At 45.7% G+C, this 57,671-nt stretch carries 50 protein-coding genes (1 of these 50 cut by a window edge); 33 read left to right on the forward strand and 17 right to left on the reverse strand.

Annotation, left to right across the window (positions count from 1 at the left end):
• Window positions 1–44 carry the beginning of a hypothetical protein gene (locus P364_RS0107940; RefSeq protein ID WP_024629606.1) on the reverse strand. It extends 151 nt beyond the left edge of the window, so only the first 44 of its 195 coding nucleotides appear in the window; the start codon lies at window positions 42–44; its stop codon lies off the left edge, out of view.
• 136 nt (window positions 45–180) lie between these two features.
• Complete coding sequence (locus tag P364_RS0107945) at window positions 181–708, reverse strand: N-acetylmuramoyl-L-alanine amidase family protein (RefSeq protein ID WP_024629607.1); 528 nt, start codon at window positions 706–708, stop codon at window positions 181–183.
• A 347-nt stretch (window positions 709–1,055) separates the two neighbouring features.
• On the opposite strand from P364_RS0107945, the gene P364_RS0107950 reads away from it, so the two are divergent.
• The 5 genes from P364_RS0107950 (at window position 1,056) to P364_RS0107970 (ending at window position 7,391) form a co-directional block, all read left to right on the forward strand.
• Window positions 1,056–1,406 (forward strand): RNA polymerase sigma factor, encoded by a 351-nt coding sequence (locus P364_RS0107950; RefSeq protein ID WP_024629608.1) that lies wholly within the window; start codon window positions 1,056–1,058, stop codon window positions 1,404–1,406.
• Complete coding sequence (locus P364_RS0107955) at window positions 1,352–1,579, forward strand: helix-turn-helix domain-containing protein (protein WP_024629609.1); 228 nt, start codon at window positions 1,352–1,354, stop codon at window positions 1,577–1,579. Before P364_RS0107950 ends, P364_RS0107955 begins: the two co-directional genes overlap by 55 nt.
• 537 nt (window positions 1,580–2,116) lie before the next feature.
• Window positions 2,117–3,622 (forward strand): malate:quinone oxidoreductase, encoded by a 1,506-nt coding sequence (locus P364_RS0107960; protein ID WP_024629610.1) that lies wholly within the window; start codon window positions 2,117–2,119, stop codon window positions 3,620–3,622.
• A gap of 404 nt (window positions 3,623–4,026) precedes the next feature.
• On the forward strand, window positions 4,027–6,126 hold the full coding sequence (locus tag P364_RS0107965; RefSeq protein WP_024629611.1) for a TerD family protein: 2,100 nt from the start codon (window positions 4,027–4,029) through the stop codon (window positions 6,124–6,126).
• Between the two features lie 392 nt (window positions 6,127–6,518).
• Window positions 6,519–7,391 (forward strand): hypothetical protein, encoded by an 873-nt coding sequence (locus tag P364_RS0107970; protein ID WP_024629612.1) that lies wholly within the window; start codon window positions 6,519–6,521, stop codon window positions 7,389–7,391.
• Window positions 7,392–7,709: 318 nt separating this feature from the next.
• Here P364_RS0107970 and P364_RS0107980 read toward each other — a convergent pair whose 3' ends face one another.
• Together P364_RS0107980 and P364_RS0107985 are read right to left on the reverse strand one after the other, a co-directional pair.
• On the reverse strand, window positions 7,710–9,332 hold the full coding sequence (locus P364_RS0107980) for an extracellular solute-binding protein (RefSeq protein ID WP_024629614.1): 1,623 nt from the start codon (window positions 9,330–9,332) through the stop codon (window positions 7,710–7,712).
• 17 nt (window positions 9,333–9,349) lie between these two features.
• Window positions 9,350–11,689 (reverse strand): AraC family transcriptional regulator, encoded by a 2,340-nt coding sequence (locus P364_RS0107985; protein WP_024629615.1) that lies wholly within the window; start codon window positions 11,687–11,689, stop codon window positions 9,350–9,352.
• A gap of 240 nt (window positions 11,690–11,929) precedes the next feature.
• Between P364_RS0107985 and P364_RS38585 the strand changes: the two genes are divergently transcribed.
• Both P364_RS38585 and P364_RS0107995 read left to right on the forward strand, forming a co-directional pair.
• A complete protein-coding gene (locus tag P364_RS38585) occupies window positions 11,930–14,530 on the forward strand; it encodes an S-layer homology domain-containing protein (protein ID WP_029881638.1) in 2,601 nt (866 codons plus the stop codon).
• Between the two features lie 219 nt (window positions 14,531–14,749).
• Complete coding sequence (locus P364_RS0107995; protein WP_024629617.1) at window positions 14,750–15,436, forward strand: GntR family transcriptional regulator; 687 nt, start codon at window positions 14,750–14,752, stop codon at window positions 15,434–15,436.
• A 30-nt stretch (window positions 15,437–15,466) separates the two neighbouring features.
• Here P364_RS0107995 and P364_RS0108000 read toward each other — a convergent pair whose 3' ends face one another.
• Window positions 15,467–16,231, reverse strand: a complete 765-nt coding sequence (locus P364_RS0108000) for an SDR family NAD(P)-dependent oxidoreductase (RefSeq protein WP_024629618.1) — start codon at window positions 16,229–16,231, stop codon at window positions 15,467–15,469.
• A 236-nt stretch (window positions 16,232–16,467) separates the two neighbouring features.
• Here P364_RS0108000 and P364_RS0108005 point away from each other — a divergent pair, with 236 nt between their 5' ends.
• The 7 genes from P364_RS0108005 to P364_RS0108035 all read left to right on the forward strand — a co-directional run bounded on the left by P364_RS0108005 (window position 16,468) and on the right by P364_RS0108035 (window position 22,013).
• Window positions 16,468–17,232 (forward strand): SDR family oxidoreductase, encoded by a 765-nt coding sequence (locus P364_RS0108005; protein WP_024629619.1) that lies wholly within the window; start codon window positions 16,468–16,470, stop codon window positions 17,230–17,232.
• 234 nt (window positions 17,233–17,466) lie between these two features.
• Window positions 17,467–18,432 carry an SMI1/KNR4 family protein gene (locus P364_RS0108010; protein ID WP_024629620.1) on the forward strand — a complete coding sequence of 322 codons (966 nt, stop codon included), beginning with the start codon at window positions 17,467–17,469 and terminating at the stop codon, window positions 18,430–18,432.
• Between the two features lie 236 nt (window positions 18,433–18,668).
• A complete protein-coding gene (locus P364_RS0108015; RefSeq protein ID WP_024629621.1) occupies window positions 18,669–19,145 on the forward strand; it encodes a hypothetical protein in 477 nt (158 codons plus the stop codon).
• Between the two features lie 15 nt (window positions 19,146–19,160).
• Window positions 19,161–19,679 (forward strand): hypothetical protein, encoded by a 519-nt coding sequence (locus tag P364_RS0108020; RefSeq protein WP_024629622.1) that lies wholly within the window; start codon window positions 19,161–19,163, stop codon window positions 19,677–19,679.
• 257 nt (window positions 19,680–19,936) lie between these two features.
• Window positions 19,937–20,752, forward strand: a complete 816-nt coding sequence (locus P364_RS0108025; RefSeq protein WP_024629623.1) for an SDR family NAD(P)-dependent oxidoreductase — start codon at window positions 19,937–19,939, stop codon at window positions 20,750–20,752.
• Between the two features lie 40 nt (window positions 20,753–20,792).
• A complete protein-coding gene (locus P364_RS0108030; protein WP_024629624.1) occupies window positions 20,793–21,527 on the forward strand; it encodes an SDR family NAD(P)-dependent oxidoreductase in 735 nt (244 codons plus the stop codon).
• A gap of 66 nt (window positions 21,528–21,593) precedes the next feature.
• Complete coding sequence (locus P364_RS0108035) at window positions 21,594–22,013, forward strand: MarR family winged helix-turn-helix transcriptional regulator (RefSeq protein ID WP_024629625.1); 420 nt, start codon at window positions 21,594–21,596, stop codon at window positions 22,011–22,013.
• Between the two features lie 81 nt (window positions 22,014–22,094).
• Here the strand turns inward: P364_RS0108035 and P364_RS0108040 are convergent, their stop codons facing one another.
• Entirely contained in the window at window positions 22,095–22,592 is a 498-nt protein-coding gene (locus P364_RS0108040; protein ID WP_024629626.1) for a DinB family protein, read from the reverse strand.
• Window positions 22,593–22,963: 371 nt separating this feature from the next.
• Here P364_RS0108040 and P364_RS0108045 point away from each other — a divergent pair, with 371 nt between their 5' ends.
• The 6 genes from P364_RS0108045 to P364_RS0108070 all read left to right on the forward strand — a co-directional run bounded on the left by P364_RS0108045 (window position 22,964) and on the right by P364_RS0108070 (window position 30,593).
• Window positions 22,964–26,023, forward strand: coding sequence for an ATP-binding response regulator (locus P364_RS0108045; protein ID WP_024629627.1), 3,060 nt, complete (start codon window positions 22,964–22,966; stop codon window positions 26,021–26,023).
• Between the two features lie 2 nt (window positions 26,024–26,025).
• A complete protein-coding gene (locus P364_RS0108050) occupies window positions 26,026–27,330 on the forward strand; it encodes a sensor histidine kinase (protein ID WP_024629628.1) in 1,305 nt (434 codons plus the stop codon).
• Window positions 27,331–27,408: 78 nt separating this feature from the next.
• Window positions 27,409–28,563 (forward strand): response regulator, encoded by a 1,155-nt coding sequence (locus P364_RS0108055; RefSeq protein ID WP_024629629.1) that lies wholly within the window; start codon window positions 27,409–27,411, stop codon window positions 28,561–28,563.
• A 112-nt stretch (window positions 28,564–28,675) separates the two neighbouring features.
• Window positions 28,676–28,900 carry a DUF4180 domain-containing protein gene (locus P364_RS0108060; RefSeq protein ID WP_029880829.1) on the forward strand — a complete coding sequence of 75 codons (225 nt, stop codon included), beginning with the start codon at window positions 28,676–28,678 and terminating at the stop codon, window positions 28,898–28,900.
• Window positions 28,901–28,931: 31 nt separating this feature from the next.
• Entirely contained in the window at window positions 28,932–29,414 is a 483-nt protein-coding gene (locus P364_RS0108065) for an SRPBCC family protein (RefSeq protein ID WP_024629630.1), read from the forward strand.
• 33 nt (window positions 29,415–29,447) lie between these two features.
• On the forward strand, window positions 29,448–30,593 hold the full coding sequence (locus P364_RS0108070; protein WP_373456323.1) for an SGNH/GDSL hydrolase family protein: 1,146 nt from the start codon (window positions 29,448–29,450) through the stop codon (window positions 30,591–30,593).
• Between the two features lie 106 nt (window positions 30,594–30,699).
• Here the strand turns inward: P364_RS0108070 and P364_RS0108075 are convergent, their stop codons facing one another.
• Window positions 30,700–31,239 carry a dihydrofolate reductase family protein gene (locus P364_RS0108075; RefSeq protein WP_024629632.1) on the reverse strand — a complete coding sequence of 180 codons (540 nt, stop codon included), beginning with the start codon at window positions 31,237–31,239 and terminating at the stop codon, window positions 30,700–30,702.
• A gap of 68 nt (window positions 31,240–31,307) precedes the next feature.
• Here P364_RS0108075 and P364_RS0108080 point away from each other — a divergent pair, with 68 nt between their 5' ends.
• From P364_RS0108080 to P364_RS0108100, 5 genes are all read left to right on the forward strand, one after another.
• Window positions 31,308–32,216 carry a helix-turn-helix transcriptional regulator gene (locus P364_RS0108080; RefSeq protein WP_024629633.1) on the forward strand — a complete coding sequence of 303 codons (909 nt, stop codon included), beginning with the start codon at window positions 31,308–31,310 and terminating at the stop codon, window positions 32,214–32,216.
• 264 nt (window positions 32,217–32,480) lie between these two features.
• A complete protein-coding gene (locus P364_RS0108085) occupies window positions 32,481–32,747 on the forward strand; it encodes a CD3324 family protein (RefSeq protein WP_024629634.1) in 267 nt (88 codons plus the stop codon).
• A 159-nt stretch (window positions 32,748–32,906) separates the two neighbouring features.
• Window positions 32,907–33,452, forward strand: coding sequence for a GNAT family N-acetyltransferase (locus P364_RS0108090; protein ID WP_024629635.1), 546 nt, complete (start codon window positions 32,907–32,909; stop codon window positions 33,450–33,452).
• 208 nt (window positions 33,453–33,660) lie between these two features.
• A complete protein-coding gene (locus tag P364_RS0108095; protein ID WP_024629636.1) occupies window positions 33,661–34,218 on the forward strand; it encodes a class I SAM-dependent methyltransferase in 558 nt (185 codons plus the stop codon).
• Between the two features lie 27 nt (window positions 34,219–34,245).
• Window positions 34,246–34,827 (forward strand): hypothetical protein, encoded by a 582-nt coding sequence (locus tag P364_RS0108100; protein WP_024629637.1) that lies wholly within the window; start codon window positions 34,246–34,248, stop codon window positions 34,825–34,827.
• On the opposite strand, the gene P364_RS0108105 is transcribed toward P364_RS0108100, so the two are convergent.
• Window positions 34,819–35,175 carry a winged helix-turn-helix transcriptional regulator gene (locus tag P364_RS0108105; protein ID WP_024629638.1) on the reverse strand — a complete coding sequence of 119 codons (357 nt, stop codon included), beginning with the start codon at window positions 35,173–35,175 and terminating at the stop codon, window positions 34,819–34,821. The genes P364_RS0108100 and P364_RS0108105 overlap by 9 nt on opposite strands.
• Window positions 35,176–35,328: 153 nt before the next feature.
• Here P364_RS0108105 and P364_RS0108110 point away from each other — a divergent pair, with 153 nt between their 5' ends.
• Window positions 35,329–35,937: a flavin reductase family protein gene (locus P364_RS0108110; RefSeq protein WP_024629639.1), complete on the forward strand. Its 609-nt coding sequence runs from the start codon at window positions 35,329–35,331 to the stop codon at window positions 35,935–35,937.
• A gap of 130 nt (window positions 35,938–36,067) precedes the next feature.
• Here the strand turns inward: P364_RS0108110 and P364_RS0108115 are convergent, their stop codons facing one another.
• From P364_RS0108115 to P364_RS0108135, 5 genes are all read right to left on the reverse strand, one after another.
• Window positions 36,068–37,885, reverse strand: coding sequence for an AbfB domain-containing protein (locus tag P364_RS0108115; protein ID WP_236642189.1), 1,818 nt, complete (start codon window positions 37,883–37,885; stop codon window positions 36,068–36,070).
• Between the two features lie 396 nt (window positions 37,886–38,281).
• The gene (locus P364_RS0108120; RefSeq protein WP_024629641.1) at window positions 38,282–39,727 is read right to left on the reverse strand and encodes a DEAD/DEAH box helicase; all 1,446 of its coding nucleotides are present in this window, start codon (window positions 39,725–39,727) and stop codon (window positions 38,282–38,284) included.
• A gap of 123 nt (window positions 39,728–39,850) precedes the next feature.
• On the reverse strand, window positions 39,851–40,804 hold the full coding sequence (locus P364_RS0108125) for an SDR family NAD(P)-dependent oxidoreductase (protein ID WP_024629642.1): 954 nt from the start codon (window positions 40,802–40,804) through the stop codon (window positions 39,851–39,853).
• A gap of 98 nt (window positions 40,805–40,902) precedes the next feature.
• On the reverse strand, window positions 40,903–41,514 hold the full coding sequence (locus tag P364_RS0108130; protein ID WP_024629643.1) for a TetR/AcrR family transcriptional regulator: 612 nt from the start codon (window positions 41,512–41,514) through the stop codon (window positions 40,903–40,905).
• A 129-nt stretch (window positions 41,515–41,643) separates the two neighbouring features.
• A complete protein-coding gene (locus P364_RS0108135; RefSeq protein ID WP_024629644.1) occupies window positions 41,644–41,937 on the reverse strand; it encodes a hypothetical protein in 294 nt (97 codons plus the stop codon).
• A gap of 436 nt (window positions 41,938–42,373) precedes the next feature.
• On the opposite strand from P364_RS0108135, the gene P364_RS0108140 reads away from it, so the two are divergent.
• Window positions 42,374–43,312 carry a macrolide 2'-phosphotransferase gene (locus P364_RS0108140; protein WP_024629645.1) on the forward strand — a complete coding sequence of 313 codons (939 nt, stop codon included), beginning with the start codon at window positions 42,374–42,376 and terminating at the stop codon, window positions 43,310–43,312.
• Window positions 43,313–43,348: 36 nt separating this feature from the next.
• Window positions 43,349–44,029 carry a hypothetical protein gene (locus P364_RS0108145; protein ID WP_024629646.1) on the forward strand — a complete coding sequence of 227 codons (681 nt, stop codon included), beginning with the start codon at window positions 43,349–43,351 and terminating at the stop codon, window positions 44,027–44,029.
• Window positions 44,030–44,135: 106 nt separating this feature from the next.
• On the opposite strand, the gene P364_RS0108150 is transcribed toward P364_RS0108145, so the two are convergent.
• On the reverse strand, window positions 44,136–46,424 hold the full coding sequence (locus P364_RS0108150) for a 5'-nucleotidase C-terminal domain-containing protein (RefSeq protein WP_024629647.1): 2,289 nt from the start codon (window positions 46,422–46,424) through the stop codon (window positions 44,136–44,138).
• A 327-nt stretch (window positions 46,425–46,751) separates the two neighbouring features.
• Complete coding sequence (locus P364_RS0108155; protein WP_024629648.1) at window positions 46,752–47,936, reverse strand: MFS transporter; 1,185 nt, start codon at window positions 47,934–47,936, stop codon at window positions 46,752–46,754.
• Window positions 47,937–48,255: 319 nt separating this feature from the next.
• On the opposite strand from P364_RS0108155, the gene P364_RS0108160 reads away from it, so the two are divergent.
• Entirely contained in the window at window positions 48,256–49,218 is a 963-nt protein-coding gene (locus P364_RS0108160; RefSeq protein ID WP_024629649.1) for an endo-1,4-beta-xylanase, read from the forward strand.
• A gap of 103 nt (window positions 49,219–49,321) precedes the next feature.
• Here P364_RS0108160 and P364_RS0108165 read toward each other — a convergent pair whose 3' ends face one another.
• Entirely contained in the window at window positions 49,322–50,659 is a 1,338-nt protein-coding gene (locus P364_RS0108165) for a glycoside hydrolase family 30 protein (protein WP_024629650.1), read from the reverse strand.
• 124 nt (window positions 50,660–50,783) lie between these two features.
• On the opposite strand from P364_RS0108165, the gene P364_RS0108170 reads away from it, so the two are divergent.
• Window positions 50,784–51,698: an AraC family transcriptional regulator gene (locus P364_RS0108170; RefSeq protein ID WP_024629651.1), complete on the forward strand. Its 915-nt coding sequence runs from the start codon at window positions 50,784–50,786 to the stop codon at window positions 51,696–51,698.
• Between the two features lie 171 nt (window positions 51,699–51,869).
• Here P364_RS0108170 and P364_RS0108175 read toward each other — a convergent pair whose 3' ends face one another.
• On the reverse strand, window positions 51,870–53,387 hold the full coding sequence (locus P364_RS0108175) for a leucine-rich repeat domain-containing protein (RefSeq protein WP_024629652.1): 1,518 nt from the start codon (window positions 53,385–53,387) through the stop codon (window positions 51,870–51,872).
• A gap of 494 nt (window positions 53,388–53,881) precedes the next feature.
• On the opposite strand from P364_RS0108175, the gene P364_RS0108180 reads away from it, so the two are divergent.
• The 3 genes from P364_RS0108180 to P364_RS0108190 all read left to right on the forward strand — a co-directional run bounded on the left by P364_RS0108180 (window position 53,882) and on the right by P364_RS0108190 (window position 57,521).
• Window positions 53,882–54,772 carry a diacylglycerol/lipid kinase family protein gene (locus P364_RS0108180; protein WP_024629653.1) on the forward strand — a complete coding sequence of 297 codons (891 nt, stop codon included), beginning with the start codon at window positions 53,882–53,884 and terminating at the stop codon, window positions 54,770–54,772.
• Window positions 54,773–54,946: 174 nt separating this feature from the next.
• A complete protein-coding gene (locus P364_RS0108185; protein ID WP_024629654.1) occupies window positions 54,947–55,864 on the forward strand; it encodes an aldo/keto reductase in 918 nt (305 codons plus the stop codon).
• A gap of 274 nt (window positions 55,865–56,138) precedes the next feature.
• Window positions 56,139–57,521, forward strand: a complete 1,383-nt coding sequence (locus P364_RS0108190; RefSeq protein WP_024629655.1) for a hypothetical protein — start codon at window positions 56,139–56,141, stop codon at window positions 57,519–57,521.
• The last annotated feature ends 150 nt before the right edge of the window (window positions 57,522–57,671 follow it).

The raw sequence follows: 57,671 nt of genomic DNA on the forward strand, positions 1-57,671 counted from the left end.
AAAATAATGCCTACGACCAGCAATACCACACTTATTATAATCATCAACGTTCTCCCTCATAATTTTTTTTGATTATTCCTAGTCTATAACATTAAACCCATCTAAATCATTATATTATAAGTTAAAGTTTTAAAATATAGAAAAAGCGAAGCCGGAGCTTCGCTTTTTTATACTTAATACTTAAAAGTGATTTTTGATTCCTTTAACTACAAAATCAGCAGTACTTGAGAGATCCTTGGTATTATCCAACCAACCTTCAATGATTTGTCCAATCTCAATCAATGTTTTCTGGCTCGCGCGTGTTGTATCTCGTAGAATTGCAAAGTTCCCTTCGTGCGCCACTGTACCATATTCCTTAGCAATGGCCTGGGCGAATGCTTTGGACGCTACTGTACCTTCTTGATAGAATGGACCAATTCTTCCTTTGTAAGTGTTAACGTGGATACTTATCAATGCCGATACAGCGGGCATATTTTGATTGATATAATTAACGCGTTTATTAATATCATCATCAGCATTAGTTCCACCAAAGTCTTTATCGGTAGTTCGAGTCATATAGACCTTTGCACCTTCTGCTTCAAGCTTGTTCTTAAGGATATTACTAAAATTTAGAGTTACTGTTTTTTCTTTACGACTTCCAGAAGTTACACCGTCATACTTGCCACCATGTCCTGGATCAATAATAAAACTTTTTCCGCTTAAACTCATATAATTAACCACCTTTTGTTATGATAAGACATCCTGTTCAGGATTGCCTCTCACATATAAGGGAAATCAAAAAACATTTTATACAACCAGTGATTTTTTATTATTAAATTATTTAGGTTACAGGGAGATAAGGATACACCTGTCAATTTAGAAAGTGTATATTTATTTGCTTTACAGTTTAGAAGTCTAGATAAACTTCTAGTTATTGGATTCTATAGCTTTCTAAATATGATGAAAAATGCTATAATAAAATAAGAACAAATGTTCTTTTTTTGGTTGTAATTTCAATTTCATACTTCCCTATATATTAAGTAGAACAAATTAAAATAATAAAAGGGGGATGAGGAATGAAACAATCACAACCACAAACAACATACGAACGCTATAAGACAGAAGTTTATCGTATTGGTTGGAGAGTGCAATATCGTGCTAAAAAAGTAAAACAACGTGAGTGCTCTATTAATGATATTGAATTCCTTGGGGGGAGTTTCATAACAAACTTGGAGAATAAAATTATGGTAGAGCAACTATTGCAATCGTTACCTCCCCAAGGCAAGACTATCCTACACAAAGTTTACATTGAAGGTCATACTGAAGCAGAAGTTGCACAGCATTTAAATATGAGTCAACAGGCGGTGAACAAATGGAAGAAAAGGATGCTCAAACGATTATCCCAGAGGATGAATTCGTTGAACTAATTGTTGCAGCTAAAACTCAGGATTCTACAGCTATTATTAAATTGATTGAATTATTTGAAGATGATATTAAGCGTTTGAGTAAGTTTATTTATTTACCTGATGAAGATGCGTTTGCAGAAATAACAACAGAATTTTTAGAGTTTGTTATGCAAGGAGAACTGTACAATGATTAAGTTCCCTTACGTAATGAGGTATTCAATACCCTTAGTCAGGACACTCTTTTAAAAGCGTTCGGGCTAAAGGGTTCCTTTAAGAAAATATATTTAAGATGCAGCATGTTGGCATCCAAAACTAAACAAGAACTATATTATAAAGATACATATAATTTCGTTGGGAAGATTGTTAATTTATACAGAAGAAATAAAAATATTTCAGGTCTATGAACTGACCAAAATTATGATAATAGTCCGATCCTTAGATATGAGTTGTACCAATTCGATAAATGCAATGCCGAAGGATACTTTTTATTGAACAAATTAATCTTTCAGCCCTATAACCGGGTTATCTATCTGACATAAACTAGCGTATACTGATGGAATAGCAAATATCTTCAAATTGCATATTTAAATTGACCCATATTATTGATACACTAGATCAAGGTTATATCATTCAGAGAAGGGGCGGGCCTGTTCAAGAATGGGGCTTGCTGCAATGCCAAATCGATAACGCTTACATCCTTTTGGCAAATATAGGATATAAGGACGGTAGACATGAGCCAGGGACAAACGAGTACAGATGTTATCTTGATTGGTGCCGGAATTATGAGTGCAACTTTGGGAACTTTGCTTAAACAATTGGCACCAGACTGGAATATTAAGGTTTTTGAGAAGCTCGCCAGTGCGGGGGAGGAAAGCTCCAACGAATGGAATAATGCCGGAACCGGGCATTCTGCATTGTGCGAACTTAACTATACCGTTGAACGACCAGACGGATCCGTAGATATTAGCAAAGCCATTACGGTGAATGAGCATTTTCAAATCTCAAGGCAATTTTGGTCCTATCTCGTCAAAAGCAATCTGATTCGTAATCCGCGGGACTTCATTATGCCGCTTCCTCATTTGAGTTATGTACATGGAGAGCAGAATGTCCTGTTTCTAAAAAGACGCTTTGAAGCGTTAGCAAAACATCCGTTATTCGTGGGCATGGAATTCTCAGATAATAAGAAAAAACTGGCGGAATGGATTCCGCTGATGATGAAAAACCGCACGGGCAATGAACCGATTGCAGCCACCAAAATTGACTCCGGTACGGATGTTAACTTTGGTGCTTTAACGCGTATGCTAATGGAACACTTGAAGAAACAAAACGTGGATATCCACTATCAACATAGCGTGAAGAATATGAAACGCACAAGCAATGGATCTTGGGAATTAGCCGTGAAAAATCTGAAGAGCGGAACCGTCGAACGACACACAGCGCAATTCGTTTTCATCGGTGCGGGTGGCGGAAGCTTGCACTTGCTGCAAAAATCCGGCATTCCAGAAGGCAAACATATTGGCGGCTTCCCGGTGAGCGGCATCTTCATGGTGTGCAAAAACCCGAAAGTCGTGGAGCAGCACCATGCCAAAGTATATGGAAAAGCTTCGGTGGGTGCTCCACCGATGTCTGTTCCGCATTTGGATACCCGATTTATTGAGAATCAAAAATCGCTATTATTTGGACCGTTTGCCGGATTCTCACCAAAATTCTTAAAGACGGGTTCCAATGCCGACTTGATTACGTCCGTGAAGCTGCACAACTTGCTCACGATGCTCGCGGCAGGCGTCAAAGAAATTTCACTAACCAAATACCTGATCCAACAGCTCATGTTATCCAAGGAACAACGTATGGCCGAATTGCGTGACTTTGTTCCTGACGCCAAGAGCGAGGATTGGGATATGGTGCTGGCGGGGCAGCGTGTGCAGGTGATTAAGGACACCGCCCAAGGCGGCAAAGGAACGCTTCAATTCGGCACGGAGGTAGTGACTGCGGCGGATGGCTCGATTGCAGCATTGCTTGGTGCTTCACCGGGTGCATCGACTGCTGTTCATGTCATGCTGGAGATCCTCCAGAAGTGCTTCCCGCAGCATATGGATGCGTGGGAGCCAAAGATCAAGGAAATGGTTCCTTCCTATGGTAAATCGCTTGTGGAGAACCTCGATCTTCTAAACCAAGTCCATGCTTCAACCGCTCGAGTGCTCGGGCTGACGGCTGAGAAATCAGTCGTTCGGATGTAATGAGCTGTATGTAACCTGTTTGCCATGCGTGTGATAAAGAGCTAAGCCGGCTAAAAACCGTGCTTAGCTCTTTTTTTAATGTACCATCAGTTGTATGCCGATCTTCAGTACTGCTCGACACAAGTCAGAGAATTCCTTCTTAGTTTCGCATGTCGTAATACTTTCGCCCTGTTGGGAGATCGTGGAATCTGAGATGATGGGTTCATCAAAGGTTCGGGTCACGAACGTCGGACCTTTGGCCTTCAGGCTATGGCGATCCTTCCTTCTAACTTCATTGGCGAACTTAGGGTTGCCGCTTTCCTGAAGATCTCAATTCAGAGAGGAGGCGTCCAGGCTATCATATTCCTTCCTTCTTCAACAGACCTTTGAATCATAGGGATATGGCTTTCCTGGACTCTTTTATCATGAACAATACCATCTATTTGCGCAGAGCGAACAAACTCATGATCGAGCAGGAACAAGGGCAGAAACAGCTGCCGAAGGTTTATTTGGCGACTGCCCTTAAAAATATAGAAACGCTTGGATACACGTTCTCGGATGAGTTGATGCAAGCCGTGCGAACATTATCCAAGGAACAATTTGAAGCATTGGTGGCCCAGGTTGTGGCTGATCTGAGAATCATGGTCGGCGCGCATGTGGACTACAAACTGATGTACCCTGGATTTCCAGCGCAGGTGATGGAGGAAGATGAGGTGGAGCTCTACCTGAACGCCATCCTTCATTATCTGACCCTGGTATATCCGAATCGTGAACCCGTGGAAAGAGTGCCTTTGCTGGACAAAGTAAACCTGAAAGTCATTGGCCTCGGCAACAAGGCAGACTTCCAGACGCTCATGCGCCAACTGATCGAAGCGAAGGGCTCCATCTCGGAGACAGACAAAGCAGATATTGATAAGGTGCTGGAGCATTCGGAACCGGATGAAGTGGATGCGCTGTTGCCAGCCGAGATTCCTTTCAAGGAAAATGTGGGGTTCGTGGTAGCTTCCTTATTAAAGTATGAAAAGGCCAATATCGACCGGATCGGTCCATATTTCAGAACGGCAACGGATGTCCTTCGTCTCGCAGTGGCCTGGTCGGATGGCGATGTCAGTCTGGCTCTGGCTTCGCCTTTCCGTAAATTCAAACGGCGTGAGAGACGCCTGCTGCTTGGTCTTCTGGGGCAATGTGGTTCGATTACGGAAGATATGCTCCGTTACAAGGATCGCTGGATTCGTCTGGGCGAAATTCTGCATCCTTCGGAATATAAGCTGCGGTACCCGCAATGTGAGGAAGCTTTTGATATTTTGCGTAATAACAAGCCGTTTACGACCTTTAACGGGAGCGTGGAGCTTGCCTTCCAATACCAGAATGTGTGGAGTCTGATTGAGCTGTTGAAGCAGCGCCCGGGTGAATTTGCGAGAAGATTGGATCACCTGTTGCGCTCTACCACGGATAAGGAATATGTATTGCTGGCGTTCAGTGAAATTCTGGAGCACGTATCAACCCCGGTATTGCTGCAGGTAAAACAGCATTTTGCCCAGCGTAATGAGCCGCAGGATCTGCGTGTATTTTTCCCGAAAGGCAATGTAGCGAAAGCTTTTGCTGTTCCGAATCAGCTTCCGAAGATAGCCGAGGGCACTTGTCTCGACGTTGTGCAGATGTGTGAACTGGCGCTGGTGCAGCGTTTTGCCGTCCTTCCTTCGCTTGGGAAGACGTATGTCGATCCGCAGCTCCATGATTACCTGGTTCCCTTTTCCCAAAGATCGGCGAGCAAGGCTCTTCATACGATTGTACGGGGAAGCCGGGTGCCGATGGCGGAAGGAGATACGATTCGTTTCTTCAACTGGTGGAAGGAAGGGACCGTAAATGGTCTAGCAACGGGGCGCGTGGATATCGATCTGTCTGCGGTGATGTACGATGAGAACTGGAACTATGTGGAGCATATCTCCTATACGAATCTGCGTTCATCCAACTACAAGGCCGTTCACAGCGGGGATATCGTGACAGCACCTCATGGTGCAAGCGAGTTCATTGACCTGCATATTCCGTCGATTGTTGATTATGGCGGACGTTATGTGGTGGCGAGCCTGCTTTCCTTTACGAGTCATCCGTATTGCGATTTGCCGGAGTGTTTTGTGGGCTGGATGATGCGGAAGAAGCCGGGTTCCGGGGAGATTTTCGAGCCGTCCACAGTGGCTAACAAGATCGATATTACTGCGGATACGCAGATTGCGATTCCCGTCATTATGGATCTGGTGGAGCGTACGGTAATCTGGACCGATCTGGCGCTCACCAGACACCCGGATTACTACAATAATGTCGAGGGCAATCAAAAAGGGATGGTCCTGATGGGCAAAGCTCTGACTACGTTGCGTAAACCGGACTTGTACGACTTGTTCATGCTTCATGCTAAGGCCCGAGGTGAACTGGTGGACACGATAGAACAGGCGGATACGATTTATTCGGTGGAGCAAGGGATTACCCCATTCGATATCGAGCAGATTATGGCGGAATATTTGGCTTGAGTCGATCACATGTGAATATGAAAAAGAGCAGCGGAGAGCTGCTCTTTTCTGTCATTAGATGGTGGGAAGACCGTTCGATGCTTAGATCAAATGGTTTCGGATGAGGATTTTATCGTAGGACAATAGGACCGATTTTGATTAATAACAGATGTAATAAACAGTAAAATTAGGATTTTAGAAGGATGTATTAAGAAATGTAATTCTGATAACATGGGTTATTCCTACGGCATAATGGATCCTTTTTGGATGATCTTTAGATATTAAATTCTGGTTTTGGAGATGCAAATGTTAACAATTATATAGATTATTTGTATACCAGATCACACTGCAAATCTAAGGGTATTACTTGTGAGGTGCCAGTTGGAAGTATTTATTAAAATGGAGGAAGAAATATGAAAGTAAGAAAGTCATTATTAGCCGCTCTATTATTAAGTTCACTTTTTTCAAGTAGTGTATTAGCTAGCCCTAGTTCAACATCAAGTATACAAGATAGCTTGTCTTCAGAAGATATAAAGCCTGAAATCTTTGTGAGTGAAGAAGAAGCTTCGTATGATGCGTATTTGAGAGAAAATGGTTATCCGGAGAGCGTTATCACATTGCTTATCCCTGAGCAAAAAAAAGAATTAGTTGATGATGGAGCTGTTTATGTAACTAGCCAGACAGCTAAAGATAATATCACCGATTCTAAAACTTCAGGTTCAATTAGTCCACAAGCCTTACAAGATACAAATTTTTCTCATACTCTTGTTGTGAGTCGTATAAGAACAGCAAGCAAAGGGATAGCACAATTTACAGTGAATTATAATTGGAATTGGAAGTATAGCCCAACTTTTTCTGGTGTTGATAAGTTTGGATTAGCGTGGAACAATAATTATTCGGTAGTAAACAATTCTGCCAAGCACTGGTATAAACTAATTTATTATACCGATAAGAAAAACACATCAGGAGGAGTCACACAAACAGGTTATGAAACCATCCAGCCTGGAACAGGAATTGGATGGGATGTTAACTTAGTTAGTCGAGGTCTTCAACAAGAGCATCAAGGAGCGGCCTCAATGACTCTTCAAGTAGGGCATGATAATAGTGGGAATAAGATTACTAGTTCCATGGTAGGTAATTACTTTCATAAGAGGCTCGCAGTTACCTCCCCACAATTTACTTTTTCTAAAGAGCCTTCTGTTTCATTAAGTCTTGGCTTTAATTATGACGAAGCCAGACCAACTTCATTTACTTGGACATGGACACAAACTGACTTTTTAAAATGAGAGGTTTTGAATTTATGACTATTACACCTTTAATTCTTGTAGTTGTTGCTATATTTAGTTATGTATTTGTGTATTCTTTTTCAAAAGTTATCAACCCGCAAACTTCAAAAAAATATGTAACGTTAGCCAGTATTAGTTTTACAATTCTTGTGGTTATTTTGTTTAGTGTGTTCTTGGTTTTTTTTAGTGAACTTGCTCAAATAAATAAATAACATGATTATAAAACTGTATTTGGCGCGAAAAGGCTTCGGTTTAACTGAAGCCTTTTCGCGTTTTGTTTACTGAATGTAACTCAAAGTCCTTATATCCTGTTTCGTTTCATAATCCCTCATTCGCTTCCCGCAACACTTCCGCACCGCCTGAGGCCATAAATTCCTCTACGAAATCATCAAATTCGCTCAGTGGTCTCTCGCCTGTAATGAAGGAGATGTAGGCCTTGTTCTTCAGCTTGATCAGCTCTGCTCCGTTTTTGGCAAGGGAGGGGGTTGCTACCTCAAGCGAGTTGTAAATGCCGTCCTGATCCAGGCCGAGGGTCGAAGCCCATTGCTCTCGCCGACCGTTCTGCTTTAGGGGCAAGGTCATGCCCAGATTGGCGCCAATGCTGTTCTGATAACTGAACATCTTATCGTACGGAGGCAGAATGACCGTGTCCTGCGGATGCGTCTCAGTCCAGGTCCAGTGCGTGCCCTTTATCCCGAAGGCCATGGTAGCTGCCTCATTCGGATCAGGGTTGGCGCTAACATCATCCAGAATCCGAAGAATCGTCTCCAGCTTGCCCGGTTCCTTGATGGCGTCGGCGCCGATAGCCGTGAAGCTCATTAACATATCGTATCCCTTGGAGCCACGTTGTCCATGAGGTCCGGTAAAAGGTCTGCTGAATACCACCCGAGCCTCCGGGTTCTTGGCGGTCAGCTCTTTCACGTTAAAGGTGGATTGTACCGGAGTCTCTACGACATGGCCGTTCGAACCATAACTCCAATCCAGGTAATCACCGTCCTGAATCCAGTGATAATAATTTCCCATCGAGGTCATTCCGATCCTGCCGTTAATAAAGGCGTGGGACAGATGTTTATAACCACCTTTATTCTCCCCGGTAATAAACTCGGGATCGATTACACCGTCCTGGTACCATTTGCGCAAATATTGCAGTGCTTCTTTCATTTCGGGCTGAAGGGCGCCGATGACCTGCTCTCCATCCTTTATGCTGAAGTAGAGTTGATCGGCAAAGACAATCTGACCGAAAGCGCCAAATACTACGTTCATGCCTTCGCTGGACAGGCCATAGGTATCCTTGATCCCATTGCCGTCCGGATCATCGTTGGTGAAGGCGTATATCACCTTCTCAAAATCAGCCAGCGTTTGCGGAACCGGCAGGCCGAGCTTATCCAACCAGTCCTGCCGGAAAACGACTGGGGTGCGATAGATGTTGGTCGGATTAATGACGGGAATACCGTAATAGGTCCCATCAATCATTCCCGCATTTTCATAAGCAGGTTCATTTTCCCGGATGATCCGCATCAGGTTCGGTGCGTATGTGTTGAGCATATCGACAGGAATCTCGGCCAGTACGCCCTGTTGCTGGTACTTCAGCAGATCCTGCGGCTGGCGGATACGGAACAGGTCGGGAATGGCACCCTGGGCCAGCTGCATGTCGAGAAGGGATTCATATTTGCTATTTTCAAGGTTCCATACATCCAGGTCGACGTCAAATTTGTCCTCCACGTACTTGAGCATTTCCGCATCCTCCGGTACCGGAACATTTTGATGCATCGTCCATGATATGTGGTAGCGTGGAGTGGGAGAAGCCGAATCGGCTTCTTGCTTATCCGTCGTGGTCTTCTGCCCGAGTGGCAGATCGCAGCCGCCAAGGATACTAATCATACCTACCGGAATCAACACTATGAGAAGCGCGATAACGCGCAGCCATCCCTTTTTTTTCATCCGCTACCTTCCTCGCCCTAAGATCCGGCTTCCGCGATTTCCGCCGAAGCAGTCTTTCGTAAATAATGGCCTGGCGTACAGCCGTACATTTCCTTGAACCGTTTAATGAAATAGGCAGTAGTTCCGTAACCGACGGAGCTTGCGACCCGTTCAATGGTCATGTTGTTGTTCTCAATCAGTTCTTTGGCCCGTTCCATCCGCCGGGAGGTGACATAGTCGGTATAGGTGATGCCAAGTTCCTCTTTAAAAAGCTTGCTCAAATATTTGGGACTGATGAAAACCTGCGCCCCTACGACCTCCAGTGACAGATCTTCGGACAGATGCTCCTCAATATATTGTTTCGCCATCCCAATGGTGGAGACGGCCCGCTCGCTGTTCCGGTTCTCCGTTTCGGAGATGAACACCGTGACTGACTCCACCAGCCAGTCGCGATATGCCACGATATTGGCGATACTGATGTACTCATGGTACAGATCGGGATGACCGAGCTGAAGGGGGTGCTTATAACGGACATTTTTCACAACATCTGAGTAGACAAATACCGCGTTCGCCAGCATAAAATGGCAATAGTCTGCGGGATACAATCCTTCCCTCATTGTGGAAATGAACTGATCAACGGCTGCAACAGCCTCTTCCGGCTGCCTGGCATGAAGCTTGTCCCTGAACTTGGCAAGTATGGCCTGCGGAATTTCATCCATGTTGTGCTCTCGCTGGAGAATACTGCGATCCTTCAGAATAAGGAGCTCAGGCAGGAAATACGCGTATTTCATCAACGCTTGTGCCTCGCTGAAGCTTTGATGCACCTCGGCCAGCTCCTGCACCCAGGAGCCTGACGACAGCTGGATATCGAGCTGGAATTGCTGTCGTGCTTCTGACAATAGAAGATGGGATAGCTTGTTTAGCAGCGGTTCAGACGCTATATCGGTACATAGAATAACCGCCAGCTTCTTGTCCGGCAGCTCCTCGGCAATGAGGCGACTTTCCGGCAGAGACAGGGACTCCAGCCCATGAATCAATCGCGATATTACGGATGGCAGGTTCTCTGAACTAAGTCCCCTATGGGCTACCTCGGTATTCAGAAGCAAGCAGCAGTATCCATGATATGGCTGTGAAATGCCCAGTGCAGTCCGTTCCTCTTCCCACTGTTCTCGGCTATAGCCGCCGTGCAGTAGATTCAGTACAGCGTTGTGCTTAATTGCCGGGCTGTTCGCCAGCAGCGTTTCCTCAAGGCTGCTCACCTTATCGCTCAATTGCATGAAGGCACTGTCGATCAGGCGGTATTCATTCGTAATGTGCTTCGAAGCCGGACCGGATAGGTCCTTAATTCGGCTGACGAGGCGCTTAATCGGGCTGTAGTTGGCTCTGACCAGTACGGCTGACAGCGCCAGACCGATCAAGATGGTGATAATACAGATGCCAAGGATGAGCTTCTGTATCATAATCGATTGCTCATAATAAAAGCTGGCTGGCATTGCGCTATAGATAGTCCAGCCTGTCGATGGCAGGGTCTGGTAGGACGCGACAACCGATGTATTGCCAATCTTGTCGTCAAAGCTGCCCTTCACTTTACCGGATTGTAATGCTTTTTTGATACTGGCAAAGTATTCCCCCGGCTGCTCCAGAATGTCTGTATAGGCATTGCTGATTGTGTTACCCATCGGGTTAACGATAAATGTGCTTTTGTATTGTGAAGGCATCATATTCTCGATGATGCTGCTAATCGCGCTTTCTTTTACATCTATTGCAATATAGACATCTCCGGTTTCGCCTGTGGACTGAAAAGGATAGCTGTGCGCGTACGTAAACAGGGCGTTGCTGCTGTCACCCGGCAGGCTGGAGAAAATGTCCTGCGGCACCTGACGCGAAGCCGTCCACAGGCTATTTTGCTTGCTGGTACGCATGTCCTGAAGCCAATCTGCATAATATACCGCGCTCTCACCTTGATCGGCGTTATAGCGCAGCCCGTAGAGCGACGAAAGCATGATGTTTTGTCCAGGATAATAGAGATGTATGGCCTGAATGATGTCCGCGTTGCCGGCTACCTTGGATTTCAGCAACTCCTGAAGATCGATGACGCTGTCCAGTCCGCTCCGGGTAGACGGTTCCGCGAACAGACGAATATCCGCAGACTTGTTGAGTGACAGGTCCAGATAGATTTGTTGTACCCTTTGCAGGATCGTCCCTTCAATGGTTCGCGTTGTATTTTCCAGAATCAGCTGATTCTTGTTCTGCAATTCTTCATTGTAACTGCGCGAAAAATAGATATAGAAGAAAGAGCATACGAGCAGGACAATGACGAGCACGATAGATACGTACGATACCGCCAGGCCGGCCCATGCGGAGCTCCATTTTTTCATGAGGCATTCCTCCCGGCGACGATTATACACTACACGATTGCCCTTCAGTTCATGATTTTTATTAAGAGAATGTTAAATGTCGAAAAAAGGCGATATTGATCCTAAATTGATACAATGGCGAAATTGTTTTATTGCTGGTTGAAGGGGCCTGATGCTACATTGAGACCGATTCGAGACCAACTACAAAACGATGGGAGTCGAAAAGAATTGAAAACGAAAGCCAACAAAAACAAAAAGAGAATGTTAGCCGCTGCTGTGGGTGTAGCACTTATCTCCAATTCATTCGCATCAAGCATTGCGCTTGCAGCGTCGGATGATACCACAATCCCGTTGCCGGCCGAGCCGGCGTGGGGGTACTTTGTAGATACGTATAAGAGCAACAGTTCCGCCAACACAACAAAAGAAACCAACTCGGCCATTGGCACACTGTCCAAGTTTCTGGACCTATGGACACCAGGCGACTCCTGGAACAATGGTACGAAGCTTAACGAGAAGGTACTGGACTACAACATTCAATATGTAGCGAATATCGCAGCAACACGTACTCAAGCGGAGGAGGATGCCGCTTACTATACGGACCGTACGAACCAATCCTACGGTGCGACCGAGGGTCTGGGTTCGCTGGCCAATGTGTATCGTGAAAAATCAGGCACATATACCACAATTACGAGCATACCGGACGATGCCACGACAACAAAGTATGATGATGGTAATACCACGAACAAAGCCGGAGATTCGAATTCCGAGTTGGGCAAAATAGTAGATCTGGTTGGAGCCTTGCGGGGTAACGCCGCATCATCGAATCCATCAAAAAATTTCTTCAATTACATGCGTCCTTTCCGCTGGCTAAATACGAATGAAGTTGTCGTGCCAACGCTGAGACCGGCAATCAAAGATGAGAAAGATGCAGCCTCTGACGGCGGCTTCCCGAGCGGGCATACCAATGCTTCCTACCTTGCTGCGCTTGCATTAGCTTATGCGACTCCTGAACGGTTCCAGGAGTTGGTAACCCGTGCATCGGAAATGGGCAACAACCGGGTAGTTGCCGGAATGCACTCCCCGCTGGATGTCATGGGCGGTCGTGTACTCGCAACGGCCTTGGCAGCAGGTGCTCTGAATGATCCAGAAAATGCAGACCTGAAGCAAGCGGCGTATGATCAGGCGCATAACGTATTGTTGAAAGAGACTGGCTCAGCAGAAGATCGTTTTACCGACTATGAGAAAAACAAGGCTGATTATACCCAGCGTCTGACCTACGGGTTCGAGCAGATCAGTTCCACAACGGAGCCTGTGGCGGTACCTAAGGGAGCAGAAGTGCTGACTGAGACCAGACAGCCTTATCTGACAGATCAACAGCGTCGTGCTGTGCTAGCAACAACGGCAATAGAATCAGGCTATCCTTTGCTTGATGATCCGGAAGGCTGGGGACGTCTTAATCTATTTGCGGCAGCAGACGGATACGGTGCATTCAATAGCGATGTAACGGTAACGATGGATGCCAGCAAGGGTGGTTTCAACGCCATGGACATTTGGCGGAACAACATCTCCGGTACGGGCAAGCTGACAAAGGAAGGCAGCGGTACCTTGAAGCTGCGGGGAGCGAACACCTACTCCGGCGGTACCCAGGTTAATGCAGGTACATTGGAAGGTGATACCGCTACTGCATTCGGGAGTGGCGATGTGGTCAACAGCGGTGGTACGGTTACGGAGAGCGTAACTGGGAAATGGAATATTGAAGGCAACTTCACACAGGTTGCTGACGGTACGCTGGAGCTGAACGTAGCTTCCGCAAATGACGTACTCGATGTTAAAGGTACGGTAAACACCTCCGGATCGCTGCACGTGAACTTTACCAACAGCTATGTGCCGAGTCCAGGTGTTGTAACGCTTGTAAACTATGGCGCTAATCAGCAAAGTGGAAAATTTGCCTCCGTTCAGGTAGAGGGTCTGCCAAGCAAATATAGCACTCAAGTTATGTATCTAAGCAACCAGATTGCACTGTCTATTACGGATACAACAAATCCAGGCACAACGACACCATCGACACCTGGTACAGGTGGCGGTTCAACTACGACACCAAGCACAGGTGGTGGTTCAACTACAACACCAACTAACCCAACAACGGATTCTGATACAGATTCGGGTACAGTTACAACACCTCCTACAACGGAACCAACGGTACCTCCTGCAACACAAGTCAATCCGTTCAAATCCGGTGTAGTTAGCCAGGAAACGGTTCTGAAGACACTTAACGAAGCCATTGCTGCAACGAAAAATGAAACTAAAACCTTCAGTGATATCACGGGTCACTGGGCCGACAGAAACATCAGTGCTGCCATGAAGCTGCGCATGATTAACGGTTATGCCAACGGTAAGTTTCAGCCTAATGCATCCGTTACCAGAGCGGAATTCACCGCTATGATCGCTCGGGCATTCGGTCTCGGCGAAAGCGCTGTTTCGGCCAGCTTCAAGGATACCAGCTCGAACTGGGCTGCGGGTTACATCGATGCTCTGGCTGATAAGGGAGTAATCGGTGGCTATCCGGACGGCAGCTTCAAGCCAAATGCAACAATTTCCCGCGCCGAGATGGTGGCAATCATTGCTCGCATGCTCAATCTGAATGCGCTGGCGACCAGCACACCAGCCAGCTTCAACGATGTGGATAGCAGCAATTGGGCTGCAGATGTGATTGCACAAGCTTCATCTGCGAACCTTGTTCAAGGATTATCATCCTCCGTGTTCTCGCCGAACGGCAAAGCGACAAGAGCTGAAGCCGTGACGTTGATCATTCGCGCACTGGAGAGCGACAGCTCAATCAAAGAGCTGATCGAAGGCTTGTAAAAGCATATATATGCTATTCGCTGGAGTCGAAGGCTCAGCTTCATTGAATAGCGCATCCATATAACTTCAAAGGGCGAGCTGGTTCCGGTAATACGGACCAGCTCGCTCTTTTGATATTGTTTTGGTTAACACTCCATATTGCGATATAATAATTCATAATGAAAACAGCCTGTCCACATGTATCATGAAATATGAATCAGTGTAGAAGGGATAAAAGATATGCAAAGCTATCATTTCTCTTCATTATTGAATAATGAGAGAAGCCAATTGCCAGATCAAATTGCGAATTATATATTAAAAAAAATATTTATTGGCGAGCTGGTTCAAGATACTCGATTAATTGAATCCAACATAGCCAAAGAGTTAAATGTAAGTAATATTCCAGTTAGAGAAGCATTCTACATCCTGGAAAGCAGAGGTGTGATCGAGCGGCTGCCAAGAAGGGGCGTGCGTGTAAAGGCGATTTCCGAAGAGGAGATGGCGGACTACACAACTGCCTTGATTGAACTGTTCCGAATTGGAATTGATTATTCCAGATCGAAGTGGGATGGAGATAATAAGGATCAACTTCAGCAGTATTTAAGAGAAGCCAAGGAACAGCTAAGCCAAAAGAACATTTTGGAATACGTTGTGAAGGTGCATCAATTATGCGGTTATGTCTTTCAGGTCGCTGGAAACAAAGCATTTATCAAATTTTACTCGGATATCACGTTTATCACCAATGTCTACTCCCAGATGAACTGGGGCGATGTGGAGCGAACGAAAATTCGCAGCCTGTACCTGGAGGAGCTTGTGAATGCCCTAGTCCAGGACGAATTTGAAAAAGCAAAAGAATCATTCGAGATATTGACCAGACAATCCTTGACTATCCAAAATGAAACACAAGAAAGAGACAGTCTACAGTAATCGTAGCTGTCTCTTATTGGTTTCGAGAGCTTAGTTAGCCATAACGCCGCCATCCACAATGATCTCTGTACCCGTTATGAATTTGGATTCTTCGGATGCAAGGAACAGTGCTGCATAGGCGATATCAATCGGATCGCCAAAGTGTCCCAGAGGCGTTTTGTTCAGGTAATATTGCTTGGCTTCTTTCGCCTCGTCTGTTTCAAGAACAGCAGACATCGGTGTTCTGATCTGGCCCGGGCAGATTACGTTTGCACGCACATTGTCTTTACCATAATCGACTGCGATGTTTCGGGTCATCCCGATGAGACCGGCTTTGGCAGCCCCGTAGCCTGTCCCTCCTTGTCCACCAATTAGACCACCGATGGAAGAGATCGTAACGATTGAACCGCCTCCGTCCTTAATCATTTCGGGAATGGCATATTTGCTGCCCAGGAAAGCCCCCTTCAGGTTAATACCAATCAGTTTGTCCCATTCATTCACGTCATGTTCAGCGGCCTTGGCTACAAATGGACCTGCCACCCCTGCCGTATTGACCAGAACATTGACTTTGCCATACGTATCTACAGCCGCTTTAATTGTGCTTTCCCATTCCTCAGGTGAGGATATATTCAATTTGACCGCAATGGCATCCCCGCCACTGGCTTTGATCTCGTCAATTATGTTCTGAAGACCTTCCATATTCATATCAGCACCAACCACTTTTGCACCTTCTTTGGCAAATAAACGAGCCTGTTCAGCGCCCATACCACTGCCTGCACCTGTGATAACTGCCACTTTACCTGATAATCTACCCATGATAACGCCTCCAAATATGTGTAGTAGTATTCGTTTATATAATAAATTATATATAATATATAATTTTATGTCCAATAGATTTTCGATTGGATTGAAATAGTAAAGGATGAATGATCAGATCAGATATCGTTTTTATATCGCTCTTCTCAGAGCCAGACGAGGAATTAAAGAGCAACATCTCAAAAAAGGCACCGTGATATAACTATTCTTGTCATTAGAATAGAGGAGATGAGCACATGGACGTATTAAAAGATAAAATCGCTTTAGTCACGGGGGCAAGCCGGGGAATCGGCAGAAGCATTGCGTTGCGGTTGGCTCAGGAGGGCGCATATGTTGTGGTTCACTATGGAAACAGACAGGATGAGGCGGAAGCAGTCGTTCGCCAGATTGAGCAACATGGAGGCAATGCCTGCGCTGTGGGTGCTGACCTGAGAACGATGGATGGCATTCATCACTTATTTGCTGCGCTGGATGAGGTTATTCAGAATCAGACGGAGGCCAGTGGATTCGATATTCTGGTGAATAATGCGGGGATTGGGCAGATCGTTGGGATCGAAGAGACGACAGAAGCGTCCTACGAAGAGGTCATGAATCTTAATGTAAAAGCACCACTTTTTGTGACACAGCAGGCTTTGTCCCGAATAAATGACGGGGGGCGAATTATTAATATTTCATCCTTTGTAACCAGGGTAGCTTCTCCAGGAGTATTTACGTACAGCGTGTCCAAAGGAGCGATTGATACATTTACGCTGCTTCTCGCGAAGCAACTAGGGAGCCGTAATATTACGGTCAACGCCATCCAGCCGGGAATTATTAATACCGAGATGAATGCTGGGACGTTGCAGGATACGGAGGGGCAAAAATATGCGGCTGGCCTTTCCGCCTTTGGCCGGTGGGGTGAGCCGGAGGATATTGCAGATATTGCTGCATTTCTGGCTTCACCGGATAGCCGTTGGGTAACGGGACAGTTGCTTGATGCAAGTGGCGGATCGCATCTATAACCGGATGGCGGATGAGCCTTCTTAAATGAGCTTGAATGAGCTTTGGCAAGATGAACGTAGTTATAGGAATTCTAGGGGCGCTTACCTTTCCGGTAGCGCTCTTATTTCTTTTTATAATACCTAATGTTACAGATGTGCGTACTTCTCGAAAATGGAGAACATATGCTTTTTTTGGAGTGGACAGCACCTAAATGCTATAATTTCTACAACGAATAAGAGAGGGAGGCAAGATCAATGAACGATGAACTCTTGGAACGGCTAGAGGCCTGGCATGATCAGGATGAATTTGAAGAGATTGTGGATGCGATTACACAGGTTCCGGAGGAGGAGCGGGATTATATTCTGGTCAACCATTTGGGCAGAGCGCTGAATAATATGGAGCGTTACCAGGAGGCAGTGGAGCAATTCCTGTCGGTTGAAGAAGAGGGGCAAAATGACCCGCTTTGGCATTACCGTATTGGTCTGGCGTATTACTATTTGGAGCAATATGAGAACGCGCGTGAAGCTTTCGAAGCAGCGGACCGATTGGAGCCGGGAGATGAGGATACACAGGAGTTCCTGGAATGGATTCGGAATAAAACAACAGAGGAGCCCGCACAGGAATCGGAAGAGGAGCCTGTGGAAACACTGCACTCTGTGACTGAAATCAACATCGAAGCTGCACCTGGTATCCATCCTGATTCGACGAGCTTTTGGAATGACAGTCCAGCAAACGTCGATCAATATGTGTTGTCCCCGCCTACCGATGAGCAGATTGAATCCGTGGAGGAGCAGCTGGTATTCAAGCTGCCGACATTCTATATAAACATGATGAAACTACATAATGGTGGTGTACCCTACTATCGTTATTTTCCGGTTAGCCAGGCCGGGAATGATGGGAAGATCTACATTGAAATTTCAAATATCCTGGGTGTTGGACGTGAGAAGGCACATTCATTGGGTGGAGAAGCAGGCAGCCGGTTGATAATCGAGCAGGGTGGTTACCCGGAAATCGGTGTCGTCCTGAGTGAGTGCCCGTCTAAGTCTGAGGTGGTGATGCTGGATTATCGTGAATCCGGTAATGCTGGCGAACCTGAGGTTGTTCATGTAAATAAAGCAGAAGGCTACAAGATCACTTGGCTCGCTCCAAATGTTGAAACCTTTATTCGTGGTCTGGTGAATGAGGAAAAACAACCTGCAAACCTTGAGGGTTCACTGTAAAGAGGGTTGTAGCTTCCTGTTATATACAATATTGAAGAAGCTGCATCCCCGTAATAAAGGGTGCAGCTTTTTTAGTTGAGAACTTCCCATGTCATGTGGTAAAAGAAGCACGTAATGTTGATGGTGAGATCATCGTATGTTCTGTTTAGGAGCGTTCAGGCAGCTCCCGCGTTGATTCTTCCCCGTAAAGCTCCATGGAGAAGTCTGAAGAAAGAAAAATAGTATTTGTGCCACCAATGAATTATATAGTTCAAGTGACAGACAAGGGCAATCAGCAATACTTTGGTATGGAGAATAATTTTCAATCCTTGCGTGATATTACTGAAGCAGTTGAAGTCAATATGGACGAATTACATCAAAAATATGAAACCATCCGATCTGAAGAAAATCGGGAATACATGGATCAAATTCTACAGAATTATATTAGCGCTCGGGCTACCGCTGCGGTTGCCAAAGAAGAAGTAAGTCTTACTGTCGAAGCCAATCAATCCATGTTTGTACCCGTACAGGATGGTTCGGGTTACAGTTATGGAGGAAACCACGAATACGAATGGCATTGGATGACGATTACCAAGTATTATCGAGATACTACAGACAGTAGATGGATTGCTGTTTCGACTTGGGGCCAACGCAGGAGTATTAATTATCGAACTCATTTTGATGCCATAGCAGGGAACCGTACATTAGGCGGAGGATTCATGTATTTCAAATAAAGAGCAGGTGATTATATGTCTGGCATCAAACATGGTTCAGGAATAATGCACGTAGTGAATATTCTGGCTCTGGTTCTTTTCTTGACGGCATGTACTTCTTACACCAAAGTCTCTTCAGAAGAAGTCAAATCTTTTCGGCAGGATATCGAGCAAAATTTTCCTGCTATTCACAAGACCGAGATTCGTTATTCCACACCTCGGGTCGAAGTCGCTTATACGGTCAAAACAGAACCGGATGAAGAAGAGATTCATCGACTTTTCACTCAAACCGCAGCATTTATGACTAGTCCTTCTTTTCAAAGTGAAATTATTGATGCACAGTACCGTAGGAAATATCCAAGCTGGGGAGATCCAGAGCTTGCCGTGACTATAACCTTGCGCGGAAAGGATATATCTGCTTACCAGTTTACTTGTAAGCCAGAGAAATCCGAATCCGATTCTGGTAAAGCGACATATGCTCAGTGGTACGTTCAGACACGGGATGACACTGTGGGCAAGCCTTATCCCGACTCTGGGATGGAGAATGAAAAGTGACATTATCAAAATTTCTCAGGAAACATGGAACAAATACTGATTAAGAGAATTGATTCTATACAGTCCTCAGATCCATGAGGGCTGTATTTTTTAAACACTTCGTTTACTTCGTCATAAACATCCAAAATAAGGATACTGGGCCGGATGCGTTGCAGAAAGACCATTCCTCTGTTATTATTTAGACATCTAATATTTAGTCATCTAAATAATAGACAAGTTATATATTTTCGGTTTCTTTACGAAAGGAGCTTGAGATTATGTTAAGAATGAAAGACAAAGTAGCCCTCGTTACTGGAGGCGCTTCTGGAATAGGATTGTCCGCAGCCCAATTGATGGCGAAAGAAGGAGCAAAAGTCGTTATTGCTGATTTCAATGTTGATGGGGCAAAGGAAGCAGCAACGAATATTCAGGCTCAAGGCGGAGATGCAGTGGCCGTTTTTCTTGATGCCGGAGATGAAGCTTCGATTAAGGAAGCTGTGGAATTTGCGGTTCAACAATATGGTAAACTCACATGCCTGTTCAACAACGTTGGCCTGACCAATCTGAAGAAGGATTTGGACGTGGTCAACGTAGATCTGGATGAGTGGGATCGGCTGATGAACGTCAATTTAAAAAGTGTGTTACTCGGTTGCAGATTCGCTATCCCTCATATGATTCAAGCGGGTGAAGGTTCCATCATTAATACAGCTTCGATGGCTGGTTTTACGGGAGATACAGTTCGGGTTGCCTATGGTGCTTCAAAAGCAGGCGTTGTGAATCTGACAAGGTATATTGCCACCCAATACGGCAAACATAACATTCGTTGCAATGCTGTCGCACCTGGCTTGATCTTGACCCCGGCAGCCCAGAATAATATGCCTCCAGAGGTATTGGATATGTTCGCAAAATATAACGCGCTGCCCTATCACGGGGAGCCTGATGATATTGGATACACCGTCATGTTCCTCGCTTCGGATGAGTCCAAATTCATTACCGGACAGACCATTCAGGTTGAAGGCGGGCATTATATTGCCAATCCAACTGTCCCGGATTTTGAGCAGTTTATGAACATGCATAATACGCTGAACAGCTAAAGTGAATTCGTCAAATAAAATATAGTTAGGAGTGTTTCATATGGGAAGATTAGATAACAAAGTAGCCATCATCACTGGCGGGGCATCGGGCATCGGAGAGGGCATGGTTGACCTTTTTGCCAAGGAAGGCGCCATCGTTATTGCCGCAGACATTAATGAGGAAGCACTGGAGAGAGCAGGCCAAAAAGCAAATGTGTACGGAATGAAGTTGAACGTTTCATCAGATGAAGATTGGCAGGCGCTGGCGAAAGAAGTCAACGACCGTTTTGGCAAAATCGACATTCTGGTCAACAATGCGGGCATTTCTTCAGAGAAGCCGTTTGAGGAAATCGATGCACAGGATTGGCAAAAAATGCTCTCCATCAATGGTTTTGGTCCATTTGCTGGCATGAAACATGTCGCTCCTTATATGGCAGCGCAGAAGAAAGGTTCTATCGTCAATATTTCTTCCTACACCGCTTTGATTGGACAAGGCTTTAACCACTACTCGGCATCCAAAGGCGCGGTACGCGCATTATCCAAAGCGGCGGCGACAACCTTTGGTCGTCAAGGTGTTCGGGTGAATGCTTTGTTCCCTGGGATCATCGAAACACCAATGACTCAATCCTTGAACACGTCGAAGGAACTGCTTGAACGACTAATTCAGGCAACGCCTTTACAACGTCTGGGTCAGGCTATCGATATTGCCAACGCCGCATTGTTCCTGGCTTCGGATGATTCCTCGTACATTACAGGATCTGAGCTGGTTATCGATGGTGGATACTCAGCCCAATAGCGTGTAGAATGATGACAGCCCTTAAGTTGAATGAGGGCTGTTGTTTATTTTTCCGAGGAGGATCGCATGGAAGAAAAAAATATTTTTGAACTCATACACAACATGGATAATTTCACCAATAAATTGATTATACAGTGGAACAAATCGTTCAATGAGGACCTCGGCGTCTCTCATGTGCTTGTACTCAGTCATATCAATCAAAATGGAAAAAGCCGACCTTCGGATATTGCAAAACTATTGGGCCTGACCCCGCCTACGCTCAGCTATTTAGCCGATAAGCTGGTAGCCAAGAAATTAGCCGTCAGGATCGCAGATGAAGCGGACCGCCGTATTATATATTTGAACATTACCGACAAAGGGACCGAAGTCCTTGAAAGAGCCATCTTGGAGGGACAGAAGCTGCGCAAGGAGTTATTTGAGAAATTGACCAAAGAGGATCGGGCACAATTAGTAAATATTTTTGAGAAGATGAATCGGGAAGATTGAATTATAGCCTGAGCCTTTGACATAAAGGAACCAGGCTATTTTTGTGTGATAATACAAACTATTCAGGAAAAATTCCGTTCATTAAGCAGGGAATCCGCCTCCTGGTGGCGGCCATGCACCGTAGAAGCGACGCAGCAGCACAATCTCGCCCAGATGGTACGAGTTATGAGATGCGATGTTGCGCAGAAGTCCGGCTTTGGTTTCGCCTGGGAAATACGGCAGGGGGTCATCCAACTGAACCGTTTCAGCAATCGTTACCGCTCGATCCACCCCATTCAGGAATGCCTGAATATCCTTCTCCCACGCGGCTTCATCCTGAGGGCCTGTCTCTTCAGGCCAGCTCTCCATCACGTTAGCCGGAAGTTGTGGCTTTCTTCCTTCCAAGTGCTCCAGCATAAATTGCTGCCAGTAATGCATATGTTTCACCAGTTGATAGATACTGTAGGGCATATGTTCATGTTTGCGATTAGCTAATTCTACGCTAATGTCCGGTAGAGCGCGTTTGATTCGAATATGTCCGCGTTCTCCGACTAGTGATTTCACCAGGGCTTGTCCGAATAATTGGTTGGCCTCCGACATGCGGAATCATCCTCTCTTTGTTCATCTGATTGAGCTAATGGATATGTGATTAATAGTATACAATTAAATTTTATAAAATTAAAATAAATCGACACCCGTTAAAAGCAGTCGATGACTGTAAAATGACTTCAGAACCATAAGAATCCCTATGATATAATGCTGTTATATATAGAGATGGTTTATGATCTCTGGAGTGTAGAAGCAGTATAGGCAGTATAGGCTTTTGTCTGCCAGAATGGAGAGAGACTCAAGTAAGCGGAGAGTCAGAAAAAATACATATGCAATCTTTACATAACTCTTTACAACATAAACCAAGCTCACGTTACAAACACATGGCCATCCTTATTATTTTTTTGGGTGTCTTATTGACAATGCGATGGGCATGGTCTGTTATTTTTTACGTTTCCAATGACCATATGGCTGTACAAGGCGTTCTCGACCTGCGTGGAGTGGACCTGGATAACTCTCCCGCGATGTTCGCCAATGGAGAATGGGATTTCTATCCCGGAGAGCTGTTGACACTCAGGGACATTAAGGAAAGAGAGGAACAAGTGAGTACTATCGTTGTTCCTGGTTCATGGCGGGATTCCCTCCATCAAGAGGAAGGAAGTTCATTCGGATATGGGACGTATCGACTTCGTATTTTGACTGAGCCGCTGCAGACACCTCTCGAGTTCTGGTTTAAGGATATTCAGAGTTCATCCGAGATTGAACTTAACGGAGAAACGATTGGTGGGGCAGGACGGATGGCGACGAATGAGGAAGACTACACGCCAGATAGAACCTCATACATTTCCACCTATGAGCAGGCTGGAGCTACGTCAATGGATTTGGTCATTCGTGTCGCCAACTATGATCACCCCTACAAAGGTGGAGTCGTTAAACCTGTGCGTTTTGGTTCTCAGGCCGCAGTGGAATTCGTACATGGACATTCTGTCGCCTTCCAGCTGGCTATTTTTATTATTCTCATTTTTCATACTGTTTACGCTGCTATTCTGTATGCATTACATCCCCAGGAAAAGGCTCTTTTTGTTGCTGCGATGCTAACCCTGACAGTAGCCATCACGATTATAGTTGGTCATGATAATATACTGCTGCATTGGCTTCCCATTAATTTTACCTGGAGTATTAAAATAAGAGTGATTTCTGTATTGTGGCAAAATGTGTGCATTCTCTTATTATTCCAAAGGTTATCCGCGGTCAACCTGCATAAAACATGGCTCCGCTTTTATTTGATTGTAACGATCATCTATAGTGTTACCTTGGCCGTGTTGCCTGTCAGGACAGTCTATACCCTCATTCACTACAATCTGATTAATGCACTTATGCTGGCATCCATTGTGTGGTTTGGGTATCTCGTAATTCAGATGATGATTCGAAGTCAGAAGGACCATGACCTTATATTTCTGCTGCTTACTGCTGCAGGCATTCTGTCCAACGTATTATGGAGTGCCCTTGAAAGCAATCAAAGCCGCAGTACTGTATATTATCCGATTGATCTTGTTCTGGCGATTATTGGTTTCTCTTCTTACTGGTTCAAGAAGTATTTCCGGAATGCCAGGGAAATAATTGATTTGTACACAGAGTTGAAGAAGGCAGACAAAATTAAAGACCAGTTTCTTGCCAATACTTCACATGAGCTTCAAACGCCACTGCATGGCATTATGAGTATTGCGCAAAATCTGGTTACCCAACAGAAGGATCGACTCGATCAGCGCAGTCTGAAGGATATGGAATTATTGATTACCATCAGCCGGCGGATGTCTAATCTGCTGGGAGACCTGCTTGATGTGGTCCGTTTGAAGGAACAGCACATTGTGCTCAAGCAGGAGCCACTGTCCATTCAGTCTGTTGTACCTGGAGTTATTTCAATGCTGCAATTCATGGTGGATCGAAAACCCGTCAGCCTCAGGGTGGAGGTGCCGGAGTCCTTTCCTTTCATTTGGGCAGATGAGAAGAGACTTGTTCAAATTTTATATAATCTGCTACATAATGCGATGAAGTATACAGAGGCAGGAACCGTCTCCGTGCGTGCGGAAATCCATGAGGGACGTGCGTTTATACACATTGCAGATACAGGGATTGGCATGGATGAGTCCACCTGTCTACGGATATTCCTTCCTTACGAGCAAGGGGCTTATGGAATCAATGATGGACAGGGAATTGGTCTTGGATTAAGCATCTGCAAGCAGCTTGTGGAACTACATGGTGGAGTACTGACAGTTCAGTCTCAGCCCGGGAAGGGCTCCGTGTTTAGCTTTGATGTGCCGATAGCACAGGGGGTTAGTGTCTCACATCCACAGTTTGTTCGGACAGAGGAAGAGGCAGCGAATACGAATCACGATACCATGGATCAATGGGGCAATCATGCTTCCGATGAACGGATGGAAGTGGCTACCGGGTTGGAGCATCTGCCGCCTTCACATGAGACTACAGCTTTCATTCTTGTGGTTGATGATGATCCGGTTAATTTGGATGTCCTCGCAAGTATGCTATCCACCGAAGCCTATACCATTGTTACTGCCCACTCGGGACAGGAGGCCATGGAGCTGCTTGGAACACGACAATGGGATCTGCTTATCGCAGATGTGATGATGCCACAAATGTCAGGATATGAGCTAACACAGAAGATCAGGGAACTGTTTTCAATGTCAGAATTACCTGTGTTACTGTTGACCGCACGGAGCCAGCAGCCCGATATTTATACGGGCTTTGCTTCCGGGGCCAATGATTATGTAACGAAGCCTGTAGATGCGCTTGAATTAAAATATCGAATCCGGGCACTGATCACATTAAATCATTCCATTAAGGAACGATTACGCATGGAAGCTGCGTATTTACAGGCTCAAATCCAGCCGCATTTCCTGTTCAATACTCTCAACTCACTAATGGTATTAAGTGATATCGATACCGAGCATATGAGGAAGTTGGGCGAAGCCTTCTCATCCTATCTGCGAATTAGCTTCAATTATCTGAATACCGGTGAATTGGTGAAGTTGTCCCACGAGTTGGAACTGGTACAAGCTTATCTGTTTATTGAACAGACACGCTTTGAAGATCGGTTGACGATTGAATGGAATGTGGAGCCGAATTTGCAATTGACCCTACCTCCGCTGTCTATTCAACCATTGATCGAAAATGCCGTTAGACACGGACTGTTAAATAAGAAAAAAGGCGGTACGGTGTATCTGACTATTGCTCAACAAGAAGGGTATACCCGTATTGAAGTAAGGGATAATGGCATAGGTATGTCGCCGGATAAGGTTGCCCGGTTGCAAGATGCCAGGCTGAATGGAACTGGCGGAATCGGTATTGCCAATACCCATCGCAGGTTAACCCAATTGTACGGCGGCAAGGGATTAGTGATTGTGAGCAAGCTGGGTGAAGGGACGATTGTATCGTTTGATATTCCGATGGTAGGTGGATTATGAGCATGCGCAATTGGGTTCGAAACGAAAATGTGCAAATGTTTGCTGTTGCTCTTGCTACAGCTGTAGGAGCGCTATTTAAAATAAATCCTTTTCGGGAGGATTACTTCCGGATTGGTCTGGGTGTAAGTATCCTTTTATTTTTGCTGATGATTATGCCACATCTGTCTTATGTGAAGACGGGTATTTTGGCGGGGATTGCGAACTTCATCTTTCAATCGGCTGATTTACTGAATCATGTCCATTCGATCTCAATCATCGAAAGCATGCAGGATAATCTGGGCGCGGGAATATATTATGTCGTATTCACCTATGGCCTCAGCAAGTTCAAGAACAGATTCCATGAGATACCGCCTCTTCTGCTGGGTGGATTAATTACGTGCATTGATTTTTCATCTAATCTTGTGGAGCTTTTCATTCGCGGTGTATTGAGTGGGACAAATATCTTTTATATGAAAGAATGGCTTTATCTGCTGGTGGTCGGTGGTTTGCGAAGCTACTTTATCATCGGGCTGTATAACAGTTTTGCGGTGAGGCAGATGCGATTGCTGCATGCTGAGCAGGAGAAGCGAATGGAGCAGATGCTGAGCGTTAACTCAGGTCTGTACGGTGAAGTCTTTTATCTGAAGAAAGCCATGAATACGATTGAAGGCATTGCCGTAGACAGCTACGACCTTTATCAGGATCTCAGAGAGCAGGACTTGAACCAATATAGCCAGCGGACGCTCGGCATTGCTCAACAGATTCATGAGGTCAAAAAGGATTCCCAACGTATCCTGGCAGGTCTGTTGAAATTGTATGATAGCGAAAAATCAGTGAATATGAGTCTTTCCGAGGTACTGAACTTTGCGACCAAAGGAAACCGGAAATATAGTGAAATGCTGAGCAAAAAGATTGAGATCCATATGGAGCAGCAATATGATTGCGACTCCCCTTACTACATTCCTCTCTTAACGGTGATGAACAATCTGATTGCTAATGCCGTGGAAGCCATTGAGAATGAAGGAACGATCCGGATTCGGGTTTTGCAGCAGGATGGGGATGTGCTTTTTGAAGTCATCGATTCTGGAAAAGGGGTACCAGAGGCGAAGCGAGACGTGATCTTCGAGCCAGGGTATACGACCAAATTCAATGAAGTGGGCATTGCAGCGACCGGAATCGGCCTGTCCCATGTACGTGATATCGTTCAGTCCCTGGAAGGACGAATCAGTGTGGAATCGGCTCCGCAAGGCGATAAGGGCTCCGTATTTGTCGTATCCATTCCCAAAGCGAATTTAATTAAGGATGCCCATGGTCAAACTCACATGTAGGCCATGGGTTTTTAAGTATACTGCTGTGCTATAATGATGATTAAATTTGATGACAGCTGGGTCGAGGAGGAAGCTCCTGTGAAAGTCATATTGGTTGACGATGAACGATTGGCACTGATTGGGCTTAGAAAATCGTTAGAGCGTGAAGTAAACGGAATTGAAGTTGTTGCTACATATTCGGACCCAACAGAGGTGATGACAGGTGTACTTATTCATCGGCCTAATGTTGTATTTCTGGATATTCATATGCCGGAAATCGATGGATTGGATCTGGGTCGGCAGATTCAGGCAGCGGCACCGGGAGTCGAAATTATTTTTGTGACCAGTTATGATCAATATGCTGTACGTGCGTTTGAGTTGTATGCGTTGGACTATATCATGAAGCCGATTCAACAAGGGCGTCTGCATCAAACCTTATTACGGGTAAAAGAAAAATTAAAATTAAAGCGTGCGAATATAACGCGGGATTCCAAGTTGCCGTTAATTTGCTGTTTTAATCAGCTGCAATTTAAGTTGCCGGGTATGGACACACAGACTGTCAAATGGCGTACCAGCAAAGCACAGGAATTGTTCATCTATTTACTTCATCATCGCAATCAGATCGTTTATCGCAGCACGTTACTTGAACTTCTCTGGCCGGAACTTGAAGAGTCCAAGACGTTACATCAGTTGTACACGGCAATCTATCATGTACGCCAAACGCTAAAAGCCAACAATATGGATATGATCACGATTCAGAGCGGACACCTGGAAGCGGGATACAAGCTTGAAATCGGGGATGCGCAAGTGGATACCGAGCTATGGGAAAGCGAGATGCGACAATGGAAGGTCGTGGACGCTAGTACGGCCGACGCTTATGAACATGTGCTGAGTCTGTACAAAGGCACATATCTCGGGAATTATGAGTATATCTGGGCCGAACATGAACGGGAAAGACTTCGCTATTTATGGTTGTATCATATGAGACAGCTATCTGAATTCTACGAGCAGCAGGGGATGCAGAGAAAAGCGATCGAGATAACTGAATGTATCCAGGATATGCTTCCTAACGATGAAGAGAGCTGCTTCACACTCATGAAACTATATGATTCGATAAATGAGGTTATCGGTGTAGAGGAACAGTATCGTCTTTTAACTACCAGAATGCAACAGGATTTGGATATGCCGGTCAGTGAACATATCAACGAATGGTATCAAAGCTGGAAATCCGGTGCCCATAGCATTGGAAAGTAATAGCCTAGGAACCCATATCGAACAGAACATATCATTCGTTATAAATATATACTGATCCTGCTGCTTATTTTGGTGCATTAATTGGGATTATCGAGGGGAAAGGTGAAATAAAATGAATATAACCATTGATCAACAGGGTAGCTCCAAGGTTGCTATCATCGAAAGTAGCGACATCATCATTAACAATGTTCAAGATGCACTGGATTTGATGGCTTCTGTGAATTACACGGATGATGCTCATAAAATTCTGATTAATAAATCCAACCTCAACGAAGATTTCTTCGAACTGAAGACCAAACTTGCAGGTGACATTTTGCAGAAATTTCACATTCTGTAGTCCATCTATCGTAATGGAGGAGGTACATGATATGATTGCTGATCTGAAGCAAACCCCAACTGGAACCATTGCCCGTTTCGAGCGTCATTGGAAGCATTCTGTAGAAGAGGTATGGTCTTATTTAACGGATAACGACAAGCTGGCAAAATGGTTCACCGAATTGCAGGTGGAGGAACTGCGGGAAGGCGGAGTGATTAGGTTTAATATGCCGGATGGTACGTTCCTGACTCTTCAAATTCTGGACTTTGTGCCGCATTCTATTCTCGAATTTACATGGGCAGAGGATCAGGTTCGATTTGAATTACAACCGGAATCGGATGGGTGCCGGTTGCTGCTAATCGAGAAGATAACTAAGATCACAAGCCATACCCCCAAAGATCTTGCCGGATGGCATGTGTGCCTGGACGTAATTGAAGCGCTGTTGGATGACCGCACACTGGAGTCGCGTGAAGTTGAATGGAAAGCTTGGTTCGAAAAATATCAGAAGCATGTTGAAGAGTTCCAGTCAATGTAGTCACAGGATACTGCCCCTCTGTGGGCAATGATCATGAGGGAGGAATGGTTCGTGAAGCCGAATGCCAAGTTACGAACTTATGCGCTATCTGATGTGGAGAATCTCAAAATACACGGAAGAACAACCGGAAACCGGGCACCTTCAACGTTGTTTTGGACAGGAAGTGCAGTTGAGCTTAATGTACGGGGTGCAGAGCTTTGGGTAGAGATCGAATCCAATTACGACATGTACGAACCATGGATTAGCATCCTGATCAACGGTGTTCCGGTGAGCAGACAGATGTTAACGGCGGGAAGGTACTGGGTCTGCGTATTCCGTGGCATGAACGAAAATGTGGTGAAAAATGTACGCATCGTCAAAGATGTACAAGCCATGAATGGAGATCCGGGTTGTTCCTTGCAGATTCATGCGTTGAGATCGGACGGAGTATTCATGCCTGTGGAGGAAAAGCCTTATAAGATCGAGTTCATTGGAGACAGTATTACCTCAGGAGAAGGCGCGATTGGAGCCACAACGGAAGAGGATTGGATTCCAATGTGGTTCAGTGCCATACATAATTATACGGCCATGACGGCAGACGCGTTGAATGCAGAATATCGTGTGATTTCGCAGAGCGGCTGGGGTGTACTAACGAGTTGGGATAACAATCCGAATGCGAACATCCCTGATTATTACGAGCAAGTCTGTGGATTGGTGACCGGAGATCAAAACAAAGCACTTGGCGCAGGGGACAAGCATGATTTTAAATCCTGGCAGCCGGATGTAGTGGTGGTGAACCTGGGAAGCAATGATGGAGGAGCCTTTCAGACACCTGAATGGAAAGATCCCGTTACCGGAAAGGTATACAAACAACGCCTGAACGAAGACGGCACGTACCATGAAGAAGATCTGGCTGCATTTGAGAATGCCGTGACCCGATTCCTGACCCTACTTCGAAAAAACAATCCAGAGGCGCAGCTCGTATGGGCATACGGCATGCTTGGATTCCCGATGATGCCAGCGATCTATCGTGCTGTTGATGCGTATACGAAGCAGTCTGGAGATACGAAGGTCTCGGTTATACAGCTACCCAATACGACCGAGGCGACAATTGGAGCCAGAAGTCATCCGGGTGAGTTGTCTCATCGAAGGACTGCTGATGCGTTAGCGGAATATTTAAAGGAAATTCTGAAATTTTAATTTACAGTTTAAATCGGCAGAGCCAGACCTCTCTTTTAACAAGAAAGGTCTGGCTCTGTTTTTTTGCCTCTTGTATATCTGAGGAGATGATTAAACTAAACTGCTCTTATTTTCCTTCTACCTGATAGCGGATCGAAACGATCTGTCCCAGCGTCTGCGTATGAATCATTCTGAAATGGGAGGGTACCGTTCCCGTTGGAAATAGGGGAATGCCTTCACCAAGGATTTTCGGAATAATGGCAATCTCAACCTCTTCAAGCAGTTGATGTTCCAGAACGGCTTGGACCAGCTGGCCACCACCTACAATCCAGATATCTCCGTTGGAGTCTTGTTTCAATCGGGGAATCAGGTTCTCCACAGCCTCGTCCGTAAATTGTACATGTGGCGCAGGGGCTTGTTTGGAACGGGAAAGTACATACGTCGGACGGTCCGCATAGGGGAATTCATCCGACAACTTGAGCACCTCTTCATACGTAAGTCGTCCCATCACTACCGATCCAATCGTTGAATAAAACTTGCCATACCCGTTATCGCCACCATCGCCTTCCACATCGAACAGCCAATCCACCGAACCATCCGGCCTTGCAATGTACCCATCCAAGCTCATCGCAATGTATAACACGACTTTATGATTAGACATATCCATCGCTCCCTTCTGAATTATATGATACACTCTAACTATGACAAAAGTTGACGTAGTTAGGTGAGGTGAATATGAATAATCGAAAACTCGCATTGATGCGACTTATGGATTCGAGAAAGAAATTTACGGCTCGTGAATTGGCGGAGCGATTTCAGGTGTCCATCCGTACGATCCAGCGTGATCTGAATGATCTGCAGGAACTTGGATTTCCTTTGTATACAGAGGTTGGGGTGAACGGGGGTTACCGAGTGCTTCCTAATCGGATATTGCCACCCCTTCAACTTACACAGCATGAGGCGTTGGGTCTTTTTATGATGATTGAATATTTGGAGAATGTACCGGATTTTCCGTATGGATCGATTCGTGAGCATCTGGCCGAGGAATATTATTCAACTTTACCTCAGGATGTACAGGATCTGATTACACGTATGAGACAGCACATTACGTTTCTTCAACATCATGCTGTGCAGGCCGAGGCGTTAACAACAGAGATATTAGGCGCGGCAGTCGATAAAAAAGAGATTGAATTTATATATCATTCCCGGCAGGGACATAAAAAAGTAAAGGTTGTTCCCATCGGCATCTATTATGATCACGGGTATTGGTATATGCCGGCCCAGAGGAAGGATCGGGTACTGTTGTATCGGGTGGATCGCATGCAGGAACTGGTTATGCTGGATTCGATCGACGAGTCGGTTCCAAGTCTGCAAGAGTGGCTGAATTTCAAGGAAAACAGAGAAAGCGTGGAAGTCGTGCTGCAATTCACGGATTTTGGCGCGAGACTGGCAGGATCAGATGTACTGTTCAAGTCGGTTGAAGGTAATGAATGGCGAGGACTGGTTCCGCCAGAGGAGTTTCCTTTTACAGCGCGGAAGCTGCTCTCCTATGGGCCTGAGGTAAAGGTGATCGAGCCGCTGGAGCTGCAACAACAAGTGAGAGAGATGCTGGAACGGAGTTTGAAGCAGTACAATATATTATAAAAGGATATCGCGTTCTCATATGGAACATATAAGAGTACCATGAAAGTACCTTATTATAGGATTCACCGAATGGGGGGCTACCATGATTCAATTCATAAGAAGTTTCGCGATCCGCTCTATGCAGAGTCCATGCGATGAACAACGGCGGTTGTTTGCATAGAGCTTGAAATCCTTTTCCGCCACACCAGTATAGTGGGTTTAAGAATTGTTCATCGGTTGACTCTGCTGCCTTAAAGATTTTAACTTTTAAGGAGCGGAGCAAATATGAAATATATTAACGCAGACATGATCTTTCCGGAAGAGTTGTTGAAGGAAATCCAGCGCCATATCCCTGGCGGATTGGTGTATATCCCCAAACCGAAAGAAGCCCATCAAAAGTGGGGCGAGGGTTCTGGAAGCAGGATGCTTTTGAAGCAAAGGAACGATGAGATCCGCCAGCTATTCGCTGCGGGGATGTCCATTGACCAGCTTATAGAACGATTCTGTTTATCGATCGACAGTATCAAGAAAATTGTCTATTCCAAAAAGTAATTTAAAGTTTAGAGCCGCATTCGAGAAATCGAATGTGGCTTTTTGTGTAGGAATTGGTTTAAATGATTTGTTGCCTATATTGTGCAGAAGAAGAGCAATACAATGAGATTATAGGACTGTTACTAACAACACATTACGTCAGCTGTAGGGGGAGCCAAATTGAAAATTGATGTACAATTAACGCATAACAATGAGGCACACATCATCAAAAACATGTACCCTCTATACCTTCATGATTTATCCGGACATTATGGTCTAAATGCAGAACACACTCCGAATCAACATGGGATTTTCGAGGAGAGTAATGATTACCAAACGTTGCAAGATCAATATGATGTCCAGAACATATGGTGGGAAAAACCGAACGTTCTCTATGCATTTTTAATTAGAGTAGATGGTGTACCAGCAGGTTTTGTATTTGTAGCTACCGCGCCTCATTGTTCGGCAGATACGGATTTCTTTATAAACGAATTCTTTCTGATGCAGCCATTCAGAGGTGTGGGGATTGCAGAGTATGCTGCAAAAGAGGTATTCCAGAGATATCGGGGACGATGGGAGTTGTTCACGAATCCTTCAGAGAAAAATAAAGTAGGTCAACACTTTTGGCGAAAGACCGTATCGAATTATACGCAAGGAAACTATACGGAGCTGCAGGATCAAACCTATGATGGCGAAAAGTTAATCTTTAGATTTTCAAATCAGTAAACGTTTGGATATTTTAGTTTGATTATATTTAAGGGCCTAAGGAGTAATCCGATAGGCTCTTTTTTGTGCTCTTCAGTTCCATGTTCTATGCGTTTACCCCGGTATATTCGCAAGCTTTATCCACTCGGAATATGATGTAGCATGCTCTCAAATTCGGATTTAGGATTCTACACTAATCTTAGGAAATTGAACGTAGGGGGCAAACGAGATGGAGTGGTTATCCTTTTTGAAGCAGTACATCGAGGGCCCCAGATGGATTGGAGCTATTGCTCCCAGTTCGAGATATTTGGCAACGATAATGGTAGAGGACATCGAATTTGACCGTGCATCATGCATTTTGGAGTATGGACCGGGTACGGGGGTGTTTACGGAAATGCTGCTTGCGAACATACAGCCAGGGACGGTCCTGATCCTGATTGAAAACAACGCCCGCTTTTGCCAGTTGCTTCGCAAAAAGTACGGTCATCTTCCGAATGTGCACATCATTCATGATTCTGCCGTGCATGTCGATCAGCACATACAACAATATGGACTGGACAAGGTTGATTACATTGTATCTGGATTGCCTTTTGCGAGTCTGCCTGCGGAGACATCACTGGACATTTTAGCTAAATCAAGGCAATATTTGAAACAAGATGGCAAGTTCATTACTTTTCAGTACACGTTACTTAAACGGGGATTGCTCAAGCAATTTTTCGAAAACATAAGCATGACAAGGGTATACCGTAACCTGCCGCCTGCTTATGTATTCAGTTGTAGTCGGTAACAAGAACGCACAGGATGGAGGATGATTTTGCGTAAATTAAATTATATCATTGGAACAGTTACTCTGATGTCTATCATAATGATGGGGTGTAACGAGTCCAAAAAAACCGAAAGTATTCAAGAGCCAGCTCCATCTTCACCTAGTCAGTTGAGTATATTGTCGAACCAAAAGGCATCTGCCCAGGAAGAGCAGCAGGCTCTTGAAATGACCTTGGAATATAAAAAGGCGGAGTTTGCAGTCGATAACACGGAGGATGAAGAATTATTAACCGTAGAAAAGGTGCTAGCCAAAAAAGAGATATTGAAGCCTTTCCTGACTGAACGGAATCTTGAAAGATATAGTGTGGGGTTGCCATTTCAGGTGGCAGACAAAGAAGATGCGTCACTGCATGCTGAAGATATAAAAGCGAAGATTAAAGAAAGTAAAAACGATTGGATGCTCGTGGAGTACACGCTGAATTTGGTATTTACGAATTATAATGGAGAAGAAACGAAGACCATTCCGTTAGAAGGGGAGATTACCTTTTTACAGGAACAAGGGGAATGGCGCATTCAGGACGACACATACAATATGAAGGCATTCTTAGAGATCATCAATAAGTCATTGTAATTCATCTAGGCTCTGTGTGTCCGGTACGTTGTGTACTCCCCATTTGCATATTTCCTCAAGAATCGGCATCAGACTCTTACCTCTTATTGTTAAGGAATACTCGACCTTCGGTGGTGTCTGGTCATATTCCACTCTCTTCACAACATCATCGCGTTCCAGATCATTCAGTTGGGAGGTTAGCACTTTGTACGTAATTCCAGGGACACGTCGCTTGAGTTCTCCGTACCGTGTAACCCCATGAAAGGCAAGTTGATACATGATCTTCATCTTCCACTTCCCGCCTATAATGGACAAGGTGTAGTCAAATGGAGTTAGTGCTTCCTCCTTGGTTGTACTTAGTTTATCCATCGTAGATACGCTCCTTCGAGTAGGTACGCACTTTGAAGTGCGTACTTTTTTTGTACTGAATATGTGTATATTCTTAAATCAACTATATTGGTCCCATTGTATTTTGTAAACCGATGGAGCCGCGGATGGGAATGGAAGAAAGGACGTGAAGGATTGCCAAAACATAATGCAAAGGAGTTTGTAACAGGAGATCTCTCTGTAGAGGAAATGTACAAACTGATGATCGGTTCGGTGGTACCGCGGCCTATTGCGTGGGTTTCCACGAGGAGCAAGGAGGGGGTTCTTAACCTGGCGCCCTTTAGTTTTTTTACCGTAGCATCGCGAAACCCGCCTACACTGCTCATTTCCATTGGACCAGGTGTGGGCAATAGGGAAGGTACCGTCAAAGATACACTGGTTAATATCCGAGAGACGGGGGAGTATGTCATTAATGTGGTCCCAGCATCGTTGGTAGAGTCGATGCAGCGATCGTCTGCTGACCTGGCATCAGAGGAAAATGAATTTGAACGAGCAGGTGTTACGCCTAATCCGGGCAAATGTGTGAATGTGCCTTCCGTGCTTGAAGCTCCGATTGCCTTTGAACTTACACTGGATCGGATTATTGCGGTGGGTACAGATCATCTGGTCTTGGGGAAGGTAGAGCAAGCTCAGGTTGAGCATGAGGCATATGCGGGTGATTATAAAATAGCAATAGAGAATTGGCAGCCGGTAGCCAGTCTAGCTGGAGATTATGCCTTAATCAAAAGGGCATTTACCGTATGAAACGGGACCTAATCAGCCCCTACTAGAAATTTTGGACAGATAAAAGGGGCCATGTCTCCAGTTATGAAACTGAAGAAGGGACCCCTTTCCTGAAATGCAGAACGCTCAGTGCTCATCCCCAATGGTTAAACTAAAAATCGGTTCGCCCAAATGTAGCATCGCCCTTCACCGTTGCACTACTGGAGGCATTGATGGCGTCCAGCTGCAATACATAGTCGTAATGCCGGATGTAGTATCCAGGCTGGCTGTACGACTGAAGTGATACTTTGGTGCTGTCTGCCCAGCCTTGACTGCTCAGAAACGTGGCATCTCCTTTATAGGCGTTTGAATCCGCGTAAGCTTCAAGTACGATTTTGTTGCTGGCATTGCGCTTTAGGAAGTAGCCCGGGAAGTTGATGGACTCCAGTGATATCCCGGTCGAATTTGCGAGCCCTGGTACAACGCGGAACTGGGAGTCCAGCACAGGGGAGACGTTAGCGTCGATCCGGGCGGTGAAGTTGGAATGACGGATGTACCGATCCGGATAATTGAAGGAACTGAAACGGCTGTAATTTGTCGCATCAGGTGCTGCTGGCCCTAACATTTTGACCTCATGCAGGGTTGGGGTGTACCAGTTGCCCGGGTTGTTCCACAGGACAGCGTTGACCATATTAATGCGTACATAACGGGCGGTAAAATGAACAGCGTCGGTTGTAAACCCATAGGTAGTGTTGCTGGTTCGATCCAGCGTGGAGTAGTTGACGCCATCGTTGCTGATTTCAATTTTGTATTTATAATAGCCTTCTGAACCTTTATACATAAACCAAGAGATATCGATCTCCGTGATGGTCTTCGGTGCGCCAAAATCGACCTGCCACCAGGCGGGCCAAGTATTGGACGAAGCGGCCCATGAGGTCTGATAATTGCCATCATTGACATTGGATGCAGATGAGCCGGAGGCTGTGGAGATGGCGGTAGCTGTTTTGCCTTGGGCGTGATTCACAAGAGAAGGTGGCGTTACCGTGCCTGTTACAGCATCGATATTCCACTCTTTGTACCACTCTAGTGAGGCACTGCCGTTTGAATCATTCAGGGTCAGTGGCAGCCAGATGTGCTTATGCTCACCAAGATTGAGTGGATTCCAGCGGTCGCCCGTATAAATATAGGATGTGGTGTTGCTGCCTGTAATCGTGGCAATATCATGGATTTGTGAGCCGAAGGCTGATGGATTGCCATAAGGTGTAAGAGCGGACCACGTACCTGTCATGGACGATGCGGTTGCATACGCGCCCTGATTCGGATACCAGCCAGCAGCTTGGGAGGTGAAGAGGTAGTAGCGATTGCCTTTTTTCACAACGGCAGGAGCTTCACGATAGGCATTCTCAAATTGCCAGCCCACAAAGGATTCCACACCGGTATAGCTGGCGTTCATTTTGAAAATAGCCATCGTATCATTGGCCCCGCCATTCTTGCGGGAGGCTGTAATCAGATAGCCTGTACCGTCTGTATCTACGAAAACAGTCATGTCACGTGACTCATAATCCAAAGGCCGAAAACTTCCCTCATACGTGAATTTGCCGTTTGGAGTGCTGCTCGTCGCTACCGCGACCCGCCCTAGATTGTAGTCCGTGCCGTTCTCGTAATGAGCCCATAACACATATTGCTTCGTGGAGGCATTGTAGATGACCTTGGGTCGTTCGATTTTGCTGGAGGCCAGCTCAGTTGCAGAATCCTTGGTCAGGATGGCATTGCTGAACGTCCAGTTCTTCAGATCGGTTGAAGTATAGACGTTGACACTGTCAAACTTGCCGCTGACCGCATGTTCGCCGTACCAATAATACATGCTGCCGACTTTCAGAATGTTTCCGCTATTGGCCTGAATCGGGTTGCCAGCGGTATCCAGCCAATCGGAACCATTGGTGATGGTCACGCTTGCGGCGCTAGTTCGTTCGGGGTGAAGGCCAAACATGGTTAGCGTGAGCGCGAAGACTAGAAACCAGACTGCTTTCCTGTTACCCATTGGATATACCTCCTATGTTCGAACTAATATAGAGCGCTTACAATTTGATTGTAATAAAAATCAATTCTAGTACAAGTGAACAATGTATACTCCAATGAACAAATGGGGCTTTTACCAGTGTATAGCGGCAATAGCGAGTCATTTATCCACCGAGAATTGTATCAATCGGGAATTGTCGCTTTGGCCTTGTACTGTATCCGTCCAACATTCAGGCTGTAAAGACAAAAAGACCGGGAGTCCCAAGACTCGCCAGTCTATTTCATATATGGTTTTACCAAAGAACCTTTCCTAGAAAAACTTTAGTTATACTTCTAATAAGATGGAATCAACCTAAGGTAACGGGAGTTATTTATGACCTTTGCGAACCTTGAGCTGCATGCGTTTTATCGTTGTCGTTTGCATAACCTCAAGCACGAGAGGGCCTTTGCCGTTCAGAATCTCCACATCGGTTACATTATCCAGAATGGTAATAATCCCGATGTCGTCTGCAGTAACGCCTTCAATCTTGGCGATGGTACCCACGAAGTCTACTGCACGGAGCTTCTTCTTCTTGCCACCGTTGAAGTTCAGTTTCATGATCTGCTGGTTCAGCTGTTCACGCTTGTCCTTTTTGCGTTCAGGCACAATCTTCAATCGCTTCTCGAACTCTTCCCGGCGACGGTCAACAGCTTCCTCGGAAGGAGCTTTAACGACAGGGATCTCAAATCCGATATAGGATTCGATCTCAGCCAGACGTCTGCCATCCTTCGGTGTAACCAAAGTAAAGGCTTTACCTGTTTTCCCTGCGCGACCCGTACGGCCTGTACGGTGCACATATCCTTCTTTTTCCAAAGGAATATCGTAGTTGATGACATGGGTAATATTCGTGATATCAATACCTCGTGCGGCTACATCAGTCGCAATCAGATAACGGAATTGTCCTCTTCTGAATGCATTCATCACTTCGATGCGCTCATCTTGTTCCATACCTCCATGGATGCGATCCGCTGGATAATCGAGGTCAGCCATGACACGGAACAGTTTATCCACGTTCTCCTGCGTACGACAGAACACGATACAGCTATCCGGATTCTCGACAATGAACAAGTCCTGAAGCAGCGCCGTTTTGTTCACCTCTGGAACGTGAATCACAGCATGTTCAATCGTGGCTGTGGTAAGACCACTTGCCTTGATCTCAATCTCCACCGGATTGTTCATGTATTTGCGTGACAGCTTGGCTACATCTTCCGGGAACGTAGCGGAAAATAACATTGTCACCCGCTCGCTAGGCAGTGCCTGAATAATGGCTTGCACTGTCTCGATAAAGCCCATATTCAGCATCTCATCGGCCTCGTCAATGACAAGGTAGGAGATCCGATCCAGTGGCAGGGTGCCGCGTTCGATGTGGTCCAGTACCCGTCCAGGTGTGCCTACAGCGACATGCGTTCTTTGTTTTAACTCGGCTTTTTGAACATGAAAAGGGGACTGACCGTATAATGCGGTTGCTTTAATACGTTTAAAACGACCGATATTGGTAATATCTTCGTTAACTTGCAAAGCCAACTCGCGGGTTGGTGTGAGAATCAAAGCCTGAGGCTTATTTTCGTTCCAATCCACCAGCTCACAGAGCGGAATGCCGTAGGCGGCTGTTTTTCCGCTACCTGTTTGGGATTTGACCACAAGATCTTTATTTTCAAGGGCTACTGGAATCACTTTGGTTTGAACCTCCGTTGGGGTTTCATAGCCCAGGCTATCCAGCGCTTTTACGATTTCTTCGCCAAGTCCATAATCTTTAAATTGTTGCTTACTCATCGTTAACCTCTTTTACGTTAGTTTTGAATACTCTACATACAAGCATTGCACCGTACATTTATCGTATACCTCTTTATTATACTCTATATACAGGTGGGTTAACGGAGTAATTCACAATGATGTTTAAATCGTATTATGCAAACCAAGTCTTTCTGAACTCCAGTCCCATAATTCTAAGGCGCGTTCGGGGCTGTAGGATTCCTCGGAAGAAGGGATTTTCTTCGGTCCATCCCAGTACGTTCCCTTCAATTCGCTTATAGGTTGATGTAATACGAGACTTGAAAGGTCAATTCCTGATTGCCTGGTGGTGCGTATGCCAGCATTAAAGAAACGCATCAGAGGCATTACATAATTCCACATGAAACGAAGGAGCGGGCGATACTCTCTGGCGAGAGCGGAACCTTTGCCAGGCATCATCCCAGGATTAAATGCAGCGACGGCAACAGTTCTTCCAGATTGTTGGACTTGGCGGGCGAGTTCATATGTGAAATACAAATTGCATAACTTCGATGTTGTATAACGTAGTTGTCCCCGGGCAGAAGGAGAGAGGTCTGAAAGTAATTGATCGGACTGGGCTGGATCAGACATGATATTGGGATGAGCATAGCGAGGAGCGGGCATACCGGTTTTGGCTCCGGGATCATGCGTGTCACTGGATACAACGATTATTCGCCCCTGTTCCTGAAGCGACTCAAGCAGCAAGCGGACGAGCAGGAAATGCCCCAGATGGTTGACTCCAAAGGTTGCCTCGACACCATCCGTAGTGGATTGTGTATTTTGCACAAATTGAGACCCGGCATTGCAAACGATGGCATAGAGGGGTGGAAGATCGGTTTGTATATATTGCGCTGCAAGTTTCCTTATGGATGCCGTTGAAGCCAAGTCTAGCTCCATAGCCGAAATATTGGGGTTACTCGTAGATTGGATCAACGTCTGCACTGCAGCGTTTCCTCTACTTAGGCTGCGAGAAGCAATAACGACATGCCACTTTTGAGATGAAGCGATCACTTTGGCACATTCATATCCAAGACCGGTATTACCGCCTGTAATAATCACTGTTTTATTGGGTTTACTCATGGATTACACTCCCTTGAATGAATTTATATTAAATACGATACTGTATCGTATCGTTAATTGTCAATAAAAAAAGGTCCTGCTAATTAGCGGGACCTCAATCATTTGGGTTGTATTCCGTTTAAAATCATATCAATACCGCGTTTCAGTTCGTTATCCAGATCGGATGAAGTTGGTTTGAGCAAGAGCTGATACATAATAAAACCGATTATAAAATCAGACACCAGATCCAGATCTGTATCTTGACGGAGTTTTTCTTTCGGGATATAACGTTCAAGCAGACTGGAGATTTCCTTGGTCTTCGGCAGTGAATGGTTTTCCCAGTACGACTCTGAAATCTGTGAACTGCCAGATAGGGTAGAAATCAGCAAAGAGAGCATCTGCTTCCCAAGCGGATTGTTCATCTGATGGGCAAAACTTTGGGCCATTTCGTACAACACTTCATGTAGTTCGCCTTGTACAGCTGTGCTGAACTCTGGCTTGACACGTTCCAGTGCATCCACGACCAGCGCTTCCTTGCTGCTCCAACGCCGATAAATTGAGCTTTTGCCTACGCCTGCGAGCTGTGCGACAGACTCCATACTCAGTTTCTCCACACCTACTTCGCCAAGTAAGGTTAGCGTGGCATCCAGTATGCGTTTGTGAACTTCTGTACTCCTTGGTCGACCGCGAGAAATGGGATTCTCCTGATCTGGGGGTTGCTTAGCGTCCATGCGAATCCTTCCCCGTTCCTTATAAGATTATTTCGTTATTATAACATATCATCTGTTCAATCTTGTGTTAATGGATGACCATCCTCATAGCGCCAGCCTGGGGAGGGAGTGATGTTGCAATGGAGTTACCTATCCATACATCAGTACTTCGCCAACCAGTGTTGCATCCAAAGGTACAGTGACGGTCTCTCCTTCAATGATGAGTTCGGCATTTGGATGAAGTGAAATCAAGATGGGTCCTGATTCAATACCGCTATCTACTTCATTATCGATGAGGACCTGTCCCTTTTCTTCATAAAAATCCGTAATTACCCCACTTACAGCTGGCTTCCCCTCCCTCTTTTCCGCGGCTTCTTCAGAACATCCTAACGTTAGTAGAAGCAAAATAAGCGGTAATAAGGATAATCTTCGTACAGTGGACATCTGTTGCTCACCTCATTTTTTTGTAGTGTTATCTTTACGTATGACGGTTTTTGAGCTTTCAAAGTTCCTGATCATCGCTGAAAAAGAACGGAAATACCTCAATTTGATCTGGAATCAGAAAATGGAATATGTTAACATATGGGTAACTTACAGAACGGAGGGATACGTGTGGCAAATTTTATCCGATTGAGATAGTATGGCGAAACATTTGTTTGCGCTTGCTGTATTTCTGCCTGTGTGCAGCTCATCGGGATCGGTTTGCCTATTTACACGTATGCCGCTAGTCGTGAAAGAATCGCTCTTCTAGAGTGGTTCTTTTATGTACTACTATTTTTTTGCGAGCATTCAGGTATACCCAATTTTCGAAATGGACTGCACAGGCATGAATAAATGTCTGTGTTTTTTAATTTTATGGAGGAAAAGGGGATTACCCGATATGACAAAATCGAACGTGAATGAGCATTTGGAATTTCAAAAGAAATTAACATCTTTAGCTAAGCAGAATGGGCTTCGGATTGCTGAGGAATCCATGAAAATCAATGAGTCAGGTATGGACTTTCGCGTAGCGTTTGTCACCGATGAACAGGGACAACAGTGGATACTGCGCCAGCCGCGGCGCGAGGATGTATGGGAAAGGGCAGAAAATGAGCTCAAAGTGCTGGAGGTTGTAAAAAGCCATCTGCCAGTAGAGGTACCGGAATGGCGGATTTGTACGCCGGAACTGATCGCTTATCCTTTACTTGATGGAGAACCGATTGCGGTCGTTGATCCGGCAGGGGGAGGATATGCATGGCGATTTCCGCAGGAAAGCTTATCTGATCATTTTTTAGATTCGCTCGCTGCAACACTCGCGGCATTGCACAACATTGATCCCGATGAGGCGGTAAAGGGCGGAGTGCCAAGCAAGACGCCTAAGGAAGCTCGTGAAGCTTTTGCAGCCAATATAGAGGAGATTAAACAAAGCTTTGAGGTGCCAGAACAATTGGCTAAGCGGTGGAAAACGTGGCTGACAACGGACAGCTATTGGCCTGAACACTCAACGTTCAATCACGGTGATCTGCATCCGCCGCATATTATCGTCGACGATACCCAACGGGTAACCGGGCTGATTGATTGGACTGAGGCGGAGATTGCCGATCCGGGAAAGGATTTTGTCATCTATTATGCGCTCTTTGAAGAGGAAGGGTTGCGGGATTTGCTCAATCGCTATGAGAAAGCAGGGGGAAGGACATGGCCCCGGATGCTGGAGCATATTCGGGAGCAGTGGGCGGCATACCCGGCAATCGTTGCACAGTTTGCACTAATCACTGGGGAAGAGTCCAATATGGAAATGGCAAGAGGTATGCTTGCGAGCTGGGATGTGAAGCGGGATTAATAGAAGGCGAGAAAACGCTAGTGAGGAGAAGGGTGCGTGACACAACTTCGTGTAGTGTGTTGGTTGTTTGTAATCACGTTAACAGTGGGTCTATATGGTTGCTCTGCCCCTTTTTCGGAAGATGATGAATTAGATGTTCTCTCTCAAGATCGGTTACAGGAACTGAGGGAGGAGTATCCATTATCGCCACAGTCTCTTGTGACTCCATGGATGAAGAAAGTGACCTTTAAAGAGATCATGGACTTTGCAGATGCAGTTGTGGTGGCAGAGGTTGTCAGCGTTCTGCCAAATTTCAGTATGGTGTTGCCCACCGAACCAGATACACCCGAACGCAAAATGACAGAAAAGCAGGAGAGTACGGGAATGACTCCCTACGAAGCTGAGTTCATCTCTTACGAAGTAAAGGTGAAGGAAGTGATTACAGGAGGAACTGTAGCCAAGGAGACGTTTCTGTTCTATAACGCAGCGTTTGCAGGGATCGAGCCAACACTTAAACCTGGACAGAGAATAGTCACAGCGATCAAAAAGGGTGTAGAGGCAGAGCAACGGGGAGGTTATTCCTTCTCTCGTTATGGTACGTACTATATCGTTGAAGGCGATTATGTCCTTTCTGCCTATGAGGGGTTCTCGAACAAGGCACTTGAATTCACCAAACAAACGAATGGAATCAGGCTGGAGAAGTTTGTGAAAAGGGTTCGAAGCTTGGCGCAGGAGTAGATGTGTGGCTCCCAACATCCAAAAAAAGAAAAGGCCTCTTCCACATGAATTGTGGGAGGCCTTTCTTATCAAATTGATTTATTACTTGGAGTCGTAAACTGTCATTCTATTTCAGCATACTTACATATTTTCCGTAGACATAAGCTGCGCGGCCATCCAGTTTCACTTTTACCCAACCATACTTGTCTGTACTGATCACCTCAAGAACAGTACCTTTTGGTACGGCAGTAACCACTTTGGCTTTGGATGAAGCGCTGGAGCGTACATTCAGGTAGGCAGCAGTAACCTTGGCTTGTTTGCCTTTTACGACTGTACCCGGTTTACCTGTGCTTGGTGATGTCGATGGTTTGCCGGGTTTCGATGTGTCTGGTGTCGGTTTTGGTACAGTTGGTGTTGTCGGCTTTTCAGGTGTAGTCTCTTCTTCACCACTGCCAGCGACCGCTTTGCGAGCTTTATTCAGCTCTTGATAGAACTCACCCTTGGTTTTCACGCCAGAGAATTTCGCTATACTTACGTTCGCTTTGGTGGCGAGAGCATTCATTTCTTCTTCAGTCACCGCATCCAAAATGTTAATGGACGCAATATTGGTATACTTGCCATCTTCCGTTGTCGGAACAGACATGATGCCATCATTAATCAGCTCTACGATATCAGCACGTGCAGGTGCTGTCAGGTCTACGCCGGTGATTTTCCAGTTGTGCTGGATTTTCGGCTCGTAGACGCCTTTCATAACATCTTTCAAGTAAGCAATGGACAGATTACGGATCGTACCTTGAATCTCGCCAAATGCGGAAGCATCCTTGGAGGACCACAGCTGCTTGAACTTACGGCCTTCCAATGCACCACCCTTGGCAATCAGTGCTTCCATCCGATAGGCGTTCATGCCAAGCTTTATTGTATCGTCTTCTTTGACCACTGTGCCGTTACTGTATTTGAGATTCGTGATCCGACTGCCGTAAGGCTTGGTCAGGTCAATCTCATAGGTTACTCCACCGAAGAAATCGTCGGTGCTATATTTGGAAGCGCGCCGTTTCGGATCAAAGCTGATCGTCACATCGCCAGGGCGTGTGGAGTTAAAATAACCCGCAGACCATTCCATGTAGTCCTTCAGATCATGTCCGGTCACTTCATATACCGTTACTTCTCCGAAGGCATATTGATAGTTGAACGCAATGTCCTTCTTTTTGATCGGTCCGACATCCAGCTTGGCCTTATCGTTATCGATCTGGTGAGCAACAACGTCGGCATCGCTATAATGCAGCATAACTTCGGTGAAGAAGTCGGAGAGAGGTGTCTCTTGGATCTGCACGGCAGGAATGCCTTTGATCTCATCCGCTGGTACCAGGTTGGTTCCTTTCAGCTCAGCCACTTCAATGTTGGCATCGGCACGAGCGAACTCGTGGAACGGATGCAGTGTATCTTCCAGTCCGGGATCGGACACTTCATAGGAGCCATCGGCTGCTTTTACAGCGAGTGCTTGAGCTTCCTTGCTTTTCAGTACAACCTTATCGCCTTCTTTGGCAAACGTCAGATCGATTCGCGAAATGTGTGAACCGTATTTGTTCGGCTCGGAGATCAATACACCGTTAACCGTCTGGGATTCAATCAGGGTATGCATATGTCCGGCAAAGATGGCTGCCAGCTCGGGGTTGGCATTGGCGATATCCGTCACCCCGGTGCCCGGGTTCCCGTTCTCGTTGTCCAGTCCCATATGCATGAGTCCAACCATGACATCCACTTTGCCTTTTAGCTCGGCGATGGCCTTCTTGGTCTCTTCCACCGGATCTTTGACAATGATGCCGTCCAGGTGATCCGTACCTTTCTCGAACTCGGTAATCATAGGTGTGTTCATTCCGATGACACCAACTTTGATACCGTCTTTCTCAATAATCGTATAGGCTGGCATGTAGCGGTCGCCGTTTTCTTTGAAAATGTTACCTACCAAGGGTTGTCCCTTGAACTGTGAGGAAATCTTCTCTAATACGTCCATTCCAAAGTTAAATTCATGATTTCCCATCACCCATGCGTCATATTTCATTTCGTTCATTGCGACCATCATGGGAGATTGCGGTTGATCGTTGAACAGTTCAGCCGAGTTGTCCTGAATCATGTCGCCTGCATCCAGCAGGATTGTATTCGGATTCTCAGCACGTACTTTTTTCACGATCGTATACAACTGCGTCATGCTGCCCGTCGGATTCGGCCCGTCCAGAGCGTAGTCCCATGGCATAAATCGGCCATGAATGTCCGATGTGCCGAGCAACGTAATCTTGGTTTCCTTGGCTGCTTCGGCAGCTTGAACCGGAGTGGCAGCGAAGGGTGCAAAGAGGATGGAGGCACATAAAAGGATCGATAAGGGCCACCCGGCATAACGTTTCGGTGAAAATTTGCGCATGTTGTAATCTCCCTTGTTATCTAGTGTTATGTAAAGATATGTGTCATTGGAGTTAATACTAGATAAACATTTGGTAAATGTAAACCACAAAATGACAAATAAAAGAGACTGCTCTTTATCATTTCATGGAAACACCACAAGGAATGATCGGAGCAGTCACTACACGTTTCTCTATATGTTTAAACTTCTTCCTCAGCAGCACCCAAATCATATTTAATTGTACATGACGCTTGGCACTTCAGTATGAAAATGTTACTGATAAAGAAGGGTTTTCTCGTTATGGAGGAGAGATAGCGCTCTGCTCCAGACCAACTGTGCCCTTAACTCTTATACCGTTTCAATTGAACTACGACTACGAGAGGTGAAAAAATTTATTTTGACAACGATGCATACCAAAGCAAGCAAACCAAAGATGATTCCACTCCAGATGACCTGATGAATTCCGAGTTGGGCAATGAACCAGCCGCCAATGGAGGTACCGAGGGTAATTCCCAGATTAGAGAAAGAGACAAAGAGGCTATTTCCGAATTCCGGTGCTTCCTGAGATTCCGTCGTAAGCCAGGTTTGGCTGACAATCAGACCACCGGAGTGAATCGCACCCCAGACGAACACCATGATAATCATAGGAATGAAATAGGAGCCTGCATAGAAAACGAGTAAATAAGCGGCCATGTATAACACCGGGAAGAGGAGAACGGTTCTCGGAATATTCCGATGCAGGAGCTGTCCGAATACCAAATTTCCGGCGATCATAATAACACCAAAAGCCAAGAGCATCGCACTAATCCATGAACCGTCCATACGGGTGACTTGCCCAAGGTATTCGGCAAAATAACTGTATACAGAGAACATCGCTGCAAAAATAAAAATGACAGCGGCAATATTTAGCCACAGCGCAGGTTTACGCAAAATGCCGATCTGTTTGCCATAAGACATCTTCTCCTGCACAGGCATGGATGGCAGCCAAATCCATATACCGATGAAAGCAATGATACTGACAGCCGCTCCGAACCAGAACGCAGCCTCCAGCGAGAATCGATCCGCAAGATAGGAAGTTAGGGGCACCCCAAATGCAAAGCCGGCAGTGATTCCGGTAAACACTTTGGCGACCGCCTGACTGCTTTTCTCCGGGGGGACCAGTTTGGCACCCGTGACCAGAGCTACGGAGAAGAAGACCGGATGAAAAATGGCCGGGATAATCCGAAAGATTAACATCATGTCGAAGCGGGTTGTGTAGGCATATACTACATTCGAAATGGCGAACAACAGCACGGCAATTAACAAAATGGTTTTACGATTGATACCAGATACGAGTAAAGTCAGAAAAGGGCCAGACACGGCAACGACTAGCGCGAAAATACTTACCAGCCATCCAGCTTGTGCAGCGGTGATATTGAATTTCTGCGTGATCAAGGGCAGCACTCCAATAATGCCTACTTCTGTAGTGATGATGGCGAATACACCCAATGCGAGAATGAGGATGAGCAGCGGATTAACCTGTTGTGATTTCATGTTAAAGTGTAGACCTCCAAATTCATTTATATATATAGATAAATAGATATATTAAACTAAAAAAATACCTCCTTGCCTCTGTATAAAATTATGGCCGATATAATAAGTTCTCAGAATTACATTATATCTATATTTATAGATTTGTAAATATAATAAAGTGTAACGCCTTTGTTTAAGTTATCATGTTACAACCCAATATCTATACTTTCTTAGGGACAAGCTATACTTTCTACATGGATAATTACAAATATATCCAGTAAAATGATGAATGTAAACGCTTACTAGATTGTCAACTATTAAAAACTAAAGGAGGAAGATCATGTTCAAGTCCAAATGGTTTAAGACCGTGGGTGCGTTAGCGTTAGTAGGTGTGCTTGCCACATCAGTAGCTGTAGGCAGTGTGAGTGCAGGTTTGGCGAAAGGCAGCAAATTTCTGGGGAACATTATTGCAAGCAGTGTTCCCTCGAATTTTAGTCCATATTGGAATCAAGTGACGCCGGAGAATTCAACCAAATGGGATGCAGTGGAAGGCACACGCAATAACATGAACTGGTCTCAGGCCGACATGGCGTATAACTATGCGGTTAACAATGGATTTCCATTCAAATTTCATACCCTTGTATGGGGAAGTCAGCAGCCGTCGTGGATTAACAGCCTCTCCGCTGCTGATCAGAAAGCCGAAGTGACACAGTGGATTCAGGCGGCTGGCCAGCGTTATTCCAAAGCGGCTTTTGTCGATGTGGTTAATGAACCGCTGCATGCCAAACCTTCCTATCGCAATGCCATTGGAGGGGATGGAGCAACAGGCTGGGATTGGGTGATTTGGTCTTTCCAACAAGCGAGACAAGCTTTTCCGAATTCCAAGCTACTGCTGAACGAATATGGTATTATCGGTGACCCGAACGCGGCGGATCAATATGTACAGATTGTTAATATTTTGAAGAGCAGAGGGCTGATTGACGGCATTGGTATTCAGGCGCATCACTTTAATATGGATAACGTCTCCGTAAGCACGATGAACACCGTACTGAACAAGCTGGCTGCGACAGGTCTGCCGATCTATGTATCCGAGTTGGATATAACGGGAGACGATAACACGCAGTTACAACGCTATCAGCAGAAGTTCCCAGTGCTGTGGCAGCATTCTGCGGTCAAAGGTGTGACCCTGTGGGGTTACAATCAGGGTCAAACCTGGGTTAACGGTTCCCATCTAGTGAACAGCAACGGTACAGAGCGTCCAGCAATGCAATGGCTAAGAAATTATCTTGCCAATAATCCTTAAGTTCTCATAATCATGCTCTGACGTTATCAGCTGAATCCCTGAATAGCGCCTGTTCCTCGGTCAAGCCGCGGAGCAAGGCGCTATTCCTGTTTATATCTTCTTTCTAGCCTTCCGAGATAACAATACTATTGAAGGAGTCAGCCTCCAACTCAAACTTAAGTGTCTGCCCCTCGTATGCCAAATACAAGTCACGAGGATCCTTGAACGGATTGTTGATGACGATCACGAGACTGTTGTCAGGATTGCGGAATGCTACCGATTTGCCACTCCAGGCTCCAGACAGACCCACTCTTCGTGCACCAGGAACAATATGATGGGCGAAATGCTTCATCACATAATACTCGGGATTTCGAATGGCCTCACTCGTATCCGGGTTTACTGTAATCATCGAGTTTTGCTCCCAACCCCACGTGCTTCGGCCTTTTGGCTCCAAAACCATGTTCCAGTAGATATATGCATTTACTCCATTGCTGAAATAGTGCTGGTACAGGTTGAATACATACTTGGCGTAGTTCCACGAGTTGTTGCCATCGCCGCATTCATTCTCGGTCTGCATGTATCGAAGCTCCGGGTAGCTTGCCGCTGTGCGTTGAATGGCATTTTTGCCTGCCCACTGATAACCTACTCCCTTGATATAGGCGTACGCTTTGGGATCACTAAGCACCAGTCCGGCGTATTCATCAAAATCATTCGTTTTTTTCTTGATCAATTCTTCCCATGGGTCAGGCGCGTTGATCGTCCCCAGCCAGATTTCCGTGTCCAGACCATGCTGGTCAAAAGCTGGGCCCAGATAATCGGCGATAAACTCACGCAGCTGCTCGCCAGTCCACATGCAGGAAGGGAATTTCTGATCCGCGATGACTTCGTTCTGCACATGAACCTGATGGATGGTGATGCCTGCCTCACGGTAAGCCTGTACGAATTTGACGAAATACAGTGCATACGCCTCCAATATCTCCTTCTCCCAGCGCAGCGTACCGTAGTTATAGGCTTTCGGCGATTTCATCCAGGTTGGCGGACTCCAAGGAGAGGCGAAGAATTGCAGATTTGGATTATAGGTCAGGGCCTCTTTGATGTATGGAATTAGGTATTTGAAGTCACGTTCAATCGAAAAATGTTCCATGGCCACGTCGCCGTCCACCTCATTGTGGCTGTACCATTGTTCTGCATAATCACTCGCGCCGATCGGCAGGCGGCAGATGTTGAATTTGTGTTCGCCTTCCGGGTGAAAGAGGGAATGAAAGACTTCATGTCGATGCTTCTCATTCAAGTGGGACAGGGCCATATAACCAAGCTCATTGAAGCAGCCGCCAAATCCTTCTACAAGCTGATGCTGTTCACCTGTGAGCTTTAGATTAGCGCTCTCATTTGTGATTGTATAAGAAATCTCTTTCCACGAAAGATTGGGTGTAGTGGAATAGCCATGTAACGTCAGAGACATTGGAATTTCCTCCTCGCTTGAACCTCAGGTATGTTGTACAGTACAGTCAGTATATCAAGTCCCTCTCCAAAAGCAGATACGCTGAACCGTGTAAAATTTGCCCTAATCCAAGGTGGTGTAATCCATGATCATCCCTGAACCATACCGTTCCTATCTATCACCCGAGAGCCGGTGGTTGCCTGCGACGGATTGGAACGTCAAGCTGTTTGGTGCTCACATGCAGAAGGTGAACGAAGGCTGGCATGTGCCGCAGGAATCCCATTTGGCCTTTGAATTAATTCTGATTCTGGAAGGCGCACAAACGACAATACTGGAGAATATCCGTTATGACCTTTATCAAGGAGATATATTACTTATCCCACCCGGGTGCAAGCATACCAATGAATGCAATCAGGAGAAGGGGCTGACCTACTTTATTGCCCATTTCAATGTGGACGAGGCTTTGTTTCGGCAAGGGATGAGTCGACAAGTTCAGCTGTTGTTCCCGAATGGCAGCGAGGATAATCAGCGAATGACGGAAGTGATGATGAAATGGGTGAACCTTCTTCAGCAAAAAGAAGAATATACAACGGCAGATCTGTTCCGCATGCAGGCTGGTTTACTGGAGATTCTGGCGATCTTGGCAGAGCAAAGCTCCTCCCGTTCTCAAGAATCCGTATCGCCTACTGTGGCGCACTATGCAACCCTGATTGCCGAGGCAATCAAAAGCCGTTTCAATGCCGGTAACATTCAGCGGGAAGGGCTGGGGGATAAGGAGATTCGGATTGAAGAGATTGCAGCTTCACTGCAAATCAGCCCTGGATATGCACTGGAGACATTTCAGAAAGTATATGGCATCTCCCCGCGCAGATATTTGTCCGAGCTGAAGCTCCACGAGGCCAAGCAGCTGATCCATCAACCTGATTTGAACCTTACCCGGGTTGCCGCCATGCTCGGATATTCCAGTCTTGCGCACTTCAGCCGGCAATTCAGAAGATGGACTGGCATGAGTCCCAGTGAATACAGACAGACGATGGGCAGCATCCGTTTTTTTGAATAAACCGAATTCCCGCGTGCCCACATCCAATTTAATGCGCACCAAAAATCCCCGCTGACGATTCAGACGGGGACTTCGCTGTGCATGCAAGAAGCTGCATGGATGGCATATGAATGGATTGTGCATTGAGATAAGTAGAGATAAGTGCGTGGTGCTTGATTATACTTTTGTTAATTAAGGTTGTTGTACACTCTCATCCTGTGCTTTGTTTTCAAAGATCAGGATCGTTTTGGTGCTTCCGATATACCCAACCGTCGTATGGAATTGCTCCGAAATAAATCGTACCGGGACAAACGCCTTGCCATCTCTCATCAACAGAGGCGCTTCGTTTACCGCAAGAGTATCATCTATACTCACCTGTTTGTTGCCCACCGTCCACTTCAGCAACGTGTCATTTTGCGCAATCTGAACCTCCTGTGTATCCGGATTCCAGTTCACGCTGGCATTCAATTGCTCCGAGACAAAGCGAAGCGGCACATAGGTCCGTCCATCCTCGATAAAAGGCGCAGCCTCCAGCGCGTAAGCCTGATCACCCACATAGGCGGTTGTAGACCCTTCAACCAGTCGCTGGAATCTGCCCTGCGGGGTGCGCTTCTGCTCCCGTACGTTCATTTGATTTAGAAGGCGCATCGTGTTGCTGCCGCTAGCGACGTCCAGGTAGTTGTTTTGCACCGTTAGTCCGGCAGGTTCCGGCTCGGAGACCGATGTCTGAGTACCCGAGGACAAGGAGGTGGAGGTCGAGATATCCGTTATGGTATTAGCAGAGCTGTTTCTTGTAAAAGTAAATCCGGCAATGGGTGTCAGATCCCACACCCGGTTGTTGGACAGCTTCAGCACTTCCAGCTTGGACAGCTGCCGTAACGGCTCCAGGTCATAGATCTGATTGGACTCCGCATTCAGTTCTTTGAGCCCTGTCAGGCTCTCCAGGGGCGCCAGATGCTGAACCTGATTCCCGGAGACGTCCAGCGTCTGCAGACGTGTCATATGCTCCAGTGGCATCAGATCGGAAATCTCGTTGCCTGCCACATTCAGCTTCTGAAGTGTATTCGGCAGATCAGCCAGTACATCCAGTGTCTGAATATGGTTGTTGGCCACATTGAGCTGTTTAAGCTTTCTTTTATCCGCCAGTGGTGTCAGGTCCGTGATTGTATTGTTCGAGATTTCGAGCCATTGAAGATCATCTGCATCAGCCAGTGCGGAGAGACTGGTAATCTGGTTACCGCTGGCGTGAAACGTATGTAGTCGATTGAATCCACGTACAACCTCTATAGAAGAAATGGAATTGTTGCTGATATACAGCCGTCCCAGGTCTTTCAGATCAGCCAGTGCATCAATGGATGTAATGTAATTATTGCGAACGTCAACCTCGCGAAGCTGAGTCAGATGCTCCAGCGGTGTTAAATCGTCAATCTCATTGCCATATAACCGGAGGTGAGTCAGATTCTTGGCGTATTGCAGACCGGCCAGGCTTTGAATGCCTGCATTGCTCAGATCCACAACGTTCAGCTGCTCCAGATCGGATGAGGTTAGAGGGGAATCTACCGGTTTGTTCAAGATCAGCTTCAGTCCGTTCTCCAGTGCAGGGTCTTCGATGATTCCTTCGCCCAAGTCTGCAGTAGTATAGGCCATCGCTTGCCCAGCCGCCCCGAGACTCAGGATGAATACTAGAAATAGTAGAGTCATTCTTCTCATTGCATGAATTCCCTCCGATTCCGATTTTGAGATTATAAAATACTCCGAACAGATTGAGTTCTTTGATGATATATAAGGTAAGTACAATATTTACACGATAACGGAGAGGGCAGAAAAAACCAGAAGAAGCGAAGCGGTCACCTTTATCACGGGATTTCTCCCTTTAGTAAAGGGAATCAAAGAAATCCGGGGATAACAGTGATCGGAAGGTTGTTCTGCCATCGGAGTGGTAAGTGTAAATGGATCAGTTTAACTTATGCAGGTACGAATAAAAACACATCTATAGTTATTAACCAGTCATTAGGCAAAAGGAACATGAAATTCATGACAGGCAGAACATCTACTTCTATTCTATATGATACCAACCCCATACTGCACTCTTCCGATCATCTTTTTCAAAAAAAATTGTACAACTCCCCCAGATCGTATTCAACTCCATGGCAGATAGGGTAAAGATGAAGTAAAGAATGCCATTTGGAGGAGAAGATGCAGGTATGCGCCAAGCCATGATCATTAGCAATCCATCGTCCGGTAAAGAAGAAGCTAAGCAGTATGTGTCCCAAGTCAAAGAAATTCTTGAATCACAGCAGTATGAAGTGGTGATTAATGAAACGGCCGGGGAGGGCGATGCGACCAACTACTGCCTTAGTGCCTGCCAAGACGGCAGTGATCTCGTCATTTCCATCGGAGGAGATGGGACACTGCATGAGACGATTAACGGCATGATGGATCAGGAACATCGTCCCAGACTGGGTGTGGTGCCGCTGGGTACGGTGAATGATTTTGCGCGTGCGCTGAATATCTCGCTTGACCCGGAAGAAGCCATTCGACAGTTACTATCGGAGCAGGTTCATAGGGTAGACCTCGGTAAAATCAATGACCGTCTGTTTGCCAACGTGGTGGCAGCCGGTTCATTGGCAGAAGCGCTGTTCTCGGTATCGTCGGAAGAAAAGTCGAAGCTGGGTTCATTTGCTTATTTGAAAGAAGGATTGAAAGACCTGATGAACACACCCGCCAAGCAGCTAACCATTGAGTATGATGGGCAGTTTTGGGAGGGGGAATCTCCTCTTTTTCTCGCGGCGCTGACGAATTCGGTTGGAGGTTTTGAGAAATTGTCCCCTGATGCAGCGGTAGATGATGGGTTAATTCATTGTTTTGTGATCCGTAGCATGAACGTCTTCAATACAGTTACACTCGGAACGTCCCTGCTGTTTGGCAATCTGAAGAACCATAAGGATGTTGATTATTTTACGGCAAAAGAAGTTCATGTCCGTTCCACAGATGCCATCCGCACGAATGTAGATGGAGAGGAAGGGCCTTCCCTGCCCATTCGAATCGGTGTATTGCCTCAGCATATTGAGGTGATTGTTCCGGAAGAAGTATAGGCGAATGAACAGCGGAGAAAAAAACCTCCATTATTCCATATAAGAGTTCTAAAATTCCATTGAAACCGATTGCAGTTCTGTGTCACAATCATAGACGGAAGACAAGTATATACCAGTTGGCAATGATCATGGGCATTAGAGTACGATACTATTCGAATATGGAGGGAAATCATCTTGAGAACAATTAAACTTGGCAGCAGCGCACTCGAAATACCGGTTGTAGCCGTTGGCTGCATGCGAATTAATTCATTAAGCAGCAAAGAAGCAGAACAGTTTGTTCATTCCGCCATGGAAGCAGGCGCGAACTTCTTCGATCATGCTGATATTTATGGAAACGGAGCATGTGAGGAGATCTTTGCAGAGGCTGTGCAGATGAATCCCCAGGTTCGTGAAAATATGATTCTTCAGTCCAAATGCGGTATCCGCAAAGGCATGTTTGATTTCTCAAAAGAGCATATCTTGAATTCGGTGGATGGCATTCTGCAACGTTTGAAAACCGAGTATTTGGATGTTCTGTTGCTGCATCGCCCGGATACATTGGTTGAACCGGAAGAAGTGGCTGAAGCCTTTGACCAGCTGGAGCGCGAAGGCAAAGTGCGTCACTTCGGGGTATCCAACCAGAATCCGAACCAGATCGAACTGTTGAAAAAATACGTTAAACAGCCACTGGTAGCGAACCAGTTGCAGTTGAGTATTACCAACACTACGATGATCGACAGTGGAATCAACGTGAACATGGAGAACGATGCCGCGGTTAACCGTGATGGCGGTATTCTTGATTACTGCCGCCTGCACGATATCACGATTCAACCATGGTCCCCGTTCCAATACGGATTCTTCGAAGGTGTATTCCTGGGAAGCGACAAGTTCCCGGAACTGAATGCGAAGATCGATGAGATTGCTGCAAAATATGAAGTGAGCAACACGACCATGGCGATTGCCTGGTTGCTGCGTCACCCTGCTCATATGCAGCCAGTGACAGGCACAACGAACATCCAGCGTTTGCAAGATTGTATCAAAGCTGGCGATGTTCACCTTACGCGCCAGGAGTGGTACGAAATCTATCGTGCAGCTGGCAATGTGCTGCCTTAAACGAACAGTAATATATAGCAGATCGTTCTGCTATAATGCATGTAAAACACGAGCGCATATGCTGCTCGTGTTTTTATTTTATCCTTTATTTGATGCTTGCCCGTTCCCGGTATAAAATAAGGGTAGGGCCTTTATTTTAACAAAAGGATTTTTTTGTAATTAATACAAATTAGTTGAATTTATCTTATTGACCCTTGCTTAATTATTACATATAATTACTTTTGCATACCGTTAATCCTGTTTATGGTTTTTTATTTTGGAGGGTGGTGTTAGTTTGGAGCCGACAACCACGATACGCGATCACTTAGAAAGTTATCTGAAGCGTGAGCAGATGTCCATTAGTCTTTTTTCGGAAACGTCAGGAATTAACTCCGGTACGCTGAGCAATATTTTGAACAAGAATCGTCCGATTGCGATGCAGCAGCTGGATCGAATCACTTCAGCTATGAGACTTGAAGAAGGTTACTTCTATGAATTGTACATAGATGAGTGTTTTGTCCATGCTGCCCCTGACTGGCGAAGACTGGGACCATTCCTTCATCGATGTGCTGAGTTGAATAAATTGAACTGTATTGAAGAGGTTATCCGCTTGATGATGGATAATCTATCTTATATTCCTTTGCTATTTGATCTGGCTGAAGAATTCTACCATGCCGGTAATTTCGAACCGGCCGTTCTACTATATGAAACGATAGCCGAAAGTGAGAAAATGCAACACTCCGAACGGCTTGCACTATGTCAGTATCGACTCTTCAGGCTGGGACTGACCAATGATCAGCAACGAAATCTGATCATCGCGGCTCAATTCGAATACTATGTTGACCGGCTTGATGAACGTTATCAGCTGGATGCGCTCAACGAATTAATTGATGCCTTTGGGGCCTTGCATAGATGGAATAAAGTGCAGGAGCTGTCCGAGAAGTTAAAGGTGAAAGCAACCATCCATTATGAGTTGAATGGGAGAAAGAAACAGGAAGAAACAAAGAGACCTATTGTGTTCTACATTTTGTATTCCTATTTGGCTTCAGGAAGTGCGTGTTATCAACTTAAGGACTATCAAGGCGCCCTTAAATATGTTTCTTTATATACGGATAACAGCTGGGTGAAGAACCCTGATCAAGACGAAATGGTAGTCATGAATCAGTTTCAGGAATGGGCTGAGGGCAACCGTTATATATATCAATTAATGAGCGGACAGTTTGAGGTGTTACCTGAATATTTGAATTACATCTCAACAAAAGAAAATGAGATTTTCCCTGCGCTTTGTGATATTGTGACTGCTGCAAACCGCTATGATAAAAATATTGATGATGTACTCGAACAGTATGAATCTTACTTTACGTACCAGGAACAAAGCAACCGAATCGGAAAAGTCAGCAGACAGGTTACAGATGATCGATATCTACGTCTATTAGCGGATCTGGGTGCGTATTATCTAAAGAAAGATGAGTATTTCACAGGGATACAATTTGTTCTGGATAGTTTGCGATTCTCTATTGAAATTAGCAGTGGACGAGGTATGCTTAGAGGTGTCGGACTGTTTGAGCAATATAGGGAGTTTGCAACTGAGACGGCGAAACAGCAATACAAATTGATCATTAGTGAGGTGCAGAAACTCAATGAAGAGAAAGTTGGCTTTGCTGATAGCTACATGTAGTATTATTATTTACATTGTAGCTCCTGCTACGGATCCTGTCTCAGGCAACGAAGTTCCAGATCCCACAATTATGAGAACTGCTGACCACGGATTCGGAACTTAAAAAATTGGTAATGGACGCTTCTGAATATTCATTCAGAGGCGTCTTTT

It is taken from the genome of Paenibacillus sp. MAEPY2 (assembly GCF_000499205.1).
In the GTDB taxonomy this organism is placed as follows: Bacteria; Bacillota; Bacilli; order Paenibacillales; family Paenibacillaceae; genus Paenibacillus; species Paenibacillus vandeheii.

Excerpts from the sequence above, each read along its gene's own strand:
- P364_RS0108175 (WP_024629652.1), bottom strand. The coding sequence starts at position 53,387 with ATGAGAAGAATGACTCTACTATTTCTAGTATTCATCCTGAGTCTCGGG.
- P364_RS0108050 (WP_024629628.1), top strand. The coding sequence starts at position 26,026 with ATGCGCAATTGGGTTCGAAACGAAAATGTGCAAATGTTTGCTGTTGCT.
- P364_RS0108070 (WP_373456323.1), top strand. The coding sequence starts at position 29,448 with ATGAGGGAGGAATGGTTCGTGAAGCCGAATGCCAAGTTACGAACTTAT.
- P364_RS0107985 (WP_024629615.1), bottom strand. The coding sequence starts at position 11,689 with ATGAAAAAATGGAGCTCCGCATGGGCCGGCCTGGCGGTATCGTACGTA.
- P364_RS0108075 (WP_024629632.1), bottom strand. The coding sequence starts at position 31,239 with ATGGATATGTCTAATCATAAAGTCGTGTTATACATTGCGATGAGCTTG.
- P364_RS0108105 (WP_024629638.1), bottom strand. The coding sequence starts at position 35,175 with ATGGATAAACTAAGTACAACCAAGGAGGAAGCACTAACTCCATTTGAC.
- P364_RS0108150 (WP_024629647.1), bottom strand. The coding sequence starts at position 46,424 with ATGCGCAAATTTTCACCGAAACGTTATGCCGGGTGGCCCTTATCGATC.
- P364_RS0107955 (WP_024629609.1), top strand. The coding sequence starts at position 1,352 with ATGGAAGAAAAGGATGCTCAAACGATTATCCCAGAGGATGAATTCGTT.
- P364_RS0108045 (WP_024629627.1), top strand. The coding sequence starts at position 22,964 with ATGCGATGGGCATGGTCTGTTATTTTTTACGTTTCCAATGACCATATG.
- P364_RS38585 (WP_029881638.1), top strand. The coding sequence starts at position 11,930 with ATGTTAGCCGCTGCTGTGGGTGTAGCACTTATCTCCAATTCATTCGCA.
- P364_RS0108040 (WP_024629626.1), bottom strand. The coding sequence starts at position 22,592 with ATGTCGGAGGCCAACCAATTATTCGGACAAGCCCTGGTGAAATCACTA.
- P364_RS0108170 (WP_024629651.1), top strand. The coding sequence starts at position 50,784 with ATGATCATCCCTGAACCATACCGTTCCTATCTATCACCCGAGAGCCGG.
- P364_RS0107950 (WP_024629608.1), top strand. The coding sequence starts at position 1,056 with ATGAAACAATCACAACCACAAACAACATACGAACGCTATAAGACAGAA.
- P364_RS0108015 (WP_024629621.1), top strand. The coding sequence starts at position 18,669 with ATGAATTATATAGTTCAAGTGACAGACAAGGGCAATCAGCAATACTTT.
- P364_RS0107960 (WP_024629610.1), top strand. The coding sequence starts at position 2,117 with ATGAGCCAGGGACAAACGAGTACAGATGTTATCTTGATTGGTGCCGGA.
- P364_RS0108025 (WP_024629623.1), top strand. The coding sequence starts at position 19,937 with ATGTTAAGAATGAAAGACAAAGTAGCCCTCGTTACTGGAGGCGCTTCT.
- P364_RS0108010 (WP_024629620.1), top strand. The coding sequence starts at position 17,467 with ATGAACGATGAACTCTTGGAACGGCTAGAGGCCTGGCATGATCAGGAT.
- P364_RS0108130 (WP_024629643.1), bottom strand. The coding sequence starts at position 41,514 with ATGGACGCTAAGCAACCCCCAGATCAGGAGAATCCCATTTCTCGCGGT.
- P364_RS0108160 (WP_024629649.1), top strand. The coding sequence starts at position 48,256 with ATGTTCAAGTCCAAATGGTTTAAGACCGTGGGTGCGTTAGCGTTAGTA.
- P364_RS0108080 (WP_024629633.1), top strand. The coding sequence starts at position 31,308 with ATGAATAATCGAAAACTCGCATTGATGCGACTTATGGATTCGAGAAAG.
- P364_RS0108000 (WP_024629618.1), bottom strand. The coding sequence starts at position 16,231 with ATGGGTAGATTATCAGGTAAAGTGGCAGTTATCACAGGTGCAGGCAGT.
- P364_RS0107970 (WP_024629612.1), top strand. The coding sequence starts at position 6,519 with ATGAAAGTAAGAAAGTCATTATTAGCCGCTCTATTATTAAGTTCACTT.
- P364_RS0108180 (WP_024629653.1), top strand. The coding sequence starts at position 53,882 with ATGCGCCAAGCCATGATCATTAGCAATCCATCGTCCGGTAAAGAAGAA.
- P364_RS0108035 (WP_024629625.1), top strand. The coding sequence starts at position 21,594 with ATGGAAGAAAAAAATATTTTTGAACTCATACACAACATGGATAATTTC.
- P364_RS0108085 (WP_024629634.1), top strand. The coding sequence starts at position 32,481 with ATGAAATATATTAACGCAGACATGATCTTTCCGGAAGAGTTGTTGAAG.
- P364_RS0108140 (WP_024629645.1), top strand. The coding sequence starts at position 42,374 with ATGACAAAATCGAACGTGAATGAGCATTTGGAATTTCAAAAGAAATTA.
- P364_RS0108155 (WP_024629648.1), bottom strand. The coding sequence starts at position 47,936 with ATGAAATCACAACAGGTTAATCCGCTGCTCATCCTCATTCTCGCATTG.
- P364_RS0107995 (WP_024629617.1), top strand. The coding sequence starts at position 14,750 with ATGCAAAGCTATCATTTCTCTTCATTATTGAATAATGAGAGAAGCCAA.
- P364_RS0108065 (WP_024629630.1), top strand. The coding sequence starts at position 28,932 with ATGATTGCTGATCTGAAGCAAACCCCAACTGGAACCATTGCCCGTTTC.
- P364_RS0108095 (WP_024629636.1), top strand. The coding sequence starts at position 33,661 with ATGGAGTGGTTATCCTTTTTGAAGCAGTACATCGAGGGCCCCAGATGG.
- P364_RS0107945 (WP_024629607.1), bottom strand. The coding sequence starts at position 708 with ATGAGTTTAAGCGGAAAAAGTTTTATTATTGATCCAGGACATGGTGGC.
- P364_RS0108005 (WP_024629619.1), top strand. The coding sequence starts at position 16,468 with ATGGACGTATTAAAAGATAAAATCGCTTTAGTCACGGGGGCAAGCCGG.
- P364_RS0108135 (WP_024629644.1), bottom strand. The coding sequence starts at position 41,937 with ATGTCCACTGTACGAAGATTATCCTTATTACCGCTTATTTTGCTTCTA.
- P364_RS0108115 (WP_236642189.1), bottom strand. The coding sequence starts at position 37,885 with ATGTTTGGCCTTCACCCCGAACGAACTAGCGCCGCAAGCGTGACCATC.
- P364_RS0108060 (WP_029880829.1), top strand. The coding sequence starts at position 28,676 with ATGAATATAACCATTGATCAACAGGGTAGCTCCAAGGTTGCTATCATC.
- P364_RS0108120 (WP_024629641.1), bottom strand. The coding sequence starts at position 39,727 with ATGAGTAAGCAACAATTTAAAGATTATGGACTTGGCGAAGAAATCGTA.
- P364_RS0108020 (WP_024629622.1), top strand. The coding sequence starts at position 19,161 with ATGTCTGGCATCAAACATGGTTCAGGAATAATGCACGTAGTGAATATT.
- P364_RS0107965 (WP_024629611.1), top strand. The coding sequence starts at position 4,027 with ATGAACAATACCATCTATTTGCGCAGAGCGAACAAACTCATGATCGAG.
- P364_RS0108125 (WP_024629642.1), bottom strand. The coding sequence starts at position 40,804 with ATGAGTAAACCCAATAAAACAGTGATTATTACAGGCGGTAATACCGGT.
- P364_RS0107980 (WP_024629614.1), bottom strand. The coding sequence starts at position 9,332 with ATGAAAAAAAAGGGATGGCTGCGCGTTATCGCGCTTCTCATAGTGTTG.
- P364_RS0108030 (WP_024629624.1), top strand. The coding sequence starts at position 20,793 with ATGGGAAGATTAGATAACAAAGTAGCCATCATCACTGGCGGGGCATCG.
- P364_RS0108165 (WP_024629650.1), bottom strand. The coding sequence starts at position 50,659 with ATGTCTCTGACGTTACATGGCTATTCCACTACACCCAATCTTTCGTGG.